At 59.1% G+C, this 57,671-nt stretch carries 53 protein-coding genes and 2 pseudogenes (1 of these 55 running past the window's edge); 16 read left to right on the top strand and 39 right to left on the bottom strand.

Annotation, left to right across the window (positions count from 1 at the left end; all coding sequences use genetic code 11):
- The 8 genes from ASB66_RS10330 to ASB66_RS26205 all read left to right on the top strand — a co-directional run.
- Window positions 1-155, top strand: the 3' end of a protein-coding gene (locus ASB66_RS10330) for an SDR family oxidoreductase (protein ID WP_060715939.1). 631 nt of this gene lie to the left of the window's left edge; the window shows 155 of its 786 coding nt (coding positions 632-786); the start codon falls outside the window, past its left edge; the stop codon is at window positions 153-155.
- Between the two features lie 191 nt (window positions 156-346).
- Window positions 347-1,630: an efflux RND transporter periplasmic adaptor subunit gene (locus tag ASB66_RS10325; protein ID WP_060715940.1), complete on the top strand. Its 1,284-nt coding sequence runs from the start codon at window positions 347-349 to the stop codon at window positions 1,628-1,630.
- Entirely contained in the window at window positions 1,627-4,761 is a 3,135-nt protein-coding gene (locus ASB66_RS10320) for an efflux RND transporter permease subunit (protein WP_060715941.1), read from the top strand. The genes ASB66_RS10325 and ASB66_RS10320 overlap by 4 nt, the downstream gene beginning before the upstream one ends.
- A gap of 14 nt (window positions 4,762-4,775) precedes the next feature.
- A complete protein-coding gene (locus tag ASB66_RS10315) occupies window positions 4,776-4,979 on the top strand; it encodes a hypothetical protein (RefSeq protein ID WP_060715942.1) in 204 nt (67 codons plus the stop codon).
- A 335-nt stretch (window positions 4,980-5,314) separates the two neighbouring features.
- Window positions 5,315-6,607 (top strand): Hsp70 family protein, encoded by a 1,293-nt coding sequence (locus ASB66_RS10310; RefSeq protein ID WP_114386516.1) that lies wholly within the window; start codon window positions 5,315-5,317, stop codon window positions 6,605-6,607.
- A gap of 75 nt (window positions 6,608-6,682) precedes the next feature.
- Window positions 6,683-7,564: a uracil-DNA glycosylase gene (locus ASB66_RS10305; protein WP_060715944.1), complete on the top strand. Its 882-nt coding sequence runs from the start codon at window positions 6,683-6,685 to the stop codon at window positions 7,562-7,564.
- A 197-nt stretch (window positions 7,565-7,761) separates the two neighbouring features.
- Window positions 7,762-7,926 (top strand): hypothetical protein, encoded by a 165-nt coding sequence (locus tag ASB66_RS26210; protein WP_156535192.1) that lies wholly within the window; start codon window positions 7,762-7,764, stop codon window positions 7,924-7,926.
- Window positions 7,923-8,081: a hypothetical protein gene (locus ASB66_RS26205; protein ID WP_156544972.1), complete on the top strand. Its 159-nt coding sequence runs from the start codon at window positions 7,923-7,925 to the stop codon at window positions 8,079-8,081. The genes ASB66_RS26210 and ASB66_RS26205 overlap by 4 nt, the downstream gene beginning before the upstream one ends.
- A gap of 81 nt (window positions 8,082-8,162) precedes the next feature.
- Here ASB66_RS26205 and ASB66_RS10300 read toward each other — a convergent pair whose 3' ends face one another.
- Entirely contained in the window at window positions 8,163-9,092 is a 930-nt protein-coding gene (locus ASB66_RS10300) for a hypothetical protein (protein WP_060715945.1), read from the bottom strand.
- Window positions 9,093-9,730: 638 nt separating this feature from the next.
- Between ASB66_RS10300 and ASB66_RS10295 the strand changes: the two genes are divergently transcribed.
- Window positions 9,731-10,963 (top strand): MFS transporter, encoded by a 1,233-nt coding sequence (locus ASB66_RS10295; RefSeq protein WP_060715946.1) that lies wholly within the window; start codon window positions 9,731-9,733, stop codon window positions 10,961-10,963.
- Between the two features lie 137 nt (window positions 10,964-11,100).
- Here ASB66_RS10295 and ASB66_RS10290 read toward each other — a convergent pair whose 3' ends face one another.
- Entirely contained in the window at window positions 11,101-12,054 is a 954-nt protein-coding gene (locus ASB66_RS10290; protein ID WP_114386635.1) for a DMT family transporter, read from the bottom strand.
- A 422-nt stretch (window positions 12,055-12,476) separates the two neighbouring features.
- On the opposite strand from ASB66_RS10290, the gene ASB66_RS27000 reads away from it, so the two are divergent.
- The 3 genes from ASB66_RS27000 (at window position 12,477) to ASB66_RS10275 (ending at window position 19,238) form a co-directional block, all read left to right on the top strand.
- Window positions 12,477-13,589: a methyl-accepting chemotaxis protein gene (locus tag ASB66_RS27000; RefSeq protein WP_060715947.1), complete on the top strand. Its 1,113-nt coding sequence runs from the start codon at window positions 12,477-12,479 to the stop codon at window positions 13,587-13,589.
- A 313-nt stretch (window positions 13,590-13,902) separates the two neighbouring features.
- On the top strand, window positions 13,903-16,581 hold the full coding sequence (gene pepN / locus ASB66_RS10280) for an aminopeptidase N (RefSeq protein ID WP_060715948.1): 2,679 nt from the start codon (window positions 13,903-13,905) through the stop codon (window positions 16,579-16,581).
- Between the two features lie 284 nt (window positions 16,582-16,865).
- Window positions 16,866-19,238 carry a PAS domain-containing sensor histidine kinase gene (locus ASB66_RS10275; protein ID WP_070149418.1) on the top strand — a complete coding sequence of 791 codons (2,373 nt, stop codon included), beginning with the start codon at window positions 16,866-16,868 and terminating at the stop codon, window positions 19,236-19,238.
- Here the strand turns inward: ASB66_RS10275 and ASB66_RS10270 are convergent.
- The 4 genes from ASB66_RS10270 to ASB66_RS10255 form a co-directional block, all read right to left on the bottom strand.
- Complete coding sequence (locus ASB66_RS10270; RefSeq protein ID WP_060715950.1) at window positions 19,211-22,216, bottom strand: bifunctional [glutamine synthetase] adenylyltransferase/[glutamine synthetase]-adenylyl-L-tyrosine phosphorylase; 3,006 nt, start codon at window positions 22,214-22,216, stop codon at window positions 19,211-19,213. The two genes, ASB66_RS10275 and ASB66_RS10270, sit on opposite strands and share 28 nt — an antisense overlap.
- Window positions 22,217-22,289: 73 nt before the next feature.
- Entirely contained in the window at window positions 22,290-23,696 is a 1,407-nt protein-coding gene (locus tag ASB66_RS10265) for a sensor histidine kinase (protein ID WP_060715951.1), read from the bottom strand.
- A 9-nt stretch (window positions 23,697-23,705) separates the two neighbouring features.
- Entirely contained in the window at window positions 23,706-24,440 is a 735-nt protein-coding gene (locus tag ASB66_RS10260; protein WP_411910055.1) for a response regulator transcription factor, read from the bottom strand.
- A gap of 114 nt (window positions 24,441-24,554) precedes the next feature.
- Window positions 24,555-26,105, bottom strand: a complete 1,551-nt coding sequence (locus ASB66_RS10255; protein ID WP_114386514.1) for a Do family serine endopeptidase — start codon at window positions 26,103-26,105, stop codon at window positions 24,555-24,557.
- A 240-nt stretch (window positions 26,106-26,345) separates the two neighbouring features.
- Here ASB66_RS10255 and ASB66_RS10250 point away from each other — a divergent pair, with 240 nt between their 5' ends.
- Window positions 26,346-26,636: a hypothetical protein gene (locus tag ASB66_RS10250; RefSeq protein WP_060715953.1), complete on the top strand. Its 291-nt coding sequence runs from the start codon at window positions 26,346-26,348 to the stop codon at window positions 26,634-26,636.
- A gap of 58 nt (window positions 26,637-26,694) precedes the next feature.
- Here ASB66_RS10250 and ASB66_RS10245 read toward each other — a convergent pair whose 3' ends face one another.
- The 26 genes and pseudogenes from ASB66_RS10245 to ASB66_RS10120 form a co-directional block, all read right to left on the bottom strand.
- Window positions 26,695-27,153, bottom strand: coding sequence for a cytochrome c-type biogenesis protein (locus ASB66_RS10245; RefSeq protein ID WP_060715954.1), 459 nt, complete (start codon window positions 27,151-27,153; stop codon window positions 26,695-26,697).
- On the bottom strand, window positions 27,150-29,153 hold the full coding sequence (locus tag ASB66_RS10240) for a heme lyase CcmF/NrfE family subunit (RefSeq protein ID WP_060715955.1): 2,004 nt from the start codon (window positions 29,151-29,153) through the stop codon (window positions 27,150-27,152). The genes ASB66_RS10245 and ASB66_RS10240 overlap by 4 nt, the downstream gene beginning before the upstream one ends.
- Entirely contained in the window at window positions 29,150-29,599 is a 450-nt protein-coding gene (gene ccmE / locus ASB66_RS10235; protein WP_015915397.1) for a cytochrome c maturation protein CcmE, read from the bottom strand. Before ccmE ends, ASB66_RS10240 begins: the two co-directional genes overlap by 4 nt.
- A complete protein-coding gene (gene ccmI / locus ASB66_RS10230) occupies window positions 29,596-30,744 on the bottom strand; it encodes a c-type cytochrome biogenesis protein CcmI (RefSeq protein ID WP_060715956.1) in 1,149 nt (382 codons plus the stop codon). The genes ccmE and ccmI overlap by 4 nt, the downstream gene beginning before the upstream one ends.
- Window positions 30,745-30,890: 146 nt before the next feature.
- On the bottom strand, window positions 30,891-31,310 hold the full coding sequence (locus ASB66_RS10225; RefSeq protein WP_060715957.1) for a hypothetical protein: 420 nt from the start codon (window positions 31,308-31,310) through the stop codon (window positions 30,891-30,893).
- Between the two features lie 230 nt (window positions 31,311-31,540).
- The gene (locus ASB66_RS10220; RefSeq protein ID WP_060715958.1) at window positions 31,541-32,956 is read right to left on the bottom strand and encodes an ATP-binding protein; all 1,416 of its coding nucleotides are present in this window, start codon (window positions 32,954-32,956) and stop codon (window positions 31,541-31,543) included.
- Complete coding sequence (locus tag ASB66_RS10215) at window positions 32,957-33,631, bottom strand: response regulator transcription factor (protein WP_060715959.1); 675 nt, start codon at window positions 33,629-33,631, stop codon at window positions 32,957-32,959.
- A gap of 133 nt (window positions 33,632-33,764) precedes the next feature.
- Window positions 33,765-34,133 carry a hypothetical protein gene (locus tag ASB66_RS10210; RefSeq protein ID WP_060715960.1) on the bottom strand — a complete coding sequence of 123 codons (369 nt, stop codon included), beginning with the start codon at window positions 34,131-34,133 and terminating at the stop codon, window positions 33,765-33,767.
- A gap of 191 nt (window positions 34,134-34,324) precedes the next feature.
- Entirely contained in the window at window positions 34,325-34,564 is a 240-nt protein-coding gene (locus tag ASB66_RS10205) for a hypothetical protein (RefSeq protein ID WP_060715961.1), read from the bottom strand.
- Window positions 34,565-34,606: 42 nt separating this feature from the next.
- Window positions 34,607-38,464, bottom strand: a complete 3,858-nt coding sequence (locus ASB66_RS10200; protein WP_171430965.1) for a baseplate multidomain protein megatron — start codon at window positions 38,462-38,464, stop codon at window positions 34,607-34,609.
- 3 nt (window positions 38,465-38,467) lie between these two features.
- A complete protein-coding gene (locus tag ASB66_RS10195; RefSeq protein WP_060715963.1) occupies window positions 38,468-38,902 on the bottom strand; it encodes an NlpC/P60 family protein in 435 nt (144 codons plus the stop codon).
- A 10-nt stretch (window positions 38,903-38,912) separates the two neighbouring features.
- Window positions 38,913-39,803: a DUF2163 domain-containing protein gene (locus ASB66_RS10190; protein ID WP_060715964.1), complete on the bottom strand. Its 891-nt coding sequence runs from the start codon at window positions 39,801-39,803 to the stop codon at window positions 38,913-38,915.
- Complete coding sequence (locus ASB66_RS10185) at window positions 39,800-40,435, bottom strand: DUF2460 domain-containing protein (protein ID WP_060715965.1); 636 nt, start codon at window positions 40,433-40,435, stop codon at window positions 39,800-39,802. Before ASB66_RS10185 ends, ASB66_RS10190 begins: the two co-directional genes overlap by 4 nt.
- A gap of 99 nt (window positions 40,436-40,534) precedes the next feature.
- Window positions 40,535-41,707: a hypothetical protein gene (locus ASB66_RS10180; protein WP_060715966.1), complete on the bottom strand. Its 1,173-nt coding sequence runs from the start codon at window positions 41,705-41,707 to the stop codon at window positions 40,535-40,537.
- 108 nt (window positions 41,708-41,815) lie between these two features.
- Entirely contained in the window at window positions 41,816-42,415 is a 600-nt protein-coding gene (locus tag ASB66_RS10175) for a phage tail tape measure protein (RefSeq protein WP_060715967.1), read from the bottom strand.
- Window positions 42,416-42,425: 10 nt separating this feature from the next.
- The gene (locus ASB66_RS10170) at window positions 42,426-42,662 is read right to left on the bottom strand and encodes a rcc01693 family protein (RefSeq protein ID WP_081088853.1); all 237 of its coding nucleotides are present in this window, start codon (window positions 42,660-42,662) and stop codon (window positions 42,426-42,428) included.
- Window positions 42,659-43,045, bottom strand: a complete 387-nt coding sequence (locus tag ASB66_RS10165; protein WP_060715968.1) for a gene transfer agent family protein — start codon at window positions 43,043-43,045, stop codon at window positions 42,659-42,661. Before ASB66_RS10165 ends, ASB66_RS10170 begins: the two co-directional genes overlap by 4 nt.
- On the bottom strand, window positions 43,042-43,452 hold the full coding sequence (locus tag ASB66_RS10160) for a phage major tail protein, TP901-1 family (RefSeq protein WP_060715969.1): 411 nt from the start codon (window positions 43,450-43,452) through the stop codon (window positions 43,042-43,044). The genes ASB66_RS10165 and ASB66_RS10160 overlap by 4 nt, the downstream gene beginning before the upstream one ends.
- Window positions 43,453-43,734: 282 nt before the next feature.
- A complete protein-coding gene (locus ASB66_RS10155; RefSeq protein WP_060715970.1) occupies window positions 43,735-44,139 on the bottom strand; it encodes a DUF3168 domain-containing protein in 405 nt (134 codons plus the stop codon).
- Window positions 44,114-44,296: a hypothetical protein gene (locus ASB66_RS10150; RefSeq protein WP_060715971.1), complete on the bottom strand. Its 183-nt coding sequence runs from the start codon at window positions 44,294-44,296 to the stop codon at window positions 44,114-44,116. The genes ASB66_RS10155 and ASB66_RS10150 overlap by 26 nt, the downstream gene beginning before the upstream one ends.
- The gene (locus ASB66_RS10145) at window positions 44,293-44,433 is read right to left on the bottom strand and encodes a phage head closure protein (RefSeq protein WP_234823926.1); all 141 of its coding nucleotides are present in this window, start codon (window positions 44,431-44,433) and stop codon (window positions 44,293-44,295) included. Before ASB66_RS10145 ends, ASB66_RS10150 begins: the two co-directional genes overlap by 4 nt.
- Window positions 44,429-45,085: pseudogene (locus ASB66_RS10140) on the bottom strand (phage major capsid protein); the annotation flags it as partial. The gene ASB66_RS10145 and the pseudogene ASB66_RS10140, both read right to left, overlap by 5 nt.
- A gap of 11 nt (window positions 45,086-45,096) precedes the next feature.
- Entirely contained in the window at window positions 45,097-45,666 is a 570-nt protein-coding gene (locus ASB66_RS10135) for an HK97 family phage prohead protease (RefSeq protein ID WP_060715972.1), read from the bottom strand.
- 48 nt (window positions 45,667-45,714) lie between these two features.
- Entirely contained in the window at window positions 45,715-46,032 is a 318-nt protein-coding gene (locus ASB66_RS10130) for a DUF6107 family protein (RefSeq protein ID WP_071585339.1), read from the bottom strand.
- A gap of 189 nt (window positions 46,033-46,221) precedes the next feature.
- On the bottom strand, window positions 46,222-47,424 hold the full coding sequence (locus ASB66_RS10125) for a phage portal protein (RefSeq protein ID WP_114386508.1): 1,203 nt from the start codon (window positions 47,422-47,424) through the stop codon (window positions 46,222-46,224).
- Between the two features lie 116 nt (window positions 47,425-47,540).
- Window positions 47,541-48,149: a glycoside hydrolase family 19 protein gene (locus ASB66_RS10120; RefSeq protein WP_114386506.1), complete on the bottom strand. Its 609-nt coding sequence runs from the start codon at window positions 48,147-48,149 to the stop codon at window positions 47,541-47,543.
- A gap of 239 nt (window positions 48,150-48,388) precedes the next feature.
- On the opposite strand from ASB66_RS10120, the gene ASB66_RS26460 reads away from it, so the two are divergent.
- Window positions 48,389-48,532, top strand: a complete 144-nt coding sequence (locus tag ASB66_RS26460; RefSeq protein ID WP_171430968.1) for a hypothetical protein — start codon at window positions 48,389-48,391, stop codon at window positions 48,530-48,532.
- A gap of 1 nt (window position 48,533) precedes the next feature.
- On the opposite strand, the gene ASB66_RS10115 is transcribed toward ASB66_RS26460, so the two are convergent.
- The 6 genes and pseudogenes from ASB66_RS10115 to ASB66_RS26060 all read right to left on the bottom strand — a co-directional run bounded on the left by ASB66_RS10115 (window position 48,534) and on the right by ASB66_RS26060 (window position 53,672).
- Window positions 48,534-49,778, bottom strand: a complete 1,245-nt coding sequence (locus ASB66_RS10115) for a DNA-packaging protein (protein ID WP_060716044.1) — start codon at window positions 49,776-49,778, stop codon at window positions 48,534-48,536.
- A gap of 246 nt (window positions 49,779-50,024) precedes the next feature.
- On the bottom strand, window positions 50,025-50,567 hold the full coding sequence (locus ASB66_RS10110; RefSeq protein WP_060715975.1) for a hypothetical protein: 543 nt from the start codon (window positions 50,565-50,567) through the stop codon (window positions 50,025-50,027).
- A gap of 698 nt (window positions 50,568-51,265) precedes the next feature.
- Entirely contained in the window at window positions 51,266-51,694 is a 429-nt protein-coding gene (gene cueR, locus ASB66_RS10105) for a Cu(I)-responsive transcriptional regulator (protein ID WP_060718537.1), read from the bottom strand.
- Window positions 51,695-52,109: 415 nt separating this feature from the next.
- Window positions 52,110-53,162: a hypothetical protein gene (locus tag ASB66_RS10100; protein ID WP_060718535.1), complete on the bottom strand. Its 1,053-nt coding sequence runs from the start codon at window positions 53,160-53,162 to the stop codon at window positions 52,110-52,112.
- A gap of 118 nt (window positions 53,163-53,280) precedes the next feature.
- Window positions 53,281-53,443, bottom strand: a pseudogene (locus ASB66_RS27210) (YcgN family cysteine cluster protein); the annotation flags it as partial.
- A gap of 40 nt (window positions 53,444-53,483) precedes the next feature.
- Window positions 53,484-53,672 (bottom strand): hypothetical protein, encoded by a 189-nt coding sequence (locus tag ASB66_RS26060; protein WP_147274033.1) that lies wholly within the window; start codon window positions 53,670-53,672, stop codon window positions 53,484-53,486.
- Here ASB66_RS26060 and ASB66_RS10095 point away from each other — a divergent pair.
- A complete protein-coding gene (locus tag ASB66_RS10095; protein WP_060718534.1) occupies window positions 53,664-54,761 on the top strand; it encodes a hypothetical protein in 1,098 nt (365 codons plus the stop codon). The genes ASB66_RS26060 and ASB66_RS10095 overlap by 9 nt on opposite strands.
- A 259-nt stretch (window positions 54,762-55,020) precedes the next feature.
- Here ASB66_RS10095 and ASB66_RS10090 read toward each other — a convergent pair whose 3' ends face one another.
- The gene (locus ASB66_RS10090; protein WP_060718536.1) at window positions 55,021-55,500 is read right to left on the bottom strand and encodes a YcgN family cysteine cluster protein; all 480 of its coding nucleotides are present in this window, start codon (window positions 55,498-55,500) and stop codon (window positions 55,021-55,023) included.
- 241 nt (window positions 55,501-55,741) lie between these two features.
- On the opposite strand from ASB66_RS10090, the gene ASB66_RS10085 reads away from it, so the two are divergent.
- Window positions 55,742-57,671 (top strand): transglycosylase domain-containing protein (locus ASB66_RS10085; RefSeq protein ID WP_114386504.1); only part of this gene is annotated, 1,930 nt, incomplete at its 3' end.

The raw sequence follows: 57,671 nt of genomic DNA, 5'->3' as shown, positions 1-57,671 counted from the left end.
AAGTTCGCGAGAGCTCGATCAAAACTATCCCCATAGGACGGCTTGGCAAGGTGGAAGAATTTGCCGCCGCAGGTGCTTTTCTCTGCTCCGTCCCTGCCGCATACATCACCGGCACGATGCTGCGGGTCGATGGCGGCGCCGCCAAATCTCTTTGAACACAACAGCCGAAATCGTCGTATTTAGTGACGAACCAATACTACTGTCACTAAATACGACTTTATTACAAGAATTTAAGGATAACTCACTGCGAGTTGATCGATAGTGTGCGTCGCTGTTATTTTCGCGGTGCATTAATTCAATAATGATAGGATGAACGACCAGCTCAAGCTTCATCAGGCCCTGACACATGAAAAAATTCTGGACCGCCTCCAGCATCATCGCAATCCTTGCCGTCGGCGGGTGGATATATCGCGACCATATTCCTTATCTCGACAAGGTTCCGTTTCTGAGCCAAGCCAGCCAGACGGCGGGCCACAAACCAGGTACCGAACAGGCAACGGCCCAGACCAATGGGCAATCGTCAGGGCAGGAAGCCGGTAAACCGGCAGGCCAAGGGAGCGGAAAAAGTGGCGGCCGGCGCAATGGCGGGCCAGCATCGGTCAAGACCGTTGCGGTCAGCATGGGCAATCTGCCAATGGATGCTACGGCAACTGGCTGGGCCGAAGCGGAGGATACCACGACACTGGCAGCCCTCAAGAGCGGTTTGCTTCAGGACGTGATCGCCAAGGACGGACAGGAAGTAAAGGCTGGAGATCTGATTGCCCGGCTGGATGACCGGATCGCAAAAGCGACTGTGGACAAGGACCAGGCCAATATCGTTTCCGACCAGGCCAGCCTGGCCGAATACGAGGCTGCCTTGACGCGTGCAGAAAGCTTGCTCAAGCAGAATGCGCAATCACAGCAGGCCTACGAGCAGGCCAAGGCATCGCGGGATTCGGCTGCCGCCAAGGTTGACGCCGATAAGGCCACGCTGGCCTCCGATATGGTCGACCTGGAGCACATGAAAATCCGGGCGCCCTTCGATGGCCGGCTCGGAAGTATCCAGCTCAGCATCGGCGCCTATGTCAGCGCCGGAACCGCCATCGTCAGCATCACCCGCTACAATCCGATCTATGTGAAATTCCAGATGCCGGAACGCTACCTGCCGCAATTGCATCAGGCGTTTGCCGGCAAGGATGTGGTTGTCGATGTCGATCCCGCATCGACCGGCGGCATACCGGTTCAAGGCAAGCTGTCCTTCTTCGACAATAGCGTGGACACCTCCTCGGGGACTATTCTCGTCAAAGCAGAGTTTCAAAACGACAAGGGCGTTCTTTGGCCCGGTCAGAGCGCCAATGTCACCGTTCGCTTCCAGACCGAAGACCGCAACATCCTCGTACCGACCGTTGCGGTTCGCCCCGGCGCTGAAGGCTTCTTCGTCTATACGGTCAACAGCGACAGCAAGGTCAAGGCAACCAAGGTTTCCGTCCTGCGCGCCAATGGCGATATGACGGCGATTGCCTCGGGTCTTAAGGAAGGCGATCACGTCGTGGTTGAAGGCCAGGTGCAGCTTGCCGATGGCCAGACTGTTCTGGAACAGTTTGCCGGCCAGAAAGTGGCTGAAAACGAGCCGAAGGATATCACCCGATGATCCCTGCTTTTTGCATCAATCGGCCTGTTGCCACCATTCTGCTTGCCATCGGCCTGGTTCTGGCCGGATTGGCCGGTTATCGGCTTCTGCCGGTGGCCGCTCTGCCCAAGGTGGATTTTCCAACCATCAACGTGACGGCGACCCTGTCAGGCGCCTCGCCGGAAACGATGGCGACGTCCGTTTCCACCCCGTTGATCAAACAGTTCGAAACCATACCAGGAATCAGCGAAATCAGCGCAACCAACTCGTTGGGCAATTCCTCCGTCGTTCTCCAGTTCGACCTGAACCGTGATATCGATGCCGCTGCCGCTGACGTTCAGGCGGCAATTTCCCGCGCCAGCCGTCAATTGCCCAGCAACATGACGTCTGACCCGAGCTACCGCAAGACCAATCCAGCCGATTCGCCAGTGCTGCTCCTGGCCATCAACAGCGATGAGATGCCGCGCAGCCAGGTGGATTCGATTGCCGAAAATATCATTTCCCCGCTGCTGTCGACGCTGAACGGCGTGGCGCAGGTCAGCATCTATGGTTCCCAGACCTACGCGGTGCGGATCGGCGTCGATCCCGCCAAGCTGCAAGCGCGCGGGCTTGGCGTCGACACGCTGACCTCGGCGATTTCCGGGGCCAATAGCCAGGTGCCAATCGGCACCTTGCAGATGGCAAATCAGTCGCTCACCATCAATGCCAATACCCAGCGCACCAATGCCGAGGAATTCAAGTCGCTGGTAATCTCCACCACCAGCAATGGCGCGCCAATCCACCTTTCCGATGTCGCCAATGTGCGCGACAGTGTCGATAATCTCGACGCGGGCAGTTGGTTCGATGGGAAGCAGGCGATCATCCTCGCCATCCAGCGCCAGCCGGACGCCAATACGGTCGAGGTGGTCGATGAGGTGTTGGCCAAGCTGCCTGCCCTGCAAAAGCAGCTGCCTCCCTCCTTGAAGATCAATGTGATGAACGATTCATCGACCGCGATCCGCGAGGCGATCCATGACGTTCAGTTCACGCTGTTCCTCACCATCGCCCTTGTCATCCTGGTCATCTATCTGTTCACCGGCCATCTGACCGCGACCCTCATTCCCGGTCTTGCCGTGCCGCTATCGCTGATTGCCACCTTTGGCGGCATGTATGTGCTTGGCTACAGTATCGACAATATCTCATTGCTCGGCCTGACGCTGGCGGTGGGTCTGGTGGTGGATGACGCCATCGTCATGCTGGAAAATATCCTGCGCCATGTCGAAGAAGGCATGCCGCCGATGCAGGCGGCCCTGAAAGGCGCCGGTGAGGTCAGCTACACGATTATTTCCATGTCGATTTCACTGGTGGCGGTGTTCATTCCCATCCTGTTGATGGGCGGTGTCGTCGGACGCCTGTTCAATGAGTTTGGCATGGTCGTCACCATGGCGATCCTGTCTTCCGCCTTGGTGTCCCTGACGGTTACACCCATGCTGGCAGCGCGCATTTCCTCTCACAGCAGCCGCCCACCGCTGATCGTACGCTGGTTCGACGCCGGTTTTGCCAAGACGCAGAGCGGCTATGACAAGTCTGTCCGCTGGTGTCTCAGCCACCGTTTTGTGGTGATGATGGTGTTTGTCGCCTCCATCGCAGGCTCCGGCTGGCTGTTCCACACGCTGCCATCCAGCTTCTTCCCGCAGGAAGATATCGGCCGGTTGACGGTCAGCACCCAGGCGCGTGAGGATATTTCCTACGCGGCCATGCGCGATCTTCAGTCAAAGGTCGCCGAAGAGTTGAAGACCAATCCGGCTGTCGATCATGTCACCTCCATCGTCGGTGGCTCAAGCCGCAGCCCGCTCAACAACGGCACGATCTTCGTGCAGCTGAAACCGAAGGACAACCGTCCGCCTCTCGCTCAAACCCTCAATGAGATGCGGCAGAAGCTGTCCAAGATCGCCGGCATCCGCAGCTATATCACCCCACAGCAGAATCTGCGCTTCGGTGGCCGCAGCACCGCCAGCCAGTATCAGTTGGTCGTCCAGGCGCTGAGCACGACGGCAACCGACGAATGGTCGTCGAAAATGCAGGCCGCAATGCGCCAGGACCCGTTGTTTACCGATGTGACCAGCGATGCGCAGAACAATGCCATTGCCGCCGATATCAACATCGACAATGGCAAGGCCGCTGCTTTCGGCATTACCAACGACCAGCTTCGAAAGACCCTGGAAATGGCGTTCAGCGGTTATAATGCTGCCCAGATCCAGTCGACCGGCGACAGCTACGATGTCATCGTCGAGTTCGACCGGAACAAGCCATGGGACGACGAGTTCCTGCGTGATATTCTGGTGCGTTCGTCGTCCACGGGAACGCTGGTGCCTTTGTCGAACTTCGCCACCGTCAAGCGTCATACTGCGCCGGTCACCGTCAACCAGACCGGCCAGTTGGTTTCGACCACGGTGTCGTTCAACCTGCCTGACGGCATATCGCTGAGCGACGCCACCGCCCGGATCGATCAGATCAAGACCGAAATCGGTATGCCCAACGACGTCTTCACCTCCTATGGCGGTACGGCGGCGATTTTCCAGCAGTCGCAAAGCAATACCGGTCTGCTGATCCTGGCCGCCGTGCTGACGATCTATGTGGTGCTGGGCGTGTTGTATGAGAGCTTCATCCATCCGCTCACCATTCTCTCCGGCCTGCCGGCGGCGGCTTTCGGGGCGCTTCTGGCCTTGAAACTGCTAAATTTCGACATGTCGGTCATCGCTCTGATCGGGCTGCTGATGCTGATCGGCATCGTCAAGAAAAACGCGATCATGATGATCGACGTGGCGGTGGAATTGATCCGCGAGCATGGCGAGACACCGGCAAAGGCCATTCACGAGGCCTGTGTGCGGCGTTTCCGGCCAATCATGATGACCACTTTCTGCGCCCTTCTCGGAGCACTGCCCATTGCGCTTGGCCATGGCGCCAGTTCCGAACTGCGTCAGCCGCTCGGGATCGCCGTTGTCGGCGGCCTGATCGTCTCACAATTGCTCACACTGTTCATCACACCTGTCATCTTCGTGGAAATGGACCGTTTCGGCAAATTCCTGACCCGGCTCGTTCGCCGCGACAAGGGTCACCATGCGGCAAACAGCGAAGATGGGCCATCCAAACCAGCCATGGCGGCTGAATAGCGGGAGCAAGTCAAATGATTGTCGTGCGTTGGGCTTTAACAATTGTCGGCGTGCTGGCCATTGCCATGGGCATTCTGTGGATGGCGCAGGGCGCCGGGATTTTCCCCTACCCGCAATCCAGCTTCATGATCAACCAAAGCCCCTGGATCATCTGGGGCGGCTTGCTGGCCCTGTTCGGCCTTGTCCTGACCTGGGGCTCGGGCCGGATTTTGCGATAACCTCGCGCAGTTGATGATTGTCGCTTCAAAGCGCCGCGTTTGACCGAACGCGGCGTTTTCATCTGTTAAGTCATAGGCGTTTGTCAGGGAAAAGTGGAAACCGGTTTTCCCAATAAGACAAACGAAAACAAGAACAGCGAGAGTTTGTCTGGTTCAATCTGAACCTGACAACCTGTCGCGTGCAGGCAGTGGCTGTTTCTGGAAATCGATCCTTGCATCCTGCCCCAGCCTGTGTCATCAGGCCCGCTCGTTAAGCAAAGCCCCTCTCAGGCAGAGGCGCGCCCGCAACCGTCCAATCATTCACGCCAATAGACAGGCATCAGGGAGCAGCAGCCATGGCAAACGCGCTTGGGCTTGATTTCGGCACGACCAACACGGTCCTGGCACAGAGCATCGACGAGACCACCACCCATTCGGTGCAGTTCACCTCCATGGCCGGAACCACCGACAGCATGCGCACGGCACTGTCCTTCATGAAGGATGCCCAGCTTGGGGCGCGCGCCCTGAAGGTGGAAGCCGGACAAGCCGCCATTCGCCAGTTCATCGACAATCCCGGCGATTGCCGTTTCCTGCAATCAATCAAGACCTTTGCGGCTTCGGCGCTGTTTCAGGGTACGCTGGTCCATGCACGGCGGTTTCAGTTCGAAGACCTGATGGAAGTGTTCCTGAAACGGCTGGAAGCCTATGCTGGCGATGGCTGGCCTGCGAATGCCAGCCGCATCGTCGCGGGCAGGCCCGTGCATTTCGCAGGCGCCTCCCCTGATCCAGAGCTTGCCATGCGCCGCTATAACGAGGCGTTGACCCGGCTCGGCTTTCCGGAAATCCATTATGTCTATGAGCCAGTGGCTGCGGCCTTTTATTTTGCCCAGCACCTGACGGCGGATGCAACGGTGCTGGTCGCCGACTTCGGCGGCGGCACCACCGACTATTCGCTGATACGGTTCGAGCGCAAGGCGGGAGTGCTGTCGGCAGTACCCGTCGGCTATTCCGGCGTCGGATTGGCCGGTGACCAGTTCGATGCGCGGATTATCGAGCATCTGGTGGCGCCGGAAATCGGCAAGGGCAGCCAGTTCAAGAGTTTCGACAAGATCCTGGATATTCCAAGCAATTATTACACCAGCTTTTCGCGTTGGAACCAGTTGTCGGTGTTCAAGTCCTCAAAGGAATTCGCCGATCTGAAACAATTGGTACGCCAAAGCCTTTCCCCGGACAAGCTGGAGCTGTTTATCGACCTGGTCGAGCATGACGAAGGCTATCCGCTCTACCAGGCGGTGTCCTCCACCAAGATGGCGCTCTCTTCTGCGGATGAAGCGGAATTCAATTTCTCGCCCCTGGGCGCGGCTGGCCGCAAGACCGTCAAGCGTCAGGATTTCGAGAGCTGGATTGCCGACGATCTCACACGCATCGAATCGGCACTCGATGATGTCCTCACCCAGACAAACACCGAGGCAGGCGCCGTGGACAAGGTGTTTCTGACCGGCGGCACATCCTTCGTTCCGGCGGTGCGACGGATCTTCACTGAGCGCTTCAGCCAGGACCGCATCGAGAGCGGCGGTGAAATGGTATCGATTGCCCATGGACTGGCGCTGATTGGCGACCGCGACGATATCGCTCTTTGGACAGCATGACCGGGGGGACAGCATAACCGGAAGCAAATACGGTTTTCTGTTCCTTTCTGCGAATAGCTTGTCTAAAACAGAGCAATGATTGCCGCTCAGGACATGACTGCCGCCGAACTTGCCGCCCTTCTGGCTTTTCACGCCGAAGCCGGGGTGGACTGGCTTGTGGAAGATGCGCCTGTTGACCGGATCGCACAATTTGCAGCAGAACGGCAGGCGCGGACCAGGGCCGCGCCACAACAGGCCCCAGTTCAGGGCCAGGATCAACGGACCGCGACCGCCCCTGTCGGTTCACAGAACGGCCCTGCCCTCAACCGCGACCGCCCGGCGCCTCGGCCTGCTGCATCGACACCGCTGGCCATTCCCGATGAAACAGCAATCAACGACGCCCGGTTTGCCGCCGAAAGCGCTCGTTCGCTGGCTGAGTTGAAAGCGGCTCTGGAAGGATTTTCCAGCTGCAATCTGAAGACCAGCGCCCGCTCCACCATCTTTGCCGAAGGCCCCGCTGAGGCAGGCATCATGGTGATCGGCCCCATTCCCTCAGCCGATGACGATCGCGAAGGTCTGGCCTTTTCCGGCCGGACCGGCGCACTGCTCGACCGGATGCTCGCTGCCATTGGCCTTGGTCGCGACGCGCTGCTGCTGACCACCGCCATTCCCTGGCGCGGCCCTGGTGACCGCATGCCGACCCCGGCCGAAGCCGCCATCTGCCGGCCCTTCATCGAGAGACAGATCGCACTGGCTGAACCGAAGGCCGTTCTCCTGCTCGGCAATTTCACCGCCCGGTTTTTCTTCGGTGGAACGTCGACAATCCATTCAATGCGCGGAGAGTGGCGTGACGTGGCCGCAGGCGGTCATGGCGTTGCTGCCATGGCAACCTTTCATCCGCAGGAATTGCTTCAAGCCCCGGCCACCAAAGCCCTGGCCTGGCGAGATCTCCTCGCCTTCCGCCAAAGGCTGGTTTGACACCTGCCTTGTGATGATTGCCGATTGTTCGCTTTCGCAACGAACCCATGCGCAATCCGCATGGCAGTCATCATTTTAGAGCCATTGAATTTTCTATATTGCAGTGCAATATGTTCATCGTTGCAGGTGTTTGTCGGCCATGTATGGCCAGCAATCGCCGCACAGTCTTGGGAGGACCCTTTACAGGAACCAGGACGATGAACCGGAAACGCATTACACGGCCAATCCATAGCAAGTTCGAAACGGTGCGCGGGCAAATCCGTTCGCTTAAGGGCCTGCATAGCTATTACCGCATGGGCTATGTCGCCTGCGAACAATTGGCCTCAACGGCCTGGATACGATTGGAAAGAGACATTCGATGACCCACGGTTTCGACGGGACAAAAGCCAGACGCCTCGCCATCCGCCCGATGCGGGCTTTTCAACAGATCCACGCGGCGGTTAGCGCATCGCGCGATTTCAGCCGTTCCGCCCGCGCCGACGGGGAAGACACGTTGCAGGCCGCCATTCCATTCTAAAATGATACCGCTTTAAAACGTGACGGCGGTCTTCATCTGGAATGGATTTTGACTGCAACATCCTTGCTTGCGGCATCAAGTTCAGCACCCTCTGTTCGATGCCGAACGCGCTACCGTGACAGGTTCGCTTTGCGGATGCGCTTGCTGCGTTTCTCCTGCCAGCATCATCTCTTTTTCAAAGACCGCGTCGAGAATAGCTGATTTGTGCGCCAGCCAGTCGCGATATTCCTGATAGAAGTCTGCCGACAGCCAAATATGGCTGGCCCGGCCCGATCCGTCACGGCGAATGCAGCCGTGCTGCTCGGCCTTTCTCAAGGCCCTCTGCAGATGAGTTCGTGACATGACGAAACGTTCTGCCATGGCCGGAATGTCAATCGTCCCCAAATCGTAGAAGTCATCCTCAAGGACCGCATTGGGCGTGAGAGATATGAACCTATCCATCACCAGGGCACCACTTTCCGTCCACAGAAACAAGCCGATACGCTCACCTGGCTCACGCCATTGCTGGTCATCAAGGCAAAGGCGCGCAAATTCCGGCTGAACCAGGAAAAGCAATTCTGGACGCTGCCGAAAGTGCTGTAATCGCTCACCACCATCGACATGATCGAGCACGGCGAGATTGACGCCAAGCCATCGCTGCATTGCATCGATACTGGCCTCACTCGCCTCAAAACTGCGCGGACGCTTGGCGCTGGCGGGATGAAGGCGAATGAAGCGATAGGACAGAAGTTGGTCGACATAGGTCAGAACCGTATTGCGACTGGCAATCCCGGTCTGGCAGATCCAGTCCGCCAAGCCGCTAGCCGTCAATCCCGGACCGCTGCTACGTCCCGCCAGATGATCCGCGTAGAGCGCAAAGGCGGCCTGAGTCATCATCCAACGCTGGTGCGAAACAAGCGCACGCGCCAATCTTGGCGTCTCATCGAACTGATCGCCGAACCGTGCCGCCATGACAGCTATCGCTTCGGCGAATCGCCAGGAAGATGCAAGCGTTGCAACAGAGAGCGACATGGACAATCCCAAGTTCAGCAATACATGAATAAGGAAAGCAGCAAGAGCCTATACCCAGCGAGCCATCGCCACCTACATCGTTAATTTTTTATTGACCATAACAACAAAACCCGTCGTATTGCCAATAAATTCTTGTGAGCCCTATCACAATGGATAGGAATACAAGGAGATGCTTAACCTAAAAATGATTCATACGGTCACCCCGCATGAATTAATGTCATTTGTGCAAAATCAACATTATCCAAACTACGCCATCCTAAGCCAGGCCGCGCGTATCCGCTATATAAAGCGGCAGGTCGATATTATACCATGCCACAGTCGACTTTGGAGCATGTTTTCACTACAGCGTCCGTTAAGATCCCTATCGCATGTGTTCCCACGTTCGGAGCGAGGACTTTTCCAGGATGCAGAATACGAAGAATATTGAAAATGACCCTTCGTATTCGATTTTTGAATATCTCAAGCCTTCTGTGCGTTTGAGATATTCAAAATTCGTGCAAGGCCAGGATGCGTCAGTATCTTCGCCTTGATCTCTAAAACCTGCTGTCGCCTGTCATATCTGCGGCATAATTTTCGCCGTAAGTGGGTCCGGGTTACAGTCGCCCCAGTCGCAGCCTCATTCCTGTTCGGACCAAACCATGATTGCCAGTCTCACCTCCATCGGCGCCCTCATGCTCTCAACCCTGCTGATGATGGCTGGATTCGGGCTGATGAATTACATGCTGCCAATCCGGGCGATTGCCGAGGGGTGGTCGACGTTCACCATTTCCATCATTGCTACCGGTTATACCTTTGGCTTCACCACATCCTGCGTCATCACGCCTCGCCTGGTGCAGAAGGTGGGACATGTCCGGGTATTTTCCGCCCTGATCACCCTCCTGACCATGTCCGTCCTGCTCTGCGCCATCGTTGTCGACTGGCGGGCCTGGACCCTGTTCCGGGGCATTGCCGGCTTTGCCATTGCCGGCAGCTACCTGATCATCGAAAGCTGGCTGAATGAGCGCAGCAACAATGAAAACCGTGGCGGATTGTTTTCCGTCTATATGATCTCCTGTCTGGTCGGCTCGATTGGCGGCCAGTATATCGTGCCGCTTGGCGATCCAAGCCAGGTGACCCTGTTCGTCGTCTGCGGGTTGATTTTTTCCGCAGCGCTCTTTCCAACCGCCCTGTCCACCGCACAATCGCCCGCGCCGCTCGCCCAGGCAAGGTTCGACCTGAAAAAACTCTATATCCGCTCGCCCATTGCTTTTGTCGGCTCGCTGCTATCAGGCGCCTTATCGGGAACCTGGAGCAGTCTCGGCGCGGTTTACAGTCAGCGGGTCGGTCTTTCGACGGCGGAAGGTGCGACTTTTCTGGCAGCCGTTCTGGCTGGAGGCGCGATCGCGCAGATGCCCCTCGGGCGGCTGTCCGATCGCATGGATCGCCGCCGCGTTATGGTCGGCGCAGGCTTGTTCGGGGTGTTTTGCTGCGCGGTGATGATCGTGCTGGGCGGAATTTCGCCATTGGCGCTCTATATCTGCGGCTTCTTTGTCGGCACCGTGCTTTATCCGGTCTATTCGCTCAATGTCGCTCATGCCAATGATATGGCCGACCCCGATGAATATGTGACGATCTCCAGCGCCATCATGATTCTCTACGGCTTCGGCACCGTCACCGGCCCGCTGGTGACAGGCGCCATCATGCAGGGCGTCGGCCCCAACGGACTGCTGTTCAGCCTCGCCATCAGCTTTCTTCTCTATGCTGGCTATGCTGCGTGGCGGATGCGGCAGCGCAGCGCCGTCCCTGACCAGCCCGGCAAGACCGAGTTTCAGGCCTCCTCCATCCCGCTCCAGGGCACGGAAGCCGTCTCCAGCAAGATCACCGACCTTTGATCCAAGACACTCATACCAAGCCTCGAAGATGCTGACGCATCCTCGTCTTGAAGGCATTGCAAATATCTCAAATGCATCAGAGGCTTGAGATATTTGCAGAGGGAATACCAAGGGCCATTGAAAATGACCTTTGGTTATCAGGCACCAGGGGTGGATGCCTTGCGCGCCGCACGGCGCTCCAGCCCCAATTGATGCTCGCGCAGGATGATGAAAATTCCCGCACCCGCCACGATCAGCGTGCCAACCAGGGTGTGAATGCTCGGAAGATCGTCAAACAGCAGATAGCCGATCAACGAGCCAAACAGGATGGAGCTGTATTCGAAAGGCGCAATCGTCGAAATATCGGCATGGCGATAGCTTTCCGTCAGTAAAATCTGGGCGAGACCGCCGCAAATCCCCGCAAACGCCAGAAGACCAAGCTGACCGACGGAGAGATCGTTCCAGCCGAATGGCAGACTGACAAGAGATATCAGCGCCGCGATAATCGAGAAATACAATACGATCGTAGCGGTTTTTTCTTCACGAACGAGTTGGCGGACCTGCAACATCGCCGCCGCTCCAAGCGTAGCGGAGGCGAGCACTGCAAGCGTCCCCATGCCAGCCTCTGAACCATAAAATCCGTCCTGCAAGAGGGTCAACTTCGGCCAGGAAATAATCACCACACCGACCAGGCCGATGGCAACCGCAGACCAGCGATAGAGCCTGACGGTCTCGCCCAGGAAAACCGCAGCAAACACCACGGCAATCAGCGGCATGGCATAACCGATGGCAATAGCATCCGGCATCGGCAGATGCACGAGGCCGTAAAAGCCACAGACCATGGCGGCAATACCGATCAACCCGCGTTTGACATGCCCAAACACATTGGCCGTCCTCAAGCCGGTCCTGATCTGCCCCAGATAGGCGAGATAAGCCAGAATGGGGATGAGCGCGAAGGCTGAACGATAGAAGGTAATTTGCCCCGCCGGCACGTCATCGCCTGCCAGTTTGATCGCTGTCTGCATGGCAACGAAGACCGTAACAGAGGCGATCTTGAACACAATACCTCTGATCGGGCCTCGGATCGGACCCGCCGATACTTCACTGTTCATGACGCTGAACTCACAAGACCGGCTGATATGCGGGCCAGGACATTTGGGGGATAACCGGCCATAGGTTCCAGCCAGCATATCGTATAGGCCGACCATTGCCGATTCGGGCCGACCGCGCAAGAACAAGGTCAGCATTCACGAACATACCGTGTCGCAAACAGGCGATGCGCAATGTGTTTCGACAATCAAAAATACTGTCGCAACCCTAAATAAATAATTACAAAATTACTATCTTTAAATCATACACTTATCCCCAAATCTCAAAAATCCTTGAGCTATCCTCGATAAACAAATCGCATCCAAAAACAATAGATTTGAATTTATACTTACTTAACCAAGTCATGCATTAATTTACTGCAAAGCAATATATATTTTTCTTCCCACTTTGGGTCATCGCGCCCCTGGATTCAGGATTTATCGCCATGTCGAATTCTCCAGCACCGCTCCGCCAGAACCGGGTCGTGACCGCAACGCCTCGCTCCATGCGACTGATAACGGAAAGCATTGGTGGGGATCTCGAAACATTCAGCATGAACAACACATTGGTGGTCAAGCAGATCCGTCTGCTGGCGATCAATGCCCTGATTGAAGCGGCTCGCGCCGGTGATACGGGCAAAGGCTTTGCAGTCGTGGCCAATGAAGTCCAGCGCCTGGCTCAAAGTGCTGCCGACATCTCCAAACAGTTCGAAGATAATGTGCTGAGCCGCATAAAGCTTGGCCGGGCCATGGCCGATGGTCTGGTTCAAGAAATGGAAGGCGTGCGGCTGACCGATCTCTGCCTGACCCTGGTGCAATTCATCGTTCGCAATCTGTTCGAACGCACCGCCGATGTCCGGTGGTGGGCAACGGACAATGCCCTGTGGTCGGCGCTGCAAAATCCGAACACCGACAGTTTCAACCATGCCTCCGAACGGTTGGGAGTCATCAACCGGTTCTATACGGTCTATCTCGACCTAGTGATGACAGATGCCAGTGGCCGTGTCGTCGCCTCCGCCAATCCACGCTACCGAAACAATCTTCAGAACAAGAATTTTGCCCAGGAAACATGGGTCAAGGCTGCCGGTCAAACGACAAGCGGCGATGACTATATCGTTGACGAGGTGAAGAAAAGCCCTCTGCATGACAACCGTGACACGCTGGTCTATGCGACAGGCATTCGGGCGGGAGGCCATTCGGACGGCGACCTGCTGGGAATGCTTGGCGTCTATTTCGACTGGCAGGCCCAGGGTCAGGCCATTGTCGAAAAAGAGGCCAATCTGCCGCCGCATCTCGTCGACAAGACCCAGGTGATGTTACTTGATGGCTCGATGCGGGTGATTGCCAGCTCCCATCCGAGCCGGATCTACACCCATTTCCCGCTGCACAATAGCCAAGCAAATCAAAAAGGCAGTTACTATGATGACAGCGGAAACATCATCGCCTTTGCCAAAACGCTTGGTTACGAAGACTATGACGGTCTTGGTTGGTACGGTGTGATTATTCAACAAACCGAGGCGGATCAGGACATTCGCGCAAAGCTTGATATCGGTCTGTGACCCAAGTCTACAGACCATCCGCTCCCACTGAGACCTGCTGGCACCCCCAAAGCCGGACCTCCAGCCAGAATATTTCCAACAAACATACAAAGCAGTTTTGGCAATCGAAAGTCTTTGGAAACAAAGAGATAGCTCATTTCCATAATCTCGTGAAACAAGGAAATGATCTGGCGCCATCAAGAATAAACAATAATAGATCGGATTTTAGCAATCGTTCAGAAATTGATGTCATCATACCCATGAATTGCGCTGGCCAGTTCCATCGAAACGCTCGCGTGTAGTCGATTTGCAATAGGACGATCAGGATATTTTGATGCGTACAGAAACGGGCCAGGTTGTCAGCCTGGCGGATTATCGCCCGACCGAGTTTGTCCTGGAGCGAGTGGACCTGACTTTCGAGCTTGATCCAACAGACACCAAGGTCGAGGCCCGCCTGATCTTCCATCGTCGTGAAGGTGCTGATGTCACCGCACCGCTGATACTGGACGGCGACGATCTGGTTCTCTCCAGCGTGCTGTTCGACCAGATCGAACTGGAGCCGGAGCGCTATAGCGCCACTGCGCGCTCACTGACGATCCGCGATCTTCCTGCTGCCGAGCCCTTTGAGATCACCATTACTACGCTGATCAATCCTGAAGCCAATACCCAGTTGATGGGGCTTTACCGCTCGAACGGCATTTATTGCACCCAGTGCGAGGCCGAAGGCTTCCGCCGCATCACCTATTTCCCAGATCGACCAGACGTATTGTCGGTCTATACCGTCAATATCATCGCTGACAAGCAAGCCAATCCGCTGCTGTTGTCGAACGGTAATTTCCTGGGTGGTGCGGGCTATGGTGAGGGCAAGCATTTTGCCGCCTGGTTCGATCCCCATCCCAAGCCCAGCTACCTGTTTGCACTGGTGGCAGGTGATCTCGGCCTGATCGAGGACACGTTCACCACGGTGTCGGGCCGCGAGGTCGCGTTGAAAATCTATGTGGAGCACGGCAAGGAACCCCGCGCCGCCTACGCGATGGATGCCCTGAAGCGTTCGATGAAATGGGATGAGGATGTGTTCGGACGCGAATACGATCTGGATATTTTCATGATCGTCGCCGTGTCGGATTTCAACATGGGGGCCATGGAAAACAAGGGCCTGAATGTCTTCAACGACAAATATGTGCTGGCCGATCCGCAAACCGCCACCGATGCCGACTATGCCAATATCGAGGCGATCATCGCCCACGAATATTTCCATAACTGGACCGGCAACCGCATCACCTGCCGCGACTGGTTCCAGCTCTGCCTGAAGGAAGGGCTGACAGTCTATCGCGATCACCAGTTTTCCGCCGATCAGCGCTCACGCGCTGTCAAGCGCATCGCCGAAGTCCGGCATTTGCGCGCCGAACAGTTCGTTGAGGATTCCGGGCCGCTCGCGCATCCGGTACGCCCGAATACCTACAAGGAAATCAATAACTTCTACACGACTACAGTCTATGAAAAAGGCTCTGAAGTCACCGGGATGATCGCCACCATCCTCGGCCCGGACCTGTTCAAGGCCGGTATGGATCTCTATTTCGAACGTCACGACGGCGACGCGGCAACGGTCGAGGATTTCGTTGTCTGCTTCGCGGAAGTGTCCGGGCGCGATCTTACCCAGTTCTCTCTCTGGTATAATCAGGCTGGTACGCCGAATGTGACGGTATCCTGCGACTACGATACCGGCTCGAGCCTGTTTACTGTCGAGCTGGAACAGGTGATCCCGCCGACACCCGGCCAGCCGAACAAGCAGCCGATGCATATTCCGCTGCGCTTTGGGCTTCTGGCGGCAGATGGCACGCCGCTTGACACAGCAACCGTGGACGGCGGCGAAATCAGCGGCGACGTGCTGCATCTGACAGAACGCCGGCAAGTATTCCAATTTTCAGGCGTGAAGGAACGTCCGGTCCTGTCGCTCAATCGGGGTTTTTCGGCACCCGTCATCCTGCATTTCAGCCAGGCAAGTGCGGATCTGGCGCTGATCGCCCGCCACGATAGCGACCTGTTCTCCCGCTGGCAGGCGCTGACCGACCTTGCCTTGCCGGTTCTATGCGACAACGCGCGCCAGCTCTCCACCAAAAACGACACGGCCAAGGACGCAACCGATAAAGCATCCATCAAGGCAAACGATGCCCTGAAACAAAGTCTGCTTGCCATCATCGCAGACGATGCGCTTGAGCCCGCCTTCCGCGCCCAGGCGTTGGCGCTACCGAGCGAAGCCGATATCGCCCGCGAACTGGGCAGCGACATCGACCCGGACGCCATCCATCAAGCACGCCAAGCGGTGCTCGCCGATATTGCTATTGATGGCGCTGATCTGTTTGCTCGCCTCTACGACGATATGGCAACAGAGACCCCCTATAGCCCAGATGCCGCCGCAGCAGGCAAACGAGCGTTGAAAAATGCAGCACTCGGCTATCTCGTTCAGGCAAAAGGCGACCCGTCCAAGGCCGCCGAGGCCTATGACAAAGCCGATAACATGACAGATCTCTCCCATTCCCTGGGCATTCTCGCCTATCACTTTGGTGCCACGGAAGAGGCGCAGGCAGCGCTGGCCAATTTCCAGACACGGTTTGCCCAGAATGCATTGGTTCTGGACAAGTGGTTTTCCATTCAAGCCACCATTCCCGGAGATGGCGCACTGGAGAGGATTCAGTCCCTCATGCACAATCCGCTGTTCAACGCCAGCAATCCGAACCGCGTTCGCGCGCTGATCGGCAGCTTTGCCTTTTCTAATCCGACCGGGTTCCACCGCGCCGATGGCAAGGCCTATGATTTCCTTGCTGAGCAAATTCTGGCCATCGACAAGCGCAATCCGCAGCTTGCCGCCCGCCTGCTGACCTCGATGCGCACCTGGCAAAAGCTTGAGCCGATCCGCGCGGCCAAGGCCAAGGCAGCGCTCGCCCTTATCGAAAGCTCAAACGGGCTTTCCAACGATGTCCGTGACATCGTCGAGCGGATGCTGAAAGGCTGAATGCCTCCAGTTCTGGTCTTCCAAAAGGGGTGGTCGCACATGCGTCCGCCCCTTTTTTCTGCGCACGCCTGGAGTGAATGCATATGCGCTGTCGATGCAGGCCTGATTCGAGGCCTGATATGTGCGGCTGCAACAGTCACGCGATCATGAAAAGCTGATTCTTCGCAAGAGGTTAACAAGTGGTTAGTTTTTTCGACTGGACAGGAAGAATCCCTGATGATTCATTAGGTTAGATTTGGAGCGAGCGGCGCGCCGAATCAGGACGAGGGATCAAGGCAGGGACAATGGCAAACGTGCAGCGGGCGACCGCAGCCGATGATCGGTTGCGACCGGAATTTCCCGGATATCTGTCATTTCTGGATGCGGTCAAGAACCACGGAGGCGTTGCATACGTCGTCCGAAGCCTTTCAATTTCCAATACTGATGCGGCCCTTCGCCAAGTCATTCCTATTCTGGTGGTCGCTTTTCTGATCGTCATCGCCATGGCGCGCGGCATGGGGCTTGTCTCGGAATATGCGCGAATGGAAAGCGCCATCCGTCACTCCACCGCGATGATGGCCTCTGCGGCGGCCGCCGCCTTATCATCCGGCCCTGAGCTTCCTGCGGAACTTGGCCGAGACAAAGCAGAGGCGCTGATCAAGCGTTTTCTGCCGCCCAATCTTCTCGATGACGAGAGCTTCGTTCTCTTGCTCGATCCTGAAGGCCGGGTGGTCGCCAGTTCTGGCAACGGCCGCAGTTTTGTCGGCATGCAGATCATGGCGCTGTTTCCACAGGTCGCGGTGCTCCGCAATTTCGGAGACCAGACCGGCGCGGTAGAAACCGACATCAACGGCTTTCGCCATATCGCCGTGCTGACCCCAACCGGCACGGACGGCGCGCTGGTGCTGGCCGCCCATTCGCTGAAATCCGCTGCCGATTACTGGCGGGCGGAACTCGCTCTCAACGTCACACTATTTTCGGCCATCTCGCTGATCCTGATGGGCATTCTCTATGCCTATTTCGCCCAGGCAAAGCGGGCGCGCGAGACGTCGGATGTGTTCGTCGATTCCAATCGCCGGGTCGAAACTGCCCTGTCTCGCGGTCGCTGCGGCTTATGGGATTTCGATCTCGCCAGCCGAAAACTGGTCTGGTCGCGCTCGATGTTCGACATTCTCGGCCTGCCACCGTCCAGCGAACCGCTTGGCTTTGCCGACGCTGCCCAGTTGATGCACCCCGATGACGGCAATCTTTATGCGCTGGCCCGCACCATTGGCCGGGACGGCGACCGCCATATCGACCAAGTGTTTCGCATGCGTCACGCCAATGGCCATTATGTCTGGCTGCGCGCCCGCGCCCAGGTGATCCGCACCAGTTCCGGCAGCCCGCACGTAATCGGCATCGCCATGGACGTGACGGAGCAGCACCGGCTGGCACAGCGCTATGCCGAGGCCGACCAGCGACTGGCCGATGCCATCGAATGCACCTCAGAAGCCTTCGTGCTCTGGGACAAGAACGACCGACTGGTGATGTGCAACGCCCATTTTCAGCATGTCTACGGCCTGCCCGACAGCGTGCTGGTGCCTGGCGTAGAGCGCGCCGTGGTCGATGCGGCAGCTGCCCGCCCCATCATTCAACGGCGCATTGCCGATCCCTCGGCCAAGGGAAGCTCGCGGACTACCGAGTTACAACTGGCCGACGAGCGTTGGCTGCAAATCAACGAGCGACGCACCCGCGATGGCGGCCTGGTCTCTGTTGGCACCGATATTACTCTGCTGAAGCGCCATCAGGAGCGGCTACGCGAGCAAGAGCGTCGGCTGATGGCGACCATTGGCGACCTGTCTTCGTCGCAGAAAAAGCTGGAACGGCAAAAGGCGGAACTGTCGGAAGCCAACGAGAAATACCTGGCAGAAAAGCAACGCGCCGAAGCGGCCAACAAGGCAAAGTCAGAATTTCTCGCCAATATGTCGCATGAGTTGCGCACACCGCTCAACGCCATCCTCGGCTTTTCCGAAATACTTTCCACCGGCATGTTCGGGCCCATCGGCTCGCCGAAATACGGCGAATATGCGCGCGATATCCACGATAGCGGCAAGCACCTTCTCAACGTCATCAACGACATTCTCGACATGTCGAAGATTGAGGCAGGCCATATGCTGCTGAAATGCGAAAATGTAGATTTCGCCTCGCTGATCGACGAAACTCTACGGTTGACGACGATTTCCGCCAAGGACAAGAATATCGCCATCGAACAACGCATCGCCTCAGGTCTGGCCATGACCGCCGACCGGCGCGCCCTGAAGCAAATCCTGCTCAACATCCTGTCGAACGCAGTGAAATTCACCAATGAAGGCGGACGGATTTCCGTGCGCGCCCACAAGATCGATGGTGCCGTGCGGCTTCTGGTGTCAGATACCGGCATCGGCATTCCCAAACAGGCCATCAGCAAGATCGGCCAGCCCTTCGAACAGGTGCAGAGCCAATATGCCAAGAGCAAGGGCGGATCCGGCCTGGGCCTGGCGATTTCCCGCTCGCTGATCATGCTGCATGGCGGCAGCCTGCGGATCCGCTCACGCGAGGGCAAGGGGACGGTCGTTTCGATCAACGTGCCGGATAGCCCCTCGCCACTTCCCCCCTGCCGCAAATCCGCCGCTCAGGGCCGGGTGCTGACAACAGTCTGAAAAATCCGCCGAACCGCCTTGGACAGTCGTTTCAACTCGGCCTCCAGCACTTTCAGGTCCGGGCAATCGGCAACCCGCAGGACGACATCGATCAGCCCCGCTGGCGCATCCTGCGGCCGGAAACCTCCTTCGACACAGGCCCTTATTGCTTGCGACAGTTCTGTATAGAGCGTGAGGGCCGCAAGGCAGAGATCGAGATCACCGGCATCCATCGCCCGCTCACCACCCTGCTTCAAACGCTGGGCAGTGGTGATATCCCTCTGTGAAAATTCCGGCCCGGCCTGTGTCTTCAGTCCATGACCCGGTTCTACCAGGATCAGATATTGGGCGAGAAATTCCAGATCCACCAATCCGCCCGGCATGAGCTTCAAGTCCCATCCGTCCTTCGGCGGTTTTTCGCTATCGATCATGCCACGCATCTCGCTGACATCGGCAGCAATAGCGGCGCGATCGCGTTTCAGCGCCAGGATATCGGCAATGATCGTTTCAGCCCGTGCAACCAGCGGGACGTCGCCGGTGATCAGCCGGGCGCGGGTCAGTGCCATATGCTCCCAGGTCCAGGCCTCCTCACGCTGATAGCGCTCGAAGGCTCTCAGCCGGGTTGCTACGGGCCCCTTGTTGCCGGAAGGACGAAGCCGCATATCCACCTCATAGAGTACGCCTTCGGCAGTCGGTGCGGACAAGGCGGCAATCAACCGCTGGGTCAGACGGGTATAATAGCGCACAGCATCGAGCGGCTTTACGCCATCCCCCTCACTGACACTGTCTCCGGCGTCCTCGTCATATTCATAGAGCACGATCAGATCAACGTCGGAGCCGGCTGTCAGCTCCCGTGAACCGAGCTTGCCCATGCCCACCAGAGCCAATTGCCCACCCTTGATCCGACCATGGACCCGTTCCATTTCGCGGCGCACGGCGTGGAAGGCCTGCTCGATCACCAGATCGGCCAGATCGGTAAAGGCATGACCTGCCACCGTCCCGGAAATCGCCCCGGTCATCAGGCGAATGCCGATCAGGAAACGCTGCTCGGCGGCAAAGATCCGCAGGCGGTCCAGCAATTCCTCGTAATTCGAAACACCGCCAATAAAAGCATCGAGGCGCATGGCAAGATAATCACGCGTCGGCAGATCGGCCATCAGACCGGGGTCGAGCATGCCATCGAAAACATGCGGACGGCTGGCAATGGTGGCGGCAAGCCGGGGTGCCGCCGCCATGATGGTAACGATCAGTTCCAGCAGTGCCGGGTTGTTGCCAAGCAGCGAAAACAGCTGGATACCGGCGGGAAGGCCCGACAGGAACGCATCGAACCGCAACAGCGCCTCATCGGCGCGACGGCTTTCGCCAAATTCCTTCAGCAGGCGCGGCGTCAGTTCCGTCAATCGTTCGCGGGCCTCCACCGATTGCGTAGCGCGATAGCGTCCGTAATGCCAAGTGCGGATCACCCTGGAAATGTCTTCAGGACGGTGAAACCCGAGCTTTTCCAGCGTTTTCAACGTATCGGGATCGTCCTTTTGACCGGTAAACACCAGATTGCCGCCGACAGACAGATCGTCTTCCTGTTCAAACAACTGACCGTAACGCCGCTCCACCAACCGCAACCGCTTTTCCAGGGCCTGCGAAAAGCCTGCCGGGGTGTCGAAACCGCACATCAGCGCGATGCGCTTCAACTCGGCCTCGGTGGTCGGCAGCGTATGGCTCTGCTCGTCATGCACCATCTGAATGCGGTGCTCCACATCGCGCAGGAACCAATAGGCCTCGCTCAGGTCATCGCGGGTGGCGGCATCGATCCAGCGAGCCTGTTCCAACGCCGCCAGCGCCGCCTCGGTGCCGCGCACCCGCAGATCCGGCATCCGTCCACCAGCGATCAATTGCTGGGTCTGAGCGAAGAACTCGATCTCTCGAATGCCGCCACGCCCAAGCTTGACGTTATGGCCCTTGACAGCAATGGTGCCGTGGCCCCGGTGGCTATGAATCTGCCGTTTGATCGAGTGAATATCGGCAATCGCCGCATAGTCGAGATACTTTCGAAACACGAAGGGTGCCAATTCCTTGAGAAAGGCCTGACCTGCGACAAGATCCCCCGCCAGCGCCCGGGCCTTGATAAAGGCGGCCCGCTCCCAGTTCTGCCCGCGTCCCTCATAATAGATCAGCGCTGCCTCAACCGGCATGGCAAGCGGCGTGGCCCCCGGATCGGGACGCAGCCTGAGATCGGTGCGAAACACATAACCATCACCGGTGCGTTCCTGCAAAATGCGGATTAACCGGCGCATCATCCGCCCATAGGTCTCGGTTGCCTCGTCGGGCGCAATCAGCATCGCCGCATCCGGCTCGAAAAACACCACGAGATCGATGTCCGACGAGTAATTGAGCTCAAACGCCCCAAGCTTGCCCATGCCCAGTACGATCAGGCCGCTGTCTTTCGATGGCGCGTCGCGGTCTGCAAGCCGCAACTTGCCCGCCTCATGGCCCGCCAACAGAAGATGGTCGATGGCGCAGGCGATTGCCGCATCCGCCATCCGCGACAGCCATAGCGTCGTCTGGCGGGGATGAAACAATCGGCCCAGATCGGCCATTGCCAGCAGGAAGGACAAGCTCCGCTTGGCCTGACGCAACCTGGTCATCACCATGGCCTCGGTTGGCGACACTCCTTCCTGCTCCGGTCGCCAGGCATGGCGCGCGTGCTCCACCAACCCATTCAGGCTCTCCTCCAAAGGGGCATGCAGCGCGCGCACAAGCAAATCAGGACGCAGCGCCGCCGTCTCACGCAGATAGGGCGACAGCGTCAGGGCAGCGATAATGAAGGATTTGAGCGGCGTCTCATCCGAAAGCAGGGCTGCGATCTCAGGCGTGTCCCTGCCAAGCTCCTTCAGCACAGCAAAGACAGCCTTGGTCTCCACTTTGTTCAGCGGTTTGACGACATCTTCGGCGACATCGCGCAGAAACACGGTTTCCGGCAAAACGGGCTGGTCCTTGGGCATGCAAATCCTCCATCCCGCCTGTTTTCGTTCGGTCCTGCCTTTTACAAAGCGGCCATAGCGGGTTGGGAGAAGTTTATGCGGTTACACGCGGAAAGACCATGGTGGCCGTCAGTCCGGGACACTCGGAATTGGCGGTATCGGTATCGCTCAGTTCCAGCCGCCCGCCATGTAGCGCCATCACCGCTTCAACCAGCGACAGGCCAAGACCAGTGCCGGGTTTGCTTCGGCTTTCATCCAGCCGCACGAAACGCTTGACCACATCTTCCCGGCGCTCCGCCGCAATGCCTGGACCATGGTCGCAGACGCTGAGACGCGCCTCACCGCCCGGCGTCTTTACCAGCACCATGCGGATTTCGCTGCCACCTTCACCCGCATATTTGATGGCATTGTCGAGCAGGTTGAAAATCGCCTGGCCAATCAGTTCGCGATTGCCCCGAACGGTAATGCCGGGGACAATATCACTTGCCAGCACATAGCCCGCCTCCTCGGCCACCGGCTCGTAAAGCTCAGCGGTATCGGCAGCAATGCCGGAGGCATCGAGATCGGAAAGCTCGGCGGCAATCGAGCCCGCCTCGACACGGGAAATCATCAGCAACGCGTTGAACGTGCGGATCAACTGATCCGATTCACCGATAATCCCTTCCAGCGCCTGACGGCGCAGCAGGTCATCATCCTCGGCCAGCGCATCGGCGGCCTTGTTGCGCAGCCGCGTCAGCGGCGTCTTCAGGTCATGGGCGATATTGTCGGAGACCTGGCGAAGACCCTCATTGAGCTTTTCGATCCGCTCCAGCATATCGTTCAGCGAGCGCGACAGCCGGTCAAATTCATCGCCGGAACCGGAGACCGGCAGACGCTGACCAAGATCGCCCGCCATGATCTTCTTGCTCGCGGCAGAGACCCGGTCGATGCGCTTCAGGGCATTGCGGCCAATGGCAAACCAGATCACCAAAGCCCCTGCCCCCATGATCGCGAGCGCCACCATCAGCGCTTTGCGCACCAGAATGCGGAATTTGGTCGGTTCGCCCAGATCCCGCCCGACCAGAATGCGCAGCCCATTGTCCAGCGCCAGCACATTGGCAATCGCCAGATGCGGACGGGCAGGCCCTGTTTCGGCATAGCGGTTATACGCGAAGGGAAAATTCGTCCAGCCCTCGCGGTCCAGCATGCCCGGCTCGACAGAGCTGACATTGCCCGCCAGAAATTCGCCGTTTGGCCCAGCAATGACATAGAGATTGGCACCGGGCTGGCGCATGCGCCGCTCCATCAGCCGCAGCAGATTTTCGACCCCGCCCTTTTCATAGGCGCGCTCGATTTCGGTCACCTCCTGTTGCAGGCTATCGCGGGTCTGCTGATTGAGCAGACGTTCCGAAAGCGCCGTGACATAGATCACCAGAAAAGCGGCGCAAAGCGCAAACAGAATGATGTAAAGCGCCGAAAGCCTGACGGCGGTAGACTTGAACAGAAATCCGGCACGCGACATCGGGGCTCGTCAGCTTTCGTCTTTGATCATATAGCCCGCACCGCGCACCGTCTTCAGCAGCGGCCGGTCGAAATCCTTTTCGATCTTGGAGCGCAGCCGCGACACGTGCACGTCGATGACATTGGTCTGCGGATCGAAATGATAGTCCCAGACATGTTCCAGCAGCATGGTGCGGGTCACCACCTGCCCGGCATTCTTCATCAGATATTCCAGCAGGCGGAATTCGCGCGGCTGGAGCAGGATTTCCTTGCCCGCCCGGCGCACTTCGTGGGAAAGCCGGTCAAGCTCTAGATCGCCGACCCGGTAAATCATGTCCTGTTCCGGCGTACCCTTGCGTCGCCCCAGCACTTCGACCCGGGCCAGAAGCTCGGAAAAAGCATAGGGCTTGGGCAGATAATCGTCGCCACCGGCGCGAAGGCCGGTCACCCGGTCATCCACCTGGCCAAGCGCCGACAGGATCAGCACCGGCGTGTTGATGCTGCGCTTGCGCAATTCAGAAATCACCGACAAGCCATCGCGGCGCGGCAGCATCCGGTCGATAATCATCACATCGTAGGTATTTTCGCAGCCCATGAATAGACCCGCCTCGCCATCACTGGCGTGGTCAGCCATGATGCCTGCCTCGCGGAAGGCCTTGGTCATATAGGCGGCGGCTTCAAGATCGTCTTCGATCACAAGTATTTTCATGCGGGTGACATTAATGCCCGCATTGCCCGATGCACAGCCTGTTTTACCGGTTTCCATGCTTTGTCCCGTCCCGAATGCCATGATCTGTGCCTCTTCGTTCACGAAAACACATCTTCTGCCGGAAGATTGACGGCGACTGGAAAATTCCAGCCGCCGTCAAAGGCCTGATCATCAGCCCTGGTTGATCGGCAGGGCGATGAAACGGCTGCCATTGTCGGTTTCCACCTGGAAGAGCGCCTTGGTGCGGCCATCCTTCTTAGCCTGTTCAAGGATCTTCTTGACATCGGCGGCGCTGGAGACCTGCTGGTTATTGACCGAGGTGATCTTCTGGCCGGTCTTCAGCCCCTTGTCGGCAGCATCGGAATCCGGATCGACATTGGTGATCGTGAGGCCTTTGCCGTCATCGGCACGCTGGACAGTGACCCCAAGATTGGCAAGCGCCTGCTCGGTGGCCGGTGCGTTCTGCTCGGGCGCGCCCTGGTCCTCATCACCGCTGGCCGCATCCTTTTCAGCAGGCAGGGTGCCGAGATCGACCTTGACGGCAGTCGGCTTGCCATTGCGCCAGATCGAAATATCGACCTTGGTGTTCGGCGGGAAAGATGCAATGCGCTTGGCGAGATCACGTGGATCCTTAACCGGATCGCCGTTGACCGCGGTAATCACGTCGCCCTGCTTGATACCGGCCTTTTCACCGGGAGAGCCGGTTTGCGGCTCAGCCACCAGCGCACCCTTGGCATCGGCCAGACCGAGCGATTCGGCAATATCCTTGGTGACGGGCTGGATCTGCACGCCAAGCCAGCCGCGCTGCACCGAGCCATGCTTGATCAATTCAGCAACGACATCCTTGGCAGTCGCCGCCGGAATAGCGAAGGCGATGCCGACGCTGCCGCCCGATGGCGAGAAGATCGCCGTGTTGATCCCGACCACCTTGCCGCTAAGGTTGAAGTCCGGCCCACCCGAATTGCCCCGGTTTACCGGCGCGTCGATCTGGATGTAATCGTCATAAGGACCGGAGCCGATATCGCGGCCAAAAGCCGAGACGATACCCGAAGTGACGGTTCCGCCGAGACCGAAAGGATTGCCGACGGCAACGACCCAGTCACCAACGCGGATCTTCTCGTCCTGCGCCCATTCGACATAGGTGAATTTCTTGGTCGGCTGATCGACCTTCAAAACGGCGAGATCGGTGCGCGGGTCCTTACCGACCAGCTTGGCATCATATTCGGTGCCGTCGTTCATCACCACCGTATAGGCCTGACCATCGGAGACCACGTGATTGTTGGTCACGACATAGCCGTCCTCGGAAATGAAGAAGCCCGAGCCTTGGGCAATCGGACGCAGCTTGCCGTGACGCTCGGCATGCGGTCCGCCCTTGGGGCCTCCTGGACCACCCGGACCGCCGGGGCCTGGCATGCCCCATTCCTTGAAGAAGCGCTTCAGCGGATCGGGAAGCTGGTCAAAGTCACGGCCATTGAAGGAGAAATTGCTGCCGTCCTCGGAGGCCTGCTGCACATCCGATTTGACGCGGATGGAGACGACGGCGGGAGAAACGGCACTGACCAGATCGGCAAAGCTTGGCACCTGCGGCGCCTGAACCTCGACGGGCGCGGCCAGCGCAGGCGTTACCGTCACAGCACCCGCCAGCATCAGGGCCGCCAGCCCTGCCGCGGTGCCTGCCCGCAGCCTGGAAGTAACGGAGCGATTATGGAAGGATTTCGACATGGATCTCTACCTTATCTTGTTCTGGTTGGCATCGTATCGTGCGAAGACCGGAGCGACCCGGCTTCAGGCGGTGGATGACAAAGATATAGGATGGATCACGTTACAACGAACTGTCCAGAACATGAAAAGTTGGTAATGCGGAAATTTACGCGCCGGAAAGGTTTTTCAATAGGTTCGACGCCGGTCGTTTGATAAAGTTTGGACGGCCTTTACACATCCTGAGCCGATCCGGGGATTTCTATGCATCGTATTCCACTCTGTTTATTCGCGGCGATACTGACCGGCTGCGCAGCCGCCCCGCACAAGGAGATCGGCGCCATTCGTTTGATAACCGACGCCAAAGGACGCCCCGCAAAGATCTATATGGAAAAATCAACCGGTAACGCGATAACAGATCGTCGTGTCATGCTTTTCATGCGCACAACTTTCGCCAAGCGCGTGCCCCACCCGCTTCCCAACCGTGTCTATCGTCAAGGCGTGAGTGGCGTGGCGAGCGATCACCCCACAACGATCGAGATCCCGCTTTTCTGACAGGGACATATCCTTGCGTTCTGCGGCTAAACCCTGCCGGTTTTCGTGGGGGCCGCCCCTACTCTTCCAGGAGCCGCTTCAACCGCGCCTCTTCATCTGCACTCAACGGCTGCGCCGCAGCCACGCTCCTACGTCGGCGGCTGTAGGCAAAGGCGGCTCCTACGCCAATCACCAGCAACAGGCCGGGGGCGCCCCACAGAAGCAAGGTCTCCGAGGTCAATCGCGGCTTCAGCAGCACGAATTCACCGTAGCGCGACACCAGATAGCGGATGACATCGTCATCGCTATCGCCCTTGACGATCCGTTCGCGTACCAGAAGCCGCAGATCGCGGGCCAGTTCGGCATTGCTGTCATCGATGGATTGGTTCTGGCAGACCATGCAGCGCAATTGCGCCGACAGGTGACGGGCGCGGGCCTCCAACGCCGGGTCTTTCAACATTTCATCGGGATTGACGGCAAAGGCGGATTGAACCAGCAACAGCCAGAAGCCGAGGAAGACGGCAAAAAGCGTCCTCATTCCGCCGCCTCCAGCCCCTTGATGGCCCCCTTGGCCGCCGCGGCCTTTGCCTTGCGGTTTGGAGCACCAACACGCAAACGCCGGTCGGAAAGCGAAACGAAGCCGCCGATCATCATCACCAACGCCCCGCCCCAGATGCAGAGAATCCACGGCTTCCACCAGATCCGCACCACCATGCCGCCGTCGGCCATGGCGTCGCCAAGCGAGACGTAAAGCTGGCTGAAGCCAAAGCTGCGGATACCCGCCTCGGTGGTCGGCATGCGTCTTGCCGTATAAAGCCGTTTCGACGACCAGACATCGCCCTCGGAGACCCCACCGCGCCGGATGGTGAAATGGCCACGATCCTCGGTATAATTCGGTCCCTTGGCAGAACGCAGCCCGTCATAGGTCAGGGAAAAGCCCCCGGCTTCCACGGTCTGGCCGGGCTTCATTTCCACCACCATTTCGCTCTGAAACGTGGTGACCGCGACAATGCCCAGCACGGTGACGCCGAGGCCAAAATGCGCAAACGCCGTGCCGAAGGCCGAGCGCGGCAGGCCGATCAACCGGCGAAAGGCGACGCTTGCCTTCTGCTTGCCGAAAGCCGAGCGATAAGCAAGATCGGCCAGCGCCCCGAACATCAGGAAAAAGCCTGCGGCAAGCCCCAGCACGGACAGAACCGGGCCACCATTCTGGAGATAATAGAACACAAGCCCAACCAGAAAAGCCAGCGCTGCTGCCAGATAGAGCCGTTGCAGCGCGCCCAGCAGATCGCCGCGCTTCCAGGCCAGCATCGGCCCGAACGGAACGGCGACGAGGAGCGGGATCATCAACAGGCCGAAGGTTAGGTTAAAGAAAGGTGCGCCAACCGAGATCTTTTCACCGGTCAAGGTTTCCAGCAGCAGCGGGTAGAGCGTGCCGATCAGCACCGTCGCGGTCGATACCGTCAGGATCAGATTGTTCAGCACCAGCGCGCCTTCGCGTGAGATCGGCTGGAATAGCCCGCCCGCCTTCAAATGCGGAGCCCGCAGCATGAACAGGAACAACGCACCGCCGATGAACAGGATGAGGATGGCGAGAATGAAAATCCCCCGGCTGGGATCGGTGGCAAAGGCATGCACCGAGGTCAACACGCCGGAGCGCACCAGGAATGTGCCAAGCAGCGACAGCGAGAAGGTAAGGATGGCGAGCAGCACCGTCCAGATCTTCAGCGCATCGCGCTTTTCCATCACCAGCGCCGAATGCAACAGCGCAGTACCCGCCAGCCAAGGCACGAAGGAAGCGTTTTCGACCGGGTCCCAGAACCACCAGCCGCCCCAACCCAGCTCGTAATAGGCCCAGTAGGAGCCCATGGCGATGCCCGCCGTCAGGAAGGTCCAGGCCGCCAGCGTCCAGGGCCTGACCCAGCGCGCCCAGGCGGCATCGATCCGCCCGTCGATCAGGGCGGCGATGGCAAAAGAAAAACAGACGGAAAAGCCGACATAGCCGAGATACAGCAGCGGCGGATGGATGGCGAGGCCAGGGTCCTGCAAGACCGGATTGAGGTCCTGCCCCTCGGCAGGGGCCGGATTGAGGCGAATGAAGGGATTGGAGGTGATCAGGATGAACAGAATGAAGGCCGTGGAAATCCAGGCCTGAACGCCGAGCACATTGGCTTTCAACCGGTCGGGCAGATTGCTGCCGAACAGCGCCACCAGCGCCGAAAACAGCGTCAGGATCAACAGCCACAGCATCATCGATCCCTCGTGATTGCCCCAGACCGCCGAGAAACGATAGATGGCGGGCATCAGCGAATGGGAATTCTGATAGGCATTCAGCAGCGAGAAATCCGAGACCAGATAGGCATAAGCCAACACCCCGAACGCAAACAGCACCAGCGCAAACAGCGCATAGGTGCCGGTGACTGCGGTCTGCATCATGGCGGTATCGCCCCTGCGGGCGCCCAGCATCGGCAGGACCGAAAGCAGGAGTGCAGCGGCCAGCGCCAGCACCAGCGCGTAATGGCCGATCTCGATGATCATTTTGCCTCTCCCTCGCCCTTCCAGACGCCATCCTTCTTCATCCGGTCGGCAACTTCCTTCGGCATGTAATTCTCGTCGTGCTTGGCCAGAACCGTATCGGCATCGAACAGCGTGCCGCCAGCGCCAAACACGCCTTCCGTCACCACGCCCTGCCCTTCGCGAAACAGATCCGGCAGAATGCCGGTATAGGTCACCGGCACCGTGGCCGTACCATCGGTCACGGCAAAACTGACGGTGGAGCCGGTGTCGCGTTTGACCGAGCCTTCCGCCACCAGCCCGCCTAGCCGGATGCGGGTGCCAGGACCAACAGGCGTCTTGGCGAGATCGGAGGGCATGTAGAAATAGGCGATGGACTGGCCGAAAGCGAACAGAACCAGCAACACGGCCACCATGATGAAACCGACGCCCCCGGCGATGACGGCCAGACGTTTCTGTTTGCGGGTCATTTCAGCGCCTCCTCGACCGGCAATCCCAATTGCTGCGCCATGGCGATCAGCTGCTTGCCTTGCTCCCCCTCGGCCGGGAAGGTCTTCAATCCGGTTTTCAAGGCTTCGAGCGCCCGGTGGTTGTCCTTCAACACTACATAGGAGCGCATCAGCCGCACCCAGCCTTCGAAATTGTTCGGATCGGCTTTCAGCTTGGCATCCAGGCTTTCGACCATGCCCTTTATCATCGCCTGACGGTCGCTGTCCGGCAAGCCCTGGGCTGCGGCGACAGCGGCGGCATCAGGATTTCCAAGGGGTGCCGCCGTTGCAGCAGCCTGAGGATCATTGCGGGTAATATGGCGAGCGACCAGCGGCTGCCACGGTGCATTGGGCGGCGATTGGGCAGCAATCGCCTTGAAGGCCGCCAAGGCTTCCTCGCGCTTGCCGGACTGTTCCAGCGCCAGCGCCAGATAATAGGCGCCGCGCGGATTGTCGCGATTTAGCGCCACGGATTGCGAAAACAGATCGCGAGCAGCATCCGTCACCACGCCGTCGCTCTGAGCAATCAGCGCTTCGCCAAGCCCGTTCAGCCGCTCGGGGCTGGCACCTTTCAGCCGGATGGCGTTGCGAAAGGCCAGTTCCGCTTCGCCCATGCGGTTTTGTTGCAGATAAATGGGAGCAAGAACATCCCAACCCGCGCCGTCTTCGGGCTTTTGCATCAGATGGCGTTCAGCCTGGGCAATCAACAGGCTCATGTCATTGCCGGGATTTTCCAGCCGGGCCTGCAAGGGCTGCGATGGCAGGCCGGGACTGCCGAGAGCAAGATAAAGCCCAAGACCGACCGCAGGCACCAGCAGGACGACAAAGGCCTGCGCCAGACCGTTGCCGGAGGCTTTGCGAGGTGGTTTAACAGCCTGACCTGTTTCATCGCCTTTATCGGCGGCCAGAAGGCGGCGGGCAATTTCGGCCCGGGCATAATCAACCTGCTCGGAGGAAATCAGCCCGCCCGCGCGATCACGGTCGAGTTCCTGCAACTGATCGCGATAGACGGCCATCGCACCATCACGGGTTTCGCGCTCGCCACGCTGCTGCGCCCGCGTCAATGGCACCAGAAAGGCTGCCGCAACGGCAAAGGTCAGAACAGCAATTTCAACCCAGAACAGCATAAGGCTCCCTGAACCCGGAGGGTTCTATGACGTCGCGAAAGGCCGTGCAGACCGCTTGGCACAGCTGATTGTGTCTTAAGGAGCGGAGCTTCCATCAGCCTTGACTTAAGTCAAGAGCAAGACACATCAAAATGCGCAGATGTGATTCAGGTCAGCGGCGTCCATGTCCCGTCTTCATTGCGGCAGGCAACGCCGCGTGCCTCCACCGTCTTGCCATCGACCGTCACCTTGTGGCGATATTGGCGGCAGTTCTGATTGCCGACCTGATAAGGGGCTGCGGCCACCACTTCGCCGGAAACATCGTCATCGCGCCAGGTCACGGTCTGTCCGCCGGGAGCCACTTCCAGGGCCTGATATTCGGCCGCCAGCGCCCGCTGCTTCTGGCTGTTGTCCAGTTCCGCACCGGTCCGCGACACAATGCCGCCCTGCAGCGCGTTGAGATAGAGCGAGCTTGAGGTGGTGGATTTGGCAAGCAGGCCGGTGCTGCCACCGGTCGTCTTGCAGGAGGTCAGTGCCAGGGCGCAGCCCAGCAGGGCAAATGCAAAACCGGTGCTGATCTTCCTCATAGCCTGTAATTCCAAATTCTGTTTTTCATGACATTTTGTGGTCAAACCACACGTTGCTGTAGTCTCTTATGATAAGCCCGACACCGCACGAGTTTGCAAGCCGCCATTTCGATCCGTGCCTTAGAGTTTGCCAACTTGACATTTGTTAAACTGGAGCGTGTCAGAAAAATCCGAATTCGGCTTTTCAATTCGACATCCGCTGGCAGGCATCATCTGGCGCCAAAGCCGCATCACGCCCCGTCCCGCGACAGGGCGGGTAAAACCAGCCTGGCCAGCAGCCCCCCGTTTATACCGCGCGACAGGCCAAGCTTGCCCTGGTATTCCGAGGTTATTTCCTTGACAATCGACAGGCCCAGCCCGGTGCCGGGCTTGCTTTCATCCAGCCGGCGACCGCGTTTCAGCGCCTCGCCGATCTGGTCGGGGTCAAGACCCGGGCCGTCATCCTCGACGATGATTTCCAGCCAAGCCCTACGCCCCGGATCCAGCCCGACCTCGCCGGTCGGCGCGATCCGTGCCGTCACCGCAACAGTGGTTTCTGAGTGACGAGCAGCATTTTCCAGGAGATTGCCCAGGATTTCCTCGAGATCCTGGCTTTCCATCGCCAGAACCAGGCCTTGGCCTGAGGCTTGACTCTCCAGTTGAACCTCGAACTGCTTGTCAGGGTTAAGCTTGCGCATAACCCGCACCAGCCGTTCCAGAACCGGCTCAACTTCGGCGCGCGACAGCACCGATTCGCGCTGGGCAGCAATGCGGGCACGGTTGAGATAGGTGCCGACCTGGCTCTGCATGGCGGATGCCTGGGCCTTGATCACCTCGCCATGCGGCGGATCAAGCACCCGCGCCTCGTTGAGCAGTACGGCAATCGGGGTCTTCAGCGAATGGGCGAGATTGCCGACCTGCATGCGGGCGCGCTCGACAATGCGGTGGTTACTATCGATCAGGGCGTTGATTTCATTGGCCAGCGGCTCGATCTCACGGGGGAATTCACCCTCAATTCGTTCGGCCTCGCCGCCTCTGATCCGCTCCAGAGCCCGTCGCGCCCGATCCAGCGGCTTCAGGCCGAAGATAATGGTAACGGCGTTGACCAGCAGGCCACCGACCCCGAACATCGCCAGAACGGCGTAAAGCCGATGGGAAAATCCGGTGATTTCGTCTTCCACCACTTTCAGATTGCCCGATACCCGGAACCGTGCTGCCCGACCCGATTCGTCGAGGATGACTTCGGTCTCGGCGATCCGCAGCCGGTTGCCGAAACTGTCGGTCATGCCGTAAAACCGCTCGTAATTCTGGTCGAACGGGCTTTCCTCAAAGCTTGGCACCGGCAGATTGGTCAGCCCCAGCGAGGTGGAGGCCAGCGGCGCGGCATTGAAGGAACCGAGCGGCTCGACCAGCCAGTACCAGCCGGTTCCGGGCTGCGAAAACCTGAGATCACCCAGCGCCGGACTGCCGGACAGGCTTTCGCCATCGCCAACCGTGACGGAATTGACGACATTATAGAGTTGGGCGCGCAACAGATCGTTGAAGGAGCGCTCGGCCCCTTGCCGATAAAGCGCCGAAATCACCACGGCCATGGTGACCAGCGCGATGATATACCAGAGAGTGGCGGAGAGCAGGACGCGAAGGGTGAGAGACTTGACCCGAAACACCTAGCCCTCGACACTGTCAGGCGCTTTGATCCGGTAGCCGAGACCGCGCACGGTCTCGATCATGTCCAGACCGATCTTCTTGCGCAGCCGCCCGACAAACACTTCGATCGTGTTGGAATCGCGGTCGAAATCCTGGTCATACATATGCTCGACCAGCTCGGTGCGCGACACGACCTCCCCCATGTGATGCATGAGATAGGACAGCAGCCGGAATTCATGGGACGTGAGTTTCAGCGCCTTGCCCGAAACCGTGACCTTGGAACTCTTGGTATCGAGCCGCACCGGCCCGCAGGCGATTTCCGAGGAGGCATGGCCGGCGGCGCGGCGAATCAGCGCCCGGATGCGCGCCAGCACCTCTTCGACGTGGAACGGCTTGGTGACATAGTCGTCAGCCCCGGCGTCGATACCGGACACCTTGTCGCTCCAGCGGTCGCGGGCCGTCAGAATCAGGACCGGCATCACACGCCCAGCAGAGCGCCATTTTTCCAGAACGGTAATGCCGTCCATGGTCGGCAGACCGATATCGAGGATCACGGCATCATAGGGTTCGGTATCACCGAGATAATGCCCCTCCTCGCCATCCATGGCCTGGTCGACCACATAGCCTGCCTCCTGAAGCGCCTCGACCAGCTGGCGGTTCAGGTTGACATCGTCCTCGACGACGAGAATGCGCATTCTTCACTTCTCCGTTTTGCCATGCTGGCACCAGCCGGGCGATCTTGCGCGCAGGTCCAGTAAAACCAGCCGCATGAGAAAAAATATCCAACAGATAGAAAGTCTTACACTACTCCTTGGCCCAAAACCAGCCTCAACGCGAAACCTGGACCGTCATCTTGCGGGGCCTTGCGTTGTCGCCGGTGCCCGGCACGAGAATGGTGATCACGCATTGGCCGCCCGACAGCCGCACGGAAAGCAATTGCCCGCCCGCCTGCTCCACGGCCCTGAGCGCTGCCGAACGGCAATCAACTCTGCCGTTGGACTTGCTGTCGTTACTGTCGGAATTGTCACTGTTCTGATTCTGGTTCTGCGCCTGGACGATGACAGGTGAAGACGAAGCGCTCTGGCCAGGCACCATCTGCGACATAGGCACGGCATCGGGGACCGGCGCTGTGGTCACCGGTACCGTCCAGGCAATAAGCCCGGCCGCGATACTGCCTATGATCGATTTGGATGCCATCAACTGCCACTCTGCCGCATTCGGTTATCGTGGCGTAAGTGTTACCGAAGAACGGCTGAATGGCAAATGAATGCCTGGTAATCTTGGCCCACTGTTCAGCAGGCATGACAATTCTGCGACAGCCCAAGCATTTCAATTTATTAAAGTATCGGCCTTATTGGCGGTAATGCGGGCATTTGGCTGCGCCAACCTCAAGTTTTCTCCGGGGGAAGCATATCCGATTTGGACACGATGGCGTGGCTTGCCACCAGTCGGCCATAGAGCGCCACAAGCCCGCCAACCGATCCGGCCAGCGCCACCAATGCGTCGGTCAATTGTCCCTGTTCCAACAGGCCGAGCTCGAACCCGCCGAGTTGCAGGCCTGACGCCAGGATGGCGACAAGCGCACCCCAGACAGCTTTGGACAGATACCATGGTTTGCCGTCATTCATATCGATTTCCCTTGTTTTCAGTGGAGATTTTCGGATTGAAGATCAGAACGTGAATGCCGCTTCAGCGGCGATGCCGCTGGCATGGCGGCCAATCTGGCGGACCCGGATGGCGAGCGTCGAGGGTGTTGCGCCAAAGTCTGCGGCCTGCAAATCGGCGCTATAGGCATAACCCGCAGATGTCAGGGTGACGCTGCGCAGGGTCGCCTGCCCGGCGTCGAGAATATCGAGTTGGTAGCGCTCGCTTTCCTCGTCCAGCGCAATATCGGATGGTGTCCAATTGTCGGCATCCGTGCGGCCGCGCCGGACCCAGGTCAACGCAATATCGCCGCTGGGCGCGCGGCTGGCGCGCAGATGCACCGGGGAAAGCGGGGTCAGCGCCCGCAATCTGCCGGAAAAACTGACCGGGCCCTTGGCCGCAAGGCTGGTGCCGGCCGCCTCGGCAATCCAGTTCAGCGTCAGGTCGATTTCGCTGTCGGCAAGATCAAGCGCGGTGACCGCGCTGTTGAGCAGAACCACCTGCGCGCCCGCAACGGCACCGGCCACCATGGCATCCTCCGTGCCATAGAGACCGCGCAGCAGGCCGGACAATTGCCAGACGCCACTTTCCACCTCCTCCGCCGTCTGGAAACCGATCACCTCCCAGACATCGTTGGCGGCCTTGATCGCAAGACGGTTGTCGCCATTCAGCACCGACAGCCGCGAACCGGAGGAAAAACTGCCATGCGATAGAGTAACGGTCAGACGATTGGCCCTGTCGAACCGGCCCGACACACCCGCAGCCAATGCCGATGACAGGCTGCCGAGGGTTGCCGGGCCATCCACCACGACACGGGTCGCATAGTTCTCGGTCTCGGCGGATGACGACAGTACGATCTTGCGCCAGGGGCTGGCATAGGCCGCCGCGCGGGCAAAACTGCCGTCCGCGCCATCATCAAGGCGCGGCAGGTCCATCAGCCGCCACAGCGGCGCAAACCCGTCCGAGGCCCGCCCGCTCTGCACCCGCCCGCTGCTGGCAACGGTAATCGCGCTGGACACCGGCGCTGCCACTTCGGTCAATTCCAACGACAGCGTGCTGCTGTCCTCAATACGCGTTATCAGGAACCGGCCGGATGGCCCCTCCGGCAAGGTCAGCACGTCGCCGGGCTGAAGCGCCAGCTGCGAGGGAGACAGCGACAGGGTCAGGCTGCGCCGCCCGATCCGGTGATCGCGCAATTGCGTTTCAACCACGGCCAAAGCGCTTGCCTCATCCAGCACCGCAGGCAGATCGCTGGACAAAAGCTTGGCTGAGGTTCCCACCACGCGGCGCGAGCGGACGCTGGCATCCTCATAATCATTGGCGGGATCGTAAAAATCCAATACGGCCTGCCCAGCATAATCGGTGCTATCGCCCCGGGTCTCGGTCCAGAACGGCTCATCTTCGGTATCGACGAAAACCCGGGTCTCGACGGCCTTCAGGCTGGCGGCCTGGCGTGAGCGGAACCGCAGCACAGTACCGTCCTCGATCACGTCGATCAGGAAGGCCTCGGTCAGCGGCTCGATCAGGCTGCGGGCCGAGGAGACATCGCCCTGCACATAGCCCGAGAGATCGCCGGTGACAGCAGACACATCGTAATCGCTAAAGCCGCAATCTTCCAATATCGCGGCGATCACCTCGGCCAGCGTGCCGCCGCCCAGCCGTCCGTTCAGCCAATGGCCACTGCGCCAATTGTCGCCATCGGCAAACAGATCGGTATCATAGGGAAAGGCTGGAAAGGGCCGGCTGTCCCAGGTCCAGAGAAAGATATGGTCGGCATCAACCATGCCAGCGGGTGCCGCCTCTTCCTGCCAATAGCCCAGATGCGCCTCCAGAAACCGGCGCTGCATGGCATCCGAGCGCATACCGGAGGAAAAATACGGCAGCGCATTTTCCGAGGATTTTGGATCGGGAAACACGTTCGGCTGGTTGGCACCACGCTCCACCGCCGGGCAACCCAGTTCGGTAAACCAGATCGGTTTCTGCTTCGGCACCCAGGCACTGGGCGTAGAAAGCTCAACACCGCCGACCCTGTTGTAATGGTGGTTTTCCCACCAGGATTGAATGTCCTTGTAGCGATAGACCCAGGGCTTGCCCGCCAGCCCGTCGGTAATCGCGGCGCGTTCACGGCGCTTGCGGGCGGCAAGGTCTGGATAATACCAGTCATAGCCCTCACCAGCGGCGATCTGCGCCTGCATGGCGGCACGGTCATCGGCAATGGTAAACCCATCAGGATTATCCGCAGTAAAATCCGCGTCGTTCCAGTCCGAAAGCGGCATGTAATTGTCGATGCCAACCGCATCGATTGCCGCGCTGGCCCAAAGCGGATCGAGATGGAAAAACACATTCCCGGACCCATCTCCAGGATGGTAGCCGAAATATTCGCTCCAATCGGCACCGTAGGTCAGCTTGGTCTGGCTCCCCAGAATGGCACGCACATCCTCAGCCAACCGCATCAAGGCGGCAACGAAGGGAAAGCTGTTGTCCGCACCGCGCAGGGTCGTCAGGCCCTTCAGCTCCGAGCCGATCACGAAACTGTCCACCCCGCCTGCGGCTTTCGCCAGCAGCGCAGAATGCAGCACCAGCCGCCGATAGCCGCTATCGCAACCGTTCTTGTTGCCGGTATAAAGGATCGTGGTGCCGAGTACGAAGAAATCATCGACGGTAGTCTTGCCAATGAAGGCCTCGACAATGGCGTCCATCGCGTCCGTGCCGTCAGGCGAACCCGCAAGACCAGGGGCCGGTGAACAGGTGATGCGACCCCGCCAGGGATAGGCCGCCTGTTCGGTTCCACCATAGGGATCGGCCAAGCCGTTACCGGAGGGAATGTCCATCATCACGAAAGGATAGAGGCAGGTGGCAATGCCCCGGCTGTTGAGATCCTTGATGGCCTCGATGACGCTTTTATCGCTCGGCGTGCCACCATAGGCGGGACCGCCGCCGTTCTGGCTGACCAGCCGGGCCGACGCGCGCCCGATGCCCGCAACACTCCAGGCACGGCTCTCCTCGTCGCGCCGCGCCACTTCGACCCCCGGCACAACGTCACATTGATCGGCCCGCAGATCGGTTCCGAACCAGCTGACAACAAGGGCGGCGCGGACGAGATTGGGACACACCGCCTGCAACTCATCCAGCGAGGCCTGCCAGTCGGTGGCGGCCACCAGCGTGTTGCGGTTGATGATCCGCTCTTCGCCATCTCCTGTTTCCTCGGTAATGGCTTTCGTCGCATAGCCATGTTCGGTGGCACCGGGAATGATGGTCACAGCCCTGACCTGGCTTTCCAGCGCGCCCAACGGGCGGATCACTTCAAATTGCAGCACGGGGAGACGGTTGCCGTAATCGTCAAGCGGCAAGCGCTCGAACACCACATAGGCGACGCCGCGATAGGCGGGCGCATTGCCCTCGCCCTGCTTGGCGGCAATCAGCGGATCGACGCCCTGATCCTCACTGCCAGGATAAAAGCGCATCTCGACCTCAGTCAGATCCACTTCCTCGCCATCCGCCCAGACCCGTCGAATGGCCGCCACCGGGCCTTCGCACAAAGCCAGCGCCAGATTGCCGTAATAATCGTAACTCTTGGTCTTGCTGCCGGTGGATTTGCTTCCAGAGGTTTCGGTGGTGGTCTTTTCCTCAAACCGCGTCGCCCAGATCAGCGTGCCGCCAATGCGCACCGTGCCATAGGCCCGGTTCAGCGCCGTGCCTTCGCTGGCCCCGCCGATCCGCGCCGACGACAGATGCGAGCCTGTGGTGGTGGAGCTACCGTTGATCAGCGCCTGATCGACCATATTGCCAGCCAGCGACCCCACGGCACGGCCCAGCATGGTGCCAACAGGCCCGAATATGCTGCCAATGGCCGCACCGGCTGCCTGGAAAACAAGAGTTGCCATCGATCACTTCTCCGGAAAACGATAGACGCCCGCGACACGCCGCTGCCAGGCGGGCACCAGAGCGGAGCGAACCACCGCCGCCTGCTCATAGGCGTGAATGAAATGCTGGTCTGCCGCCAAAAGCCCCAGATGCTTGGCGGCGTAATGGGCGCGAAACCGGAAGACCAGGAGATCGCCAGGCAAGGCCTCGCCAAGGCTGTCGATCAGGGTGAAATGCCGCCCCGCCGCCTCAATCAACCGGTCCTCTCCCGACCGCTCCGCCCAGTCAGGCGCATAGGCAGGTGTTACTTCCGGCTCCTGCCCATAAAGCTCCCGCCAGATGCCCCGGACCAAGCCAAGACAATCACAACCAACACCCTTGGTGGAGGCCTGATGGCGATAGGGCGTGCCAATCCAGCCCTCGGCAAGGGTGAGGACATGGGTGTTGATGGAGGACATACAATCCTCCTCACTCAAACAGCACCGACCCGTCATGGGTCGTCTGGCCGCTGACATAGGAATAAGCGAAATCGCTGCCCGGCATATGCGGGAAGCCACGGAAATTGGCGGCATTGGCGAAGCTGTCGCGGCAGGTGGCGAAGCGTTTGTCGCAACCGATGGTGATGCTTAGTGCGTCGCCCGGTGACAATGTTACCTCCAAGGGCAGCCACATTGTCAGCTCCGTGCCGTCCTCTCCGGCGCGGCTGGTTTCAATCTCGGCGGTCAGGCCAGTCTCGACCCCTGATGTCACGGTGATCCGGCCATAGCGGAAATGGTCGTCGCTATAGGCATCCAGCCCCGAAACGATGAGCCGGTCGGATGCGCTCATGGTCACCAACACAGCGCTGACGGTGCGGCTCTCAGCACTCAAGTCGATACCGCAGCGGCTGTCGCCCAGGCTGGCATCGCAGCGGCGGCCAAGTGTGCGGCCCTGGTCCTGGGAGAGCTTGGCGGCGAAGCTGCGCAATTCGGCGGTAAACTGCCCCGTTTGGCGCTTGACCTCGCCAACATCCTGCACCTTGAGCAGAACATGCTGGTCCGGCACCTGCCAGTTGACACGGTAGACCTCGATGCGCGCGCCGTCATAGCGCCCGGCAATCAGATCGGCTTCGGTAATCACCTCGCTGGAAAAACCACCGGCAACTTCGGAGGTCGGCGCCGATAGGCTGTTTTCCGCCTCACCATCGCTGGCGGAAAAACCGCTGGCGGCATGAAACAGCGTGCCAAGCAGGGTGAGATCCCGGTCATGATCGGTAAAGCCCAACACCAACCCGTCGCTGCGGGTCACCCGCCAGCAGGTGCAGAGCGTGGTGGCATCGCCCGCCAGATGGCGCGCCAAAGCGGCATCGATTGTCCTCATGGAATGATCTCCGTCAGCGAAATGGAGGGAATGCTGCCCGCATTGAAGGCTTCGAGATTGATCTCGATCCGGTCCGTGTCGAAACGCACCGGCACATCGAACTGAAAGCCCGCCCGGATGACGGCACCGGACACAGGAATAAAATCCTGATTGAAGGACACCAGCCCGGTGCTGCTATCGCAGTTGAACCCATTGACCGGCACGCCATCGACCGAAATCAGCACGCTACCATCGACCGGCTTGGCAATGGTGCGGCTCCAGCCGCCACCGGCATCGCCATAGGTCTTGACCAGTTGGAAGCTGGCTGTGGTGCCATCACCGATGCCGATCTTCTGGTCTTCACCACTCACCGCCCGACCCGGCCCGGCAGAATTGGAATCCAGAGGATCGCGAAACCGGAACCCGGCCATCTGGCCGCCACGCGCCTCGAAAAACTCCAGGATCGCATAGAGATCGGCGAGCGATTTCACCCCCGATCCGGCATCATAACTGCGGCGCGAATTGGCCCAGCGCTGGTTGCGCACTTCGCGCCCATTCGACAGGTTGACAATATCCGTGCGCCGCACCGGCCCGCCGCTGGTCGACAGCGACACGCGCAGCGGAAAGCGCACCTCGTGAAAGGCTTCGGTCATGTCATCAACACCTTCGATAACTGAATTATGTTGGAAGGAATGAAGTCGTGATAAAAAGGCTGCCGCGCGGCATCGTGTGATGCCGCGCGGCTTTGGATGTCAGGTGATGCTGATCGTGCCCGCCTTATACCGGACTCCGGCATCAGCCGTCATCAACAGGGCCGTATTCCCGAGAATGGTCTGATAATTCTGGTCCTGGGAATTGGGATCGAAGACGCCGATATAGTGGTTGTTGTTGTATTCATTCGCGGCTCCGCCACCGGCAAGGCTGATCATGCGCCTGCCGTTGGCCTCGAATTGAGGATTGGCCAGCGTGTCGGAAACGCAGTAGCACAACCCATCGCCTTCCAGGCCGGTGAAGCCGAACAGGATCCACTTCTGCGACGGAACATGATAGCGAATGGCTTGCGCCATGCGCCCGTTCCGCTCGGATGTGGTATAGGAATCCCACCCGGTGACCTTGAAAAAGACCTTGGGCTGTTGGGGAGCCAAATTGCCCTGATAGTAGCTGTGGTCGACAGTCTCCCACTGGTTGGAGTTGCTATAGAACTGCCATCCCGTCGATGCATCGAGATTGCTGGTGCGGATCATTGCAAAGCCGCTGTCGAGAACGGTCGTGTTGCCCGGCAGATTGCGGACTTCAACGAAGGCATAGTAATAATTGCCTTCCTTGACGATGTTCGACGGATGGAAAAAGCCGTAGGCCGTATTGATGGATTGCGTGTTCCAGGGCTCCGGAATAAGGACGCATCGGACATTGTGATGGTTTTGTCCAAAATCGCCAGGATTGGGAACGGACCACGACTGCCCGTCATTGGTGGATTTCACATAGGTGATGGAATTCACCCAGCGCGTATTGAAGCCATATTTGTTGGAATTAAAACCGGCGACCCCGCCGATGGTAGTCGGCGCCTGATAGAATTCATGATGGGCCAAGGCAACGACCGTCGAGCCGCGCGCAAAACCTGCAAACACCCAATAACGGTTGGCATAGTGCCCTTCGACCGTATCCCGGGGCGAGTTCCAGTTCATGCCTTGACCCCAATTGGTCCAGGTCGCGCCGTTCTGCCAGTCGGATACAACGTTGAACCGGTAGCCTTCCGAATGGGCGGTAATGAAGGTTGGCGTTCCGTTTGCGTCTCGCCATGGATGGATCGGCCCATCTGCCCACAGACCATACGGTGTGCTACTGCCGACATAGCCGTGCGATCCACTGGTGCTGAAGTCCATTACGGTGTTGTTGGCCGAAGTTGTTACGATACTGGTAACCATTTTAGGTCCTTTCTGAGTTTAAAAAATGCCTAAGCAATTGAACTATTTAGTTTTTTTAACCTCCACTCTTTTCGGAACACACATGTAAGGACAGGGCGTTGCCCCACCTCACAAATTACGCTGACCGCGCTTGACGCTGCGGGCCAGCAAGCTGGAAATCTGGGACTGGCTCTTGGTGAAGCTCGACGCATCCTGGGTGGTGACGTTGACATTGACCTGCGTGCCGGAGGAGCCGCCGCCCTGGGTGGCAACCCCAAGCGAGCCATCCGAACCGCGTTTCAGCGGCAGGATCGCCTCGCTGCCCGCCTCACCCATCAGCCCGGTATTGCCGCCATCCATGCCGAAATAGGTGGGGCTGGACACCACCCCACCGGACGCAAAAGGCGTGATCGAGCCGGGCACGCCGCCCTTCTCGAAGGCAAACAGCGAGCTGATCCCCGATGAAAGGCTGGATGTGGCGCTGGAGGCCAGCGACGACAGACTGCTTTGCAGCGGCTGCAGCCCGGACGACAGGGTGATGTTGGACAATTGGTTCGCCAGCGATTTCAGCGTGTCTTCCAGATCACCACCGCCGCTCGTGGCTGATTTCAGCGCCGATGTCAGCGCGCTGCCAAAACTTTTCGAGCGGCTTTCCAGATCGTCGAGGGTCTTGGTCGCCCCGGACGCGTCGAGATCGATCCCAAAGGACAGGGTTTCGTCATCGGCCATGATCTACCTCTTAGATGTTGCGGTCAGGATAGCGGGCCATCAGCGCCTCCAGGTCGGCACGGGCAAGCTCAGCGCGGGCTGTGGCAACGGGGCGAAACGCCCCGCTCATGGCGGCGAATTCGCGCGGGGTCAGCGCCCAGAAGGCCTGCGGGGTCAGCCGCAGCAGGTGAAATCCAGCATGCATCACCGCCTCCCATGGAAAGGGAGGCGGCTTTGCCGTGTCGGATCGACCCGCTGCGGCCCTCAAGGGCGGGCGGGATCGCCTTCACTGATCGAGGCGGATTGGCCTGCGGTTCCAAACGTGACGAGCAGCAATTCGCGGACGATGGCGACGCAGGCGGCAAGCCCGCCCTCGACGCACATGTCGGCGACATCCTCATCGGCGCAGCAATTGCCGCCGCCCCGCAAACCGACGGCCAGAATGCGGATCAGATCGCGGCTGGAAAGCTTGCCACTGGAAAACCGCAGGGCAAGATCCGCCAGACTGTCGGCGGCAAAGGCCGTTTCCAGTTCGGCCAGCGCACCCAGCGTCAGGCACAGAATCCGCCGCTCGCCATCGATCACCGCTTCCACTTCGCCGCGCCTGCGGTTGGCGCGCATGCCCGTCCCCCCGTTTATGGTCCCGCTCATGCCGTCACCTCAAAGGCAATCACCCCTGCCGATTCCAGCGCGATGTCGAATTTCAACTCGCCATCGTGCTCGCCGGAATAGTCAAGCGCCGTCACCTGAAACAGCCCGGTCACCGTGCCAAACGCCGGGATCACCACCTGCCAGCTCAAGACCGATCCGGCAAAAAACGCCGCCCGGACCAGTTCATCGGAGGACTGGTCCTTGAACAGCCCGGCCCCCGACAAGGAAGCGCGTTTGGCACCGGCACCGGCCAAAAGCTCACGCCAGCGCCCGGCGCTGTCGGCATCGGTCACATCGACGGTTTCGGTATTGAAGGCCAGCTTGCGCGAACGCAGTCCTGCAACGGTTACATAATCGCTGCCGCTGATAATCTTCAGCAGCAGGTCCTTACCCCTCTGGGCCACCATAAAAAATCTCCTTGAAAATAACTAGAAATCCGCAAACCGGCCGCCAACCACGCCAGGGCGACATCCACCCCCTCACCTTCCCTCGAAGGTCTCTCCCCAGGGCGGGACCGGACAAAACCGGCACATCCGCCCATCCCTTTTCAGGAAGAAGACCCAGGACAAAGGTAAGGAGACCAAGAGGCCCGCAGGGGAAGCACCAAAACTGGTGCAACCGCGAAAAATACACGCGAAACGAAGGGAACGGTTGCACTCGACGGTGCTGCATGCGCTATGAGACGGTCGTCAGGCTATGACAGCGCGAAATTGCAGCTCGGCCAGATAAAGGCCGGTCTTTGCCTCACGGCGACTGACGGTCTTGATATGGCGCAACGCAATCAGGCGGGCATGGGCGAGCGGCAGTGCCGCATCCTGCAACACAGCGCGCACCATCGCCGCCAGGCTTTCCGCCTCGCGACGGCTGAGCGAGGACCAGGCCTGCAAACTGACCAGCGCTTCAACCAGCCCGTCATCGTCGGTGGAAAGATCCGTCACCGTCACCTCACCCACCATCAGGTAAGGCTGGGCGGAGCGCAGCAGCCGCCGATCCTTCATCCCATCGGCACCGATAATCGCTGCAATGCCAGTATCGGCGAGCGCCGCCGCTGTCATCGCCGTCAGCAGGTCATTGACCGGACTGTGCGTGGTCATCGGACGTCTCTCCAATTTTCTCGCCCTTCGGCTCTTCGCTCGCGCTTTGCCTTTTGGCAGCCGCCCGGCTTGCGGCCTCTTCCACCCTGCGCCGCAGCGCAGCGGTAAAATCCGTCACGGCACCCTGCTGCCCGTTTGCTGAAAATTGCAGGCTCATCTGATCTCCTCCTCACAATCCAGCAGCAGAAACCGCTTGGTCTCATCCGGGTCGCGCAGCGCCCGGATCGCCAGAATGCGCGTTCCCTTCACCAGCCGATGACCGCGCGCCACATCGGTGCGAAAGCGAATGGTCATCCAGCAACGACTGGGTGGCGGCGGGCATGGCGTAAATCTCCATGGTCGGAAAGCTGAGTTCCGTCAGCTGCGGCGTATCGGTCTGGGTGCGGGCCGTGGTTTCGGCCACCCAGCCGGAGGCCATGCCCGTTGGCGCAAACGGCTTTTTCAGCACCGCGCCCGATACCTGCCGGACGCTGGCCAATTGCCGGATCGGCGAGATGGAGGCGAGCCTGCGGCCAATCTCGCTATCGGTCTCGTCGGTGACCAGATAACCGCCATCCGCATCCGAACCAATCGCCATGGATTTGGCATCGAGATCGCGCAGCGCCGTCTCATCACCGCGCCGGATATAGGCCTCGAAAGCCGCCTTGCGCTCCGACGCTTCAAGGCTGGCGGACCCGCCGCGATTGCCATTCGACCCCAACGCCGGGCGCAGCTTTTTCAGCGCCAGTTGGTCCAACAACCGGGATTGTTCGTCCATCGCCTTGTTGATCCGCTCCACCTTGTCACGGGTGACGACATCGGCGGTCAGCTTCTGCTCGATTTCGCCAAGCCGCTGGTCATTGGCCTGCTTGAAACCCTCGAAGGCTTCCATAAAGTCGTCAAAGGCGGCGGCCATGGTTTCCGGGATCGCCTTGATTTCGGGGGCTGTCATCTGATGATCGCTCATAAATCCATCCTTTATTTGAAATTGCTGTTGGCCATCGTCCGGGCTGCCCGGCGCATCGCCCGGATCAGCTCGGTATCCTTGTCGCGGAAAAACCGCTGATGCTTGACATTGGAAACCCTGGCCGAAGGGGCCATGGGAAAAGTGACGACGGAAATTTCCCAGAGATCGGCCTCCAGAATACGGCGAATGCCGGTTTTGGCGTCCTGACGGGATTTCACCGTCTGGAAACCGATCGACAGCCCGTCCAGCGCGCCTGATTTCATAAGGGCGCGCACCTCCTCGGCGCGCTTGACACCGGGGGAAAGCCGTCCCTCGACATAAAGACCGCGCGCATCCTCCTTCAGCAGTGTCCAGCTACCAATCGGCTGGTTGGGATCGTGCTGGTAAAGCATGCGAATTCCGCCTGCGCCGCGCCCCTGCAAGCTGGTGCGAAACGCCCCCGGCTCGATCATGTCGCGCCCCAGATCCACTTCGCCGAACACGCTGGCATAGCCGCTGAACGTGCCGTCGCCGCTGAGATCCGACAGGGTCAGATCGGCAAATTTGCGCACAAGTTTTCTCGGCCCGCGATAAGCGTGCATGAATTCCTCCTTTAATCTGGCCTTTAAACTGGAATGAGATCGACGACTTCAGCCGTCCTTGCGCCCGTAGCGGCCCGCAAACCGCGCCAAAGCACCCAGCGCCCACCAGGCCGAAAGGCTGGCAAGCGTCGCCCCCGCCAGCATGATTTCGGCACCGGACAGGCTTTGCAGAATGTCCAACTTGCGGGCCAGCCATTGGCCGGTGGCGCCGCCGAAAATCAGCCCGATGGCCAGCCCGGTGAAAAACCGGGTCGCCGCCTCGCGCCGCCCTCTTGGCAGAAGATAGACCAGCGAGATGGCGGACCCCGCCAATGCCCCCGCCAGCCGCGCACCCCATAAGGGGGTGTCGGGTGTAAAATCGGTCATTTTGTTAATCTTTTCGTCTTATGATTGCGGAGATGGACACAAATCCGCCCTGGTTTATCCGAGAATTCTAATCTTTAGAATCGCTTAAGCGCGTCTGCTCACAAACAGGGTGCGGACGTTCACACTCTGAATCACCCTCCTGCGGAACAGAGTCCGGATCAGGCATCAACCTCTTGAAACTTCGAGGCTTTACGCGTCATACCCAACCGCCTGGCGCTTTTCCTCTTCGGTGAGGAAGCTGGCAGACCCGACCCGTGACCACAGCGCGTCACGCTCGCTGGACAGGCCCTCGACCTGATCGAGATCGGGCTTCAGGCACAAGACCTCGCCAAACCCATCGGACAGAAACCCCGACAGGCTGGCGGCGGTGCGGCGGATCAGCGGCAAGACCGTCAGTCGGTAGAAGGCGCGGTTGGCCTCCTGGTAATTGGCATAGGTATTGTCGCCGGGAATGCCCAGCAGCATCGGCGGCACGCCGAGCGAGAGCGCGATATCGCGGGCCGCGCCATTGCGGGCATCGGTAAAATCCATGTCCCGTGGGGTCAGGCTCATCGCCTTCCAGTCCAGCCCACCCTCCAGCAGCATCGGTCGGCCCGCCTGCATCGGCCCGGAATAGCCCTGTTCCAGCTCGTCTTTCAGCCGCTGATATTGTTCCGGCGGCAGGTTGCCGCCCTCCTTGGGCTGATAGACCAGCGCCCCGGAGGGACGGGCGGAATTGTCAAGCAACGCCTTGTTCCAGGTGGCGGCGGCATTGTGCAGGTCCAGCGCGTTATGGGCGGAAGCCAAGGGAGCATAGCCGCTGATGTCATCGAGCGGATGAAACAGCTTGAAATGCAGGATCGGCTGCGGCTCGCCTTCAGCGGCAACCCGGCGCGTCACCCCAGCGGCGCGATAATCATAGGCGACCGGCCAGCCATCGGCCCCTTCGACGACGCTGACTCGGTCGGGGCGCAACAGATGCAGTTCCATCAGCCGCCCACCAAGCCACAGCGGCTCCAGATAGGCATTGCCTGACAGCAGCAGATGGCCATAAAGCATTTCGAAAAAATCCGCCCCCGTCGCCCGCCCATTGGGCCGGGCCAGAAGCGCCAGCGCCGGATGCTCGCTCAATTCCCCGGCCCCGTCCTGTGGCAGACCCTGATAGAGAAGAAGTGGCACAGCGGCAGCCGCCTCCGACACCAGCCGCACCGCCCGATGCGCCACCGGATTGCCAAGAAAGCCCGCGCGTGACAACGCCGCATAAGACCGCCCCGTGCCGCGCCCGGCACCGGTGGAGAGCAGCATTTCCAACCCCGCACGGGGTCGTATCGCCGCTTTTGTCTGTGTTGGCGTCGCCGACGACACAACAGCACGATTGGCCCGCCGAAACGGCAGGCGAAAGGAAGACAGCATGATGTTCTCCTGAAGTTGCGATATTTGCGCCGGTGACGTGGTAAGACCTGCCCATTGAGGGGCCTGACGACGCGGGTCTGCATTTTCGTGAAACACGGAAATCGTGTCAGTAAATCTCACCCCAAGCCCGCCAAAATAGCGCGCCCATACCCAGCCACCAGGTCCGCCCGGTCCTGCCCGTTGACAATGCGCCGCGCGCCGACCCAATCGCTTGCCGTGGCAGTAAACACGTCGCCAAGCCCGACACCCGAAAACAGCCCATCGCGCATGCCCACGACCAGAATATCCGCCGCCGTCGCCATATTCAGCGCGCGGCCCGGATCCGCAACGAGATCGACGCCCAATGCCACTGACAAAGCCTGATAATTACGCTTATGGGTAAGTTGCACAAAGCCCCGGCCAAACCAGCTATGCCCCGCCTCATCCAGCCGCCAATACGGCGCGCTTACCTGGGGCAAGCGGCCCGCCGCATAGGCGCGCTCCAGCCGGTCGATGGCGTCGGCATCGGTTTTCGCCAGTGTTTCCCGCACGGGCTGGAAGCGACCCGCCGTTTCATGAAAGGCGGTGGCCAGCACATAGGCGATATGGCGGTGGTCGGTCAGACCATGGCGCGCACAGCCCGCCAGAATGGCGTTGATGCCCTGCACCTGAGCCGTGCCGAGCCGCCCGCCGCACAAGTCACCGCGGATCCGGTTGAAGAGCGATTGCAGCGCCATGGTGTTCATCAACGTTCAATTCCTCTTAAAATAGCAGGGTCTAACCGAACGCGGGTAGATTGAACCCAAAAAATGCTGGGATTTAAATCGGTTAAACAAAATTCAATCGGTTCAGGCCCTGTCACGAGATATTTACAAAGATTTAAGCTTGTGGAACTTTCCGCTCCACCGCTGGTTATGAGCGGCACAGAGCAACAAGCCCTGCCGCGCCATGACAGGCGCCGGGCGGTTAACAGAGGAGTAATGTGATGGACGCCAAGAGCAGCAGCCAGATCAGCAAGACGATTGCAGAGGCCAGCCGGACCATTCCTGCCCATATCGTTGAGCGCCTTGAATCCGAATGGCGCCAGATGCGCCAGCCTTCGACGCAGCCAGCCCCTGCCAGCAAGTAAATTACAGCGTGCGAATGCGCGGCTCGCCCGCGCATTCCAGAAGCAGCGCGGTCAAGGCCCAGACCAGCGCATCGAGTCTATCCGGCGACCGGCCATTCGACAGGCCCTCCGGGCCAAAATCACACATCTGATCTTCCAGATCTGAAAACCGGGCCGCATGCAAAACGCGGCCTTGCTCATAAAGCGCTGCCACCGGCTCGGCCCGCAGATACTTACCGCGTGTCGCTCGCACCATCCGCACCGGCAGATTGGCATCGACGCTTTTCAACAGCGCGCCAACCATTTCTCCGCCCTGATTGACCTCCGCTACTACCCGGTCCGCCTCAAACCGGCGAAACGCCCGCACCACGGCGGTCGCCCAGCTGGCCGGACTTTCTCCCGTCACCGAACAATCAGCCAGCACCACCGCCCGGCCCAGCCGGTCGAGACCGGCAACGACAATGCCGCAAACCGATTGCGCCCCTGCCCCGGAGGGCGGATCGACGCCGACCACAATGCGATGCAGCGGCTCGCTGAGCCGAACTGTCAATTGCTCCAGCCGGTCGCGCCGCCAGAGCGCATCCTCACGATCCTCGATCAACTCGCCATCCAGTTCCTGACGGCCCAGCCGCGTGCCGCCATAGCGGGCCTGCAGGGCCTCGATAAAGCCGGGGGCGAGATTGCCAGCATTCCCGAAGGTGGAAAGCCGGGTCAGCCTTGTGCCGGGGTCCGCCAACAATCGTTTGAGGATCGGCACCGGACGCGGCGTGGTTGTTATCACCTGGCGGGGATCATTCCCAAGCCGCAGGGAAAATTGCAGCATATCGAAGGTCTCCTCGCCATGCTTCCATTTGGCAATCTCATCGCACCAGGCATAGTGAAACTGCGGACCACGCAGGCTTTCCGGGTCTTCGGCCGAAAACAGTTGCGCCATCGCCCCATTCGGCCAAACCAGCCTGCGTCGGGAAATTTCCACCTCAGGGCGTTTGTGGCGGGCAATACGCGCAATGCCGGACAGACCATCCACCATCACCTCGCGGGCATCGCCCAGGGTTTCGCCCACCAGCGCGATCCGCACAGCGGATTTATCGCCAGCCGAAGCGATCTCATGCACCCATTCGGCCCCGGCCCGGGTCTTGCCGGAACCGCGACCGCCCATCAGCAACCAGTTGCGCCACGCCCCCTGGGGCGGCGCCTGCAAGGGATGCCGCAGCAAGGCCCAGCTGCGCGCCAGCCGCTGCAAGGCTGCAAGCTCCAGCCCCTGCATCACGTCACCGCCGTTGTTTCCATCCGCCTGAAGGGCTGAGATAACAGAATCATCGCCCTGCCGTTCGCTGATTGCCTGCGCCAGCAGCGATCCCTCATCTCCCAGTGCCGAAACCGTGTCACGCAGATTTTGCATCTCCCGGCGCAGGGCGGATAAACCATTGTTTTCGGCCTGCGATGCCGCCAGAAGGGCGGCAACCGATATGCCCGCCGACAGCCGATCCGAACGTCCTGTCACCTGCGATCCTCACGCTGTTGTCTGGATTAGCTGCTCGCTTGTCGCGCCCGGCGGGCCAGTTGCAGCAAGACTTTCAGCTTTCCACCGCTCAAATAGCAGCGCCGCCTTGGCATCCGCCTGGGTCTCCACCAGCGCCAACAGCCGGGCCTGGGCAACATCCAGCGTCTCGGTCTCGCCCGCCCGCTCTTCCTCGGCTTCGCGGTCACGGACCAGTTGGCGTTGCAGCGCATCGATTTTTTCCAGCGTGCGGACAATCACCGACATGGCTTCGGTCGCCGCCTTTAGATCGGCACGGGCGAGCTTTGCAGCCGCCTCATCGCCCCCCTCCATCAACGCCGCCGCCCCTTCGCGCAACAGCCGGAACTGCTCGAATTGCGCTGACATTTCCCGCGTTAGCTCATTGAGCAACCCGGCATAATGATCGCTCAAGGCCGCGAGATCGGCAGCCTTGATTTCCAGCCCGTCACTGAGGATTAACCCATGCCGGTCGCGGGCAAAGGACAGAGCCGGTAAAGGCCAGCAGCCGTAAAGCGATATGTCGAAATCATCCACGATGAATATCCTCCCGGCAGACGAGGCTCCCATCACAATAAGATGGGGGCTGCCACAACCAGAGTTAAAGCGCTGTAAGTATATGAAATTGAGCGTAAAAACCGAGCCGGGAGGACCGAAGCCGCAGATTTCCGACCGTAGACAAAACCTAACAAAACACCGTCACGGTGTCAATGACTATTTTCCTATTTAGGTTTTTTTTCTTATTTTTAATTTTGACGAAGACAACCGTCTTCCATGAAGCGGAGCATCACTCAACGCCCAATCAGCAGATGATAGAAGAGTGTCGAGACCATATCCGGTTTAATTTCACAATTGCCGGTTATAGCACCCTGCATTTTATAAAATGCCAAAGGACACGGTAACTCTTTAAAACTGCTGTGTTTATAGGCTAAGGCTGTTGAATCCGCCCCTCGTGAAGACATCACGAACCGCGCCACCAAGACTATTGAGATCCGAACGACAGAGACGCACGGATCTGTCTGGTTCAGCATACAACCGACTGAGGCTGTCTCTTATACACACCTGACGCTGCCGACGATAAGGCTCGCGCAGCACACAGGCTGTTATACGCACATGCGGCAACAACTAAACAACACGCCTGATGCGCGTCCTGCCGCCAGTAAAAAACACTGCGGCAGATATAAAGCAGACAGTCATAGCGGATGAGGCTTTCGCCTGACCCGTTATCCCGAGGCTCAGGCCTCTTCCATTTCCACCTTGCGGTTATTGTGCGTGGAAGAACCACCAAGCTTTTCCAAGATCGGGCAATCCGGGCGGTCGCCCTGCTCGCAGTGATCAACCAGGTTTTTCAACGTGTCGACCATGGCCTGCATGGCTTCCATCTTGTCTTCGAGTTCGCGCAGGTGGTTCATGGCCACCTGACGCACATCGTCATGTCTGCGGCCAGAGTCGCTCCACAGCGCCAGCAACCGCTCCGTTTCCTCCAGGGAAAACCCGAGGGTCCGCGCCCGCCGCACAAAGCGCAGACGATGGACTTCATTTTCGCCATAGACCCGATAATTGCTTGAGGTGCGCCGTGCCGGCAAAACCAGCCCGATTTCCTCATAGTAGCGGATCATCTTCGCAGAAACGCCGGAGGCTGCGGCGGCTTCTCCGATATTCATGAGCTTGTCCTTCCTGGTTGCAAGCAGAAATAGCAAAATATCCAGCTCGCGACGTTTTCAAAATTGCATTCTAGCTTTTAACTATCAATATCGACAGAAGTAAATAACCAAAAAAAGTTACATTGGATTGACTCATTTTTACGTGAACGACAGCAAGAGCCCGGCTTCTCCGGCTCGAATTGCCAAACACTCCTCATGCCTGCAATTTCACCGAAAGCGTATCGCGATCCGATACATTCACGTCTCGAAACGATACAGGAAATAAATCGGCAAATTCGAGATTATGATAGTACAGCCTGCAATACACGAAGCCGCTATATAACCAATCACAACCTAAGGTGCAATCCTCAACCGGCGCGATGGTGCAAAAATCCAGCGGGCGTGCCGAAGCTGAAGGGCCAGCAGAAGCAAGGCATCAATCGGGCAGTATTTCAGAGAAGTCAAAATCATCGCGATAGAGATCGAAACTCGCCCTGATCCGATCCTTGACGCGCTGAGGCAATTGGCTGCCCCGCCCGCTGACACCCTTGTTGAACCGAGCATGGCCCGTCTGGATCGTCTCGGAAAACACCTCGGACAACTTTGCGGAATCGACGAATTCCGGCCCGACAAAGGCGGCGATCCTCTCGGCCAGACGCTGCTTGTTGCCGAGAAAATCCTCCTCGTAGGAGACCCAGAGCGGCTTGACCAGACCAAGCGCTTCGCAGCGTTTCCAGCTCATGAAGAATTGCAGATACCAGGCACATTGGCGATCCACCAGGATCAGATAGCGCGCCTCATCGTCCAGCTCACAATAATTGGATGGCAGGCCATCGCTGAAATAGATCGCGTCCTTGTCACGGGTTGCCGCCCATTCCTGGTGCTGTTTGCGCATCATGTCGTCCAGGCTGACCAGGCTGTCATAGACATTGCGGTAGGTTACGATCGGGCGAATATTATAAAGCTCAAGCTGCTGGCAAAGATAGGGCGTACAGCGCAAATGATGCTGCGCCACATAGCCAAGGCCATTATTGCCATATTGGATCAACGCCAATTCATCCGTTTCCTGCTCACGCAGGGTAATGCCCATAGAAAAAGGCGTCTGTGGCGACAAGGCCGAGGACATCAGCACCGCCATCGGCACATTCAAAACTTTCATCAAGCTCTGACCGATGAAGGTCGAAGCCGATTTCGGCAGGCACGCCACCAGAACATTCGGCTGATGCGCTCGCGAGGCCGTCAACCGTGCCCGCATGAGAGCCTCGCCAAGTTCCGGCACGGAAATCGCCAGGCTGTCGGCTGCGGCATCGCTCATCTTCGGCACATAGAAAGGATGCGCCAGCGAAAACACACCCGAAATCGCGAAAGCATCGGCAGGATCGGTCCGCCGGAGAAATTCATCGAATTTCCGCGATACCCATTCCGCGTCGGGTACCGGGGCCGCTTCGCGAACAAAGCTTTTGACAAGGGACCAGTCCAGTCTCGACATAGGCTCTCCATTGCACCGAAATGGTTTCAATCGTGATGAAATTATAGTGTAGAACTTGTACGAGACTTACCTTAAGGATAAGCTTGCAGGCGATTGTCAGGGCGCGTCCCCGGCCACCTTCAATGGCCACCGTCAGTTGCCAGTCACAAAGACAATCCTCACAGGCACTTGCTCTTCGCTGACCGTGCGGCCCGGGCGGAAATCCCGGCCTGATGAACGGTTTCGGGGTCGCCAGAAACCAGCGGATGCCACCAGTAAAGGTCGCGGCCCTCATGGACGAGGTTGCAAGCTCCTGCCTGGCGCAAGCTTCTTCAGTCAGCTTTACACCATAACGTTTTCACCCGTTGCAAATAGCCCTTTTGGCACAGACACACCCCGGTGCATCGACGCATTCACTTCGGTCATGCTCTCATCACCAAGCTTTTGTTTATGCGTCGATATCTCCAATTCGGCCAAAGCCTCCGTTTGGATAGACGCAGCAGGATAAGGACAGGTTGCAGCATGGAACATGCGGTCGGCATCCGGACGAATGACAAGGCAGGCTCGAACCTGGAAGACACGCTGGGCCAGACGCTAGCAGACATATCCACCCTGGCGCCGCGCGAAGCGCTAAGCCTGGGAATGGATTATCTGTCCTCCGTGCCGCAAAACCGGGCTCTGGAAGTCGCCGCGGCCCTTTGCCATGCCAATCCGTTCTTTCTGCCTGCGGTAAGCGATGGCGATGCCCAGGGTCTGAAGCTGTCGACTTCCCAACTTGCCGAATTGACATTTCGGGCGAGATTGACGGCAAACCGGGCCAGACAGCCGAATGTTCTGGTGGCCTGTGCGCCCAAATCGGCCTCGACTTTCATTTCGATGGCGTTGGTGCAGGCGCTGGATATCCCCCTGGCCAACCTGGCACTTCCCAGCCTCACACCCGGCAGCGGCTCTGCACTGGGAGGCAATCTGCGCTCGCAGGAAACCGATGAGCTTGCACTTATGCGGCATGGATTGAACGGCCGTGGCTATGTCGCCCAGCATCACATTCGATGCACGCCCTATCTGGCCCGCCAGATGGCGCTTTACAACATCCGCCCTATCGTCACTGTCCGTAATTTCTTCGACACGCTGATCAGCCTCGATGATATGTTCCAATCCTGGCGCGCTTCCAATCGTCCGGTCGATACCATTTTTTTTGATGACGGCCTGCCAATCAATTACCACCACCTGCCCTTCGAGGAGCGGCTTGACATGCTGGTTGCGGCTCAAGCGGTCTGGTATGCGCAGTTTCTGCTGAGTTGGCAGCGATGCGAAATGCTCAATCTGGTCAAGCCGCTATGGGTTTCCTATGAAACGGATTTCCTCGGTGACAAGGCGGTTCTGGCCGATCGGATCGCCACCTTCACCGGAGCGGACAGCCAGGCGGCTCAGAAAATCACCGAGGCGCTGGCCGACAAGCGTGACGGTGAACGCAAGCGGATCAATCAGGGCATCGCGGGCCGCGGAGCCGAGGTGCCGGACAATATTCGTCGGCAGGCCATGGCCATTTTCGACCGCTATGCTGGCTATGGCGACCTGACGCTTCTAACCGGACCGGTGGCAGCCAAGACAGCAGCCTAGGTGGTTTGGACACTCGACCTCGATGATCAAATGTTAAATTCTAAAATTCTTTAGAAACAGTAGATATAAAGAGCTACAGCGCCGTGCGCCATATATGGTGCACGGCGCTGTAGTGGTCTTCAAGATTTTTGACATTTGCTCTCGAGGGTGCTGCGAACAGTAGAAAATGTCAAAATCATACTACGAGTGCATCGATCCAAACGAAAGCTTCAGCCGAGTTTGGAAAAAACCCGTCTGCTTCTGTCGTCATTTCATGCCCCTATTGGTCGCCAGATTCTTCGGCCTGCAAGAGCACCGTCAAAGGCCAGTCACAGAGATAATCCTCGAAATCCTCCACAGAAACATGCTCTTCGCTGACCGTGCGGCCCCGGGCGGAAATCCCGGCCTGATGGACGGTTTCGGGGTCGCCCGACACCAGCGGATGCCACCAGTAAAGGTCGCGTCCTTCATGCACCAGCCGGTAGCCGCAGCTGGGCGGCAGCCAGGCGATGTCCTCAACCTGATCTGGCGTCAGCTGGATACAATCGGGCACGGTGGCCTGCCGGTTGGGATAGTCCTTGCACCGACAGCTTTCCCCATCCAGCAGACGACAGGCAACGGAGGTGAAGACCACCTCACCGCTCTCCCAGTCCTCCAGCTTGTTGAGACAGCACAGGCCGCAGCCATCGCACAGCGCTTCCCACTCCGCAGTGTTCATCTCGTCGAGGCTCTTGGTTTTCCAATAGGGTTCGCTGGTCATCATGCCCTTGGCCATCGGTCGGATGCGAGCACCCAATCGGCGGCAATCTTATAGATTCGTTAAAAGTTAAGTCGCATATGATCCATTGGCTGGGATATATCGCGATCAACGCAGACATGGGCGCAAGCTTGGCGCCTGTCAAGCGTTGCATGTGAAGCGTTGCATATGCCTACAGCATCCCCGGCACCCTATGCCTGTGATATTGTAGCAGATCATCTTAAGGCTCGGCCCCGGAACCGCCATGCAGAAGAAAAAGCGGCATATCTTTCTCAAACTCGACGCCTGGCTGGATTCCACCCTGTGGAATACCGGCTTCCAGGCCGCCGAATTCTGGGAGGAAACCACGATCTTCTTTCGCCGCTTCCGGATGCGCGGCTGGAAGAAATGGCTGTTCGAGGCGCTGGGCGAAGCGATGACGCTGGGCACCGTGGGTGCCGTCGCCATGCTGGCGCTGGCCATGCCCGCCTTTCAGGAAACGGTCAAGGATTGGCGCAATCGGGGCGATTTTGCCGTGACCTTTCTGGATCGCTACGGCAATGTCATCGGCCATCGCGGCATTATCCATGAAAATTCCGTGCCCTTCGAGGACCTTCCCGACAATCTGATCAAGGCGGTGCTGGCCACCGAAGACCGGCGGTTTTTCGACCATTTCGGCATCGATTTCATCGGCCTTGGCCGGGCGCTCAGCGAAAATGCCAGGGCTGGCGGCGTGGTGCAGGGCGGCTCGACGCTAACCCAGCAGCTCGCCAAAAACCTGTTTCTCACCAATGAGCGCTCCATCGAGCGCAAGATCAAGGAAGCCTTCCTGTCGCTGTGGCTGGAGGCCAATCTGTCGAAACAGGAAATCCTGTCGCTCTATCTCGACCGTGCCTATATGGGCGGCGGCACATTCGGCGCGGCGGCGGCCTCGCAATTCTATTTCGGCAAGAGCGTGCGCGACGTCAATCTGGCCGAGGCTGCCATGCTGGCGGGTCTGTTCAAGGCACCGGCCAAATATGCGCCGCATGTCAACCTGCCCGCCGCCCGTGGCCGCGCCAATGAAGTGTTGAGCAATCTGGTGCAAAGCGGCTTCATGAGCGAGGGCCAGGTGATTGCCGCCCGGCGCAATCCGGCCACCGTGGTCGATCGGGCCGAGCGCGAGGCACCGGACTTTTTCCTGGATTGGGCATTTGACGAGGTGCAGCGCGTCGCCGCCCGTTTTCCAGAACATTCGCTGATCGTGCGCACCACTATCGATCCCGGCCTGCAAAAAGTCGCCGAAACCGCTGTTAGCAATACGCTGCGCGAATATGGCGAACAATATAATGTCAAACAGGCGGCCCTCGTGACGCTGGAAAACGGCGGCGCGGTGCGCGCCATGGTCGGCGGGCGCGATTACGGCGAGAGCCAGTTCAACCGCGCCACGCGCGGCCTGCGCCAACCCGGCTCTTCCTTCAAGATCTATACCTATGCCGTGGCGATGGAAGCGGGCCTGACACCGGAGACCACCATTGTCGATGGTCCGGTCAATTGGGGCAATTGGAGCCCGCATAATTATGGCAACAGCTATGCCGGGCGCATTACGCTGACGACGGCGCTGGCCAAATCGATCAACACCGTGCCGGTCCGCCTCGTCAAGGACCGGCTGGGCGTCGTTTCCGTCATCCGCATGGCCAAAGCCATGGGCGTGGAAACGCCGATCCGTAAAGATGTCACCATTCCGCTCGGCACCTCGGAAGTGACCGTCATGGACCAGGCGACGGCCTATGCCGTGCTGCCATCGGGTGGCCTGCAATCACGCCGCCACGGCATTGTCGATATCAGAGATTATCGCGGCCATGTGCTCTACGACTTCGACCGCGACGAACCGGCCCCGCGCCGGGTGCTGACCGAGCAGGCCGATAACTACATGAACCAAATGCTGACCAAGGTTCCCTATATCGGCACGGGCCGCAAAGCCGCCCTGGACGGCATTCTCACCGCCGGCAAGAGCGGCACGACGCAAGCCTACCGCGATGCCTGGTTCGTCGGCTTTACCGGCAATTTCACAACCGCCGTCTGGTTCGGCAATGATGACTATACTTCAACCAACAACATGACCGGCGGCTCACTTCCGGCCATGACCTTCAAGACCATCATGGACTACGCCCACCAGGGCGTCGCCGTCCGGCCAATTCCAGGCGTGCTGGAAC

Source organism: Gillisella vitis (genome assembly GCF_001541345.2).
Taxonomy (GTDB): domain Bacteria; phylum Pseudomonadota; class Alphaproteobacteria; order Rhizobiales; family Rhizobiaceae; genus Allorhizobium; species Allorhizobium vitis.
The sequence above is the reverse complement of the archived record's forward strand: the minus strand, read 5'-3'. Positions and strand labels throughout refer to the sequence as shown.

Excerpts from the sequence above, each read along its gene's own strand:
- ASB66_RS10265 (WP_060715951.1), bottom strand. The coding sequence starts at position 23,696 with ATGTCGCGTGCCGGATTTCTGTTCAAGTCTACCGCCGTCAGGCTTTCG.
- cueR (WP_060718537.1), bottom strand. The coding sequence starts at position 51,694 with ATGAATATCGGAGAAGCCGCCGCAGCCTCCGGCGTTTCTGCGAAGATG.
- ASB66_RS10325 (WP_060715940.1), top strand. The coding sequence starts at position 347 with ATGAAAAAATTCTGGACCGCCTCCAGCATCATCGCAATCCTTGCCGTC.
- ASB66_RS10255 (WP_114386514.1), bottom strand. The coding sequence starts at position 26,105 with ATGTCGAAATCCTTCCATAATCGCTCCGTTACTTCCAGGCTGCGGGCA.
- ASB66_RS10135 (WP_060715972.1), bottom strand. The coding sequence starts at position 45,666 with ATGCACGCTTATCGCGGGCCGAGAAAACTTGTGCGCAAATTTGCCGAT.
- ASB66_RS10090 (WP_060718536.1), bottom strand. The coding sequence starts at position 55,500 with ATGACCAGCGAACCCTATTGGAAAACCAAGAGCCTCGACGAGATGAAC.
- ASB66_RS10180 (WP_060715966.1), bottom strand. The coding sequence starts at position 41,707 with ATGGTTACCAGTATCGTAACAACTTCGGCCAACAACACCGTAATGGAC.
- ASB66_RS10225 (WP_060715957.1), bottom strand. The coding sequence starts at position 31,310 with ATGAGGAAGATCAGCACCGGTTTTGCATTTGCCCTGCTGGGCTGCGCC.
- ASB66_RS26060 (WP_147274033.1), bottom strand. The coding sequence starts at position 53,672 with ATGTTCCATGCTGCAACCTGTCCTTATCCTGCTGCGTCTATCCAAACG.
- ASB66_RS26210 (WP_156535192.1), top strand. The coding sequence starts at position 7,762 with ATGAACCGGAAACGCATTACACGGCCAATCCATAGCAAGTTCGAAACG.
- ASB66_RS10320 (WP_060715941.1), top strand. The coding sequence starts at position 1,627 with ATGATCCCTGCTTTTTGCATCAATCGGCCTGTTGCCACCATTCTGCTT.
- ASB66_RS10315 (WP_060715942.1), top strand. The coding sequence starts at position 4,776 with ATGATTGTCGTGCGTTGGGCTTTAACAATTGTCGGCGTGCTGGCCATT.
- ASB66_RS26205 (WP_156544972.1), top strand. The coding sequence starts at position 7,923 with ATGACCCACGGTTTCGACGGGACAAAAGCCAGACGCCTCGCCATCCGC.
- ccmI (WP_060715956.1), bottom strand. The coding sequence starts at position 30,744 with ATGCTGTTCTGGGTTGAAATTGCTGTTCTGACCTTTGCCGTTGCGGCA.
- ASB66_RS10305 (WP_060715944.1), top strand. The coding sequence starts at position 6,683 with ATGATTGCCGCTCAGGACATGACTGCCGCCGAACTTGCCGCCCTTCTG.
- ASB66_RS10160 (WP_060715969.1), bottom strand. The coding sequence starts at position 43,452 with ATGGTGGCCCAGAGGGGTAAGGACCTGCTGCTGAAGATTATCAGCGGC.
- ASB66_RS10195 (WP_060715963.1), bottom strand. The coding sequence starts at position 38,902 with ATGTCCTCCATCAACACCCATGTCCTCACCCTTGCCGAGGGCTGGATT.
- ASB66_RS10185 (WP_060715965.1), bottom strand. The coding sequence starts at position 40,435 with ATGACCGAAGCCTTTCACGAGGTGCGCTTTCCGCTGCGCGTGTCGCTG.
- ccmE (WP_015915397.1), bottom strand. The coding sequence starts at position 29,599 with ATGACCCGCAAACAGAAACGTCTGGCCGTCATCGCCGGGGGCGTCGGT.
- ASB66_RS10215 (WP_060715959.1), bottom strand. The coding sequence starts at position 33,631 with ATGCGCATTCTCGTCGTCGAGGACGATGTCAACCTGAACCGCCAGCTG.
- ASB66_RS10165 (WP_060715968.1), bottom strand. The coding sequence starts at position 43,045 with ATGAGCGGGACCATAAACGGGGGGACGGGCATGCGCGCCAACCGCAGG.
- ASB66_RS10190 (WP_060715964.1), bottom strand. The coding sequence starts at position 39,803 with ATGAGGACAATCGATGCCGCTTTGGCGCGCCATCTGGCGGGCGATGCC.
- ASB66_RS10120 (WP_114386506.1), bottom strand. The coding sequence starts at position 48,149 with ATGAACACCATGGCGCTGCAATCGCTCTTCAACCGGATCCGCGGTGAC.
- ASB66_RS10150 (WP_060715971.1), bottom strand. The coding sequence starts at position 44,296 with ATGAGCCTGCAATTTTCAGCAAACGGGCAGCAGGGTGCCGTGACGGAT.
- ASB66_RS10130 (WP_071585339.1), bottom strand. The coding sequence starts at position 46,032 with ATGACCGATTTTACACCCGACACCCCCTTATGGGGTGCGCGGCTGGCG.
- ASB66_RS10270 (WP_060715950.1), bottom strand. The coding sequence starts at position 22,216 with ATGCCCAAGGACCAGCCCGTTTTGCCGGAAACCGTGTTTCTGCGCGAT.
- ASB66_RS10310 (WP_114386516.1), top strand. The coding sequence starts at position 5,315 with ATGGCAAACGCGCTTGGGCTTGATTTCGGCACGACCAACACGGTCCTG.
- ASB66_RS26460 (WP_171430968.1), top strand. The coding sequence starts at position 48,389 with ATGGACGCCAAGAGCAGCAGCCAGATCAGCAAGACGATTGCAGAGGCC.
- ASB66_RS10205 (WP_060715961.1), bottom strand. The coding sequence starts at position 34,564 with ATGAATGACGGCAAACCATGGTATCTGTCCAAAGCTGTCTGGGGTGCG.
- pepN (WP_060715948.1), top strand. The coding sequence starts at position 13,903 with ATGCGTACAGAAACGGGCCAGGTTGTCAGCCTGGCGGATTATCGCCCG.
- ASB66_RS10295 (WP_060715946.1), top strand. The coding sequence starts at position 9,731 with ATGATTGCCAGTCTCACCTCCATCGGCGCCCTCATGCTCTCAACCCTG.
- ASB66_RS10125 (WP_114386508.1), bottom strand. The coding sequence starts at position 47,424 with ATGCTGTCTTCCTTTCGCCTGCCGTTTCGGCGGGCCAATCGTGCTGTT.
- ASB66_RS10145 (WP_234823926.1), bottom strand. The coding sequence starts at position 44,433 with ATGACCATTCGCTTTCGCACCGATGTGGCGCGCGGTCATCGGCTGGTG.
- ASB66_RS27000 (WP_060715947.1), top strand. The coding sequence starts at position 12,477 with ATGTCGAATTCTCCAGCACCGCTCCGCCAGAACCGGGTCGTGACCGCA.
- ASB66_RS10200 (WP_171430965.1), bottom strand. The coding sequence starts at position 38,464 with ATGGCAACTCTTGTTTTCCAGGCAGCCGGTGCGGCCATTGGCAGCATA.
- ASB66_RS10115 (WP_060716044.1), bottom strand. The coding sequence starts at position 49,778 with ATGCAGGGGCTGGAGCTTGCAGCCTTGCAGCGGCTGGCGCGCAGCTGG.
- ASB66_RS10260 (WP_411910055.1), bottom strand. The coding sequence starts at position 24,440 with ATGGAAACCGGTAAAACAGGCTGTGCATCGGGCAATGCGGGCATTAAT.
- ASB66_RS10300 (WP_060715945.1), bottom strand. The coding sequence starts at position 9,092 with ATGTCGCTCTCTGTTGCAACGCTTGCATCTTCCTGGCGATTCGCCGAA.
- ASB66_RS10275 (WP_070149418.1), top strand. The coding sequence starts at position 16,866 with ATGGCAAACGTGCAGCGGGCGACCGCAGCCGATGATCGGTTGCGACCG.
- ASB66_RS10245 (WP_060715954.1), bottom strand. The coding sequence starts at position 27,153 with ATGAGGACGCTTTTTGCCGTCTTCCTCGGCTTCTGGCTGTTGCTGGTT.
- ASB66_RS10240 (WP_060715955.1), bottom strand. The coding sequence starts at position 29,153 with ATGATCATCGAGATCGGCCATTACGCGCTGGTGCTGGCGCTGGCCGCT.
- ASB66_RS10100 (WP_060718535.1), bottom strand. The coding sequence starts at position 53,162 with ATGTCGAGACTGGACTGGTCCCTTGTCAAAAGCTTTGTTCGCGAAGCG.
- ASB66_RS10210 (WP_060715960.1), bottom strand. The coding sequence starts at position 34,133 with ATGGCATCCAAATCGATCATAGGCAGTATCGCGGCCGGGCTTATTGCC.
- ASB66_RS10175 (WP_060715967.1), bottom strand. The coding sequence starts at position 42,415 with ATGGCCGATGACGAAACCCTGTCCTTTGGGATCGATCTCGACGCGTCC.
- ASB66_RS10155 (WP_060715970.1), bottom strand. The coding sequence starts at position 44,139 with ATGACCACGCACAGTCCGGTCAATGACCTGCTGACGGCGATGACAGCG.
- ASB66_RS10290 (WP_114386635.1), bottom strand. The coding sequence starts at position 12,054 with ATGAACAGTGAAGTATCGGCGGGTCCGATCCGAGGCCCGATCAGAGGT.
- ASB66_RS10250 (WP_060715953.1), top strand. The coding sequence starts at position 26,346 with ATGCATCGTATTCCACTCTGTTTATTCGCGGCGATACTGACCGGCTGC.
- ASB66_RS10095 (WP_060718534.1), top strand. The coding sequence starts at position 53,664 with ATGGAACATGCGGTCGGCATCCGGACGAATGACAAGGCAGGCTCGAAC.